General features: G+C 56.2%; 53 protein-coding genes, 5 tRNA genes and 2 other RNA genes (2 of these 60 running past the window's edge). 18 read left to right on the top strand and 42 right to left on the bottom strand.

Going from position 1 to position 56,978, the window contains the following annotated elements; all coding sequences use genetic code 11:
• A protein-coding gene (gene yvcK / locus EBA31_RS05485) for a uridine diphosphate-N-acetylglucosamine-binding protein YvcK (protein WP_020825723.1) crosses the window boundary here: on the top strand, positions 1–540 show its 3' portion. 378 nt of this gene lie to the left of the window's left edge; 540 of the gene's 918 nt are visible here — the last part of the coding sequence; its start codon lies off the left edge, out of view; it ends in the stop codon at positions 538–540.
• Between the two features lie 4 nt (positions 541–544).
• Here the strand turns inward: yvcK and EBA31_RS05480 are convergent, their stop codons facing one another.
• Both EBA31_RS05480 and uvrB read right to left on the bottom strand, forming a co-directional pair.
• A complete protein-coding gene (locus EBA31_RS05480; protein WP_020825722.1) occupies positions 545–802 on the bottom strand; it encodes a VF530 family DNA-binding protein in 258 nt (85 codons plus the stop codon).
• Between the two features lie 108 nt (positions 803–910).
• Positions 911–2,923, bottom strand: a complete 2,013-nt coding sequence (gene uvrB / locus EBA31_RS05475; protein WP_020825721.1) for an excinuclease ABC subunit UvrB — start codon at positions 2,921–2,923, stop codon at positions 911–913.
• Between the two features lie 1,268 nt (positions 2,924–4,191).
• On the opposite strand from uvrB, the gene EBA31_RS05470 reads away from it, so the two are divergent.
• On the top strand, positions 4,192–4,902 hold the full coding sequence (locus EBA31_RS05470; RefSeq protein ID WP_041414306.1) for an ATP-binding cassette domain-containing protein: 711 nt from the start codon (positions 4,192–4,194) through the stop codon (positions 4,900–4,902).
• 169 nt (positions 4,903–5,071) lie between these two features.
• Entirely contained in the window at positions 5,072–6,748 is a 1,677-nt protein-coding gene (locus tag EBA31_RS05465; protein WP_122077645.1) for a hypothetical protein, read from the top strand.
• A gap of 57 nt (positions 6,749–6,805) precedes the next feature.
• On the opposite strand, the gene bioD is transcribed toward EBA31_RS05465, so the two are convergent.
• Genes bioD through bioB form a run of 4 tightly spaced genes read right to left on the bottom strand, consistent with a single transcriptional unit; the run spans position 6,806 to position 10,418 of the window.
• Positions 6,806–7,486, bottom strand: a complete 681-nt coding sequence (gene bioD, locus EBA31_RS05460; protein ID WP_122077643.1) for a dethiobiotin synthase — start codon at positions 7,484–7,486, stop codon at positions 6,806–6,808.
• Entirely contained in the window at positions 7,479–8,246 is a 768-nt protein-coding gene (bioC, locus tag EBA31_RS05455; protein ID WP_122077641.1) for a malonyl-ACP O-methyltransferase BioC, read from the bottom strand. Before bioC ends, bioD begins: the two co-directional genes overlap by 8 nt.
• Positions 8,230–9,381 carry an 8-amino-7-oxononanoate synthase gene (gene bioF / locus EBA31_RS05450; protein WP_122077639.1) on the bottom strand — a complete coding sequence of 384 codons (1,152 nt, stop codon included), beginning with the start codon at positions 9,379–9,381 and terminating at the stop codon, positions 8,230–8,232. Before bioF ends, bioC begins: the two co-directional genes overlap by 17 nt.
• Positions 9,381–10,418, bottom strand: coding sequence for a biotin synthase BioB (gene bioB / locus EBA31_RS05445; protein WP_020825716.1), 1,038 nt, complete (start codon positions 10,416–10,418; stop codon positions 9,381–9,383). The genes bioF and bioB overlap by 1 nt, the downstream gene beginning before the upstream one ends.
• A gap of 90 nt (positions 10,419–10,508) precedes the next feature.
• Between bioB and bioA the strand changes: the two genes are divergently transcribed.
• Positions 10,509–11,783 carry an adenosylmethionine--8-amino-7-oxononanoate transaminase gene (gene bioA, locus EBA31_RS05440; RefSeq protein WP_122080586.1) on the top strand — a complete coding sequence of 425 codons (1,275 nt, stop codon included), beginning with the start codon at positions 10,509–10,511 and terminating at the stop codon, positions 11,781–11,783.
• Positions 11,784–11,787: 4 nt separating this feature from the next.
• Here bioA and EBA31_RS27235 read toward each other — a convergent pair whose 3' ends face one another.
• The gene (locus tag EBA31_RS27235; protein WP_048761208.1) at positions 11,788–12,189 is read right to left on the bottom strand and encodes a YkvA family protein; all 402 of its coding nucleotides are present in this window, start codon (positions 12,187–12,189) and stop codon (positions 11,788–11,790) included.
• Between the two features lie 165 nt (positions 12,190–12,354).
• Between EBA31_RS27235 and EBA31_RS05430 the strand changes: the two genes are divergently transcribed.
• Complete coding sequence (locus EBA31_RS05430; protein WP_020825713.1) at positions 12,355–12,837, top strand: kinase inhibitor; 483 nt, start codon at positions 12,355–12,357, stop codon at positions 12,835–12,837.
• A gap of 94 nt (positions 12,838–12,931) precedes the next feature.
• Here the strand turns inward: EBA31_RS05430 and pgl are convergent, their stop codons facing one another.
• A complete protein-coding gene (pgl, locus tag EBA31_RS05425) occupies positions 12,932–13,927 on the bottom strand; it encodes a 6-phosphogluconolactonase (protein WP_122077637.1) in 996 nt (331 codons plus the stop codon).
• Positions 13,928–14,105: 178 nt separating this feature from the next.
• Here pgl and EBA31_RS05420 point away from each other — a divergent pair, with 178 nt between their 5' ends.
• Positions 14,106–14,930, top strand: coding sequence for a pyridoxal phosphatase (locus EBA31_RS05420; protein ID WP_020825711.1), 825 nt, complete (start codon positions 14,106–14,108; stop codon positions 14,928–14,930).
• A gap of 34 nt (positions 14,931–14,964) precedes the next feature.
• Here the strand turns inward: EBA31_RS05420 and modC are convergent, their stop codons facing one another.
• The 9 genes from modC to EBA31_RS05375 form a co-directional block, all read right to left on the bottom strand.
• On the bottom strand, positions 14,965–16,032 hold the full coding sequence (gene modC, locus EBA31_RS05415; RefSeq protein WP_020825710.1) for a molybdenum ABC transporter ATP-binding protein ModC: 1,068 nt from the start codon (positions 16,030–16,032) through the stop codon (positions 14,965–14,967).
• Positions 16,033–16,722, bottom strand: coding sequence for a molybdate ABC transporter permease subunit (gene modB / locus EBA31_RS05410; RefSeq protein ID WP_020825709.1), 690 nt, complete (start codon positions 16,720–16,722; stop codon positions 16,033–16,035). It lies immediately after the preceding gene.
• The gene (gene modA / locus EBA31_RS05405) at positions 16,719–17,492 is read right to left on the bottom strand and encodes a molybdate ABC transporter substrate-binding protein (protein ID WP_020825708.1); all 774 of its coding nucleotides are present in this window, start codon (positions 17,490–17,492) and stop codon (positions 16,719–16,721) included. Before modA ends, modB begins: the two co-directional genes overlap by 4 nt.
• A 294-nt stretch (positions 17,493–17,786) precedes the next feature.
• Positions 17,787–17,936 (bottom strand): AcrZ family multidrug efflux pump-associated protein, encoded by a 150-nt coding sequence (locus tag EBA31_RS05400; RefSeq protein ID WP_020825707.1) that lies wholly within the window; start codon positions 17,934–17,936, stop codon positions 17,787–17,789.
• 169 nt (positions 17,937–18,105) lie between these two features.
• Entirely contained in the window at positions 18,106–18,891 is a 786-nt protein-coding gene (locus EBA31_RS05395; protein WP_122077635.1) for an ABC transporter ATP-binding protein, read from the bottom strand.
• Positions 18,888–19,922 (bottom strand): iron ABC transporter permease, encoded by a 1,035-nt coding sequence (locus EBA31_RS05390; RefSeq protein WP_122077633.1) that lies wholly within the window; start codon positions 19,920–19,922, stop codon positions 18,888–18,890. The genes EBA31_RS05395 and EBA31_RS05390 overlap by 4 nt, the downstream gene beginning before the upstream one ends.
• Before the next feature lies 1 nt (position 19,923).
• Entirely contained in the window at positions 19,924–20,679 is a 756-nt protein-coding gene (locus tag EBA31_RS05385) for a trans-aconitate 2-methyltransferase (protein ID WP_122077632.1), read from the bottom strand.
• A gap of 1 nt (position 20,680) precedes the next feature.
• Positions 20,681–21,676 (bottom strand): ABC transporter substrate-binding protein, encoded by a 996-nt coding sequence (locus EBA31_RS05380; RefSeq protein ID WP_122077630.1) that lies wholly within the window; start codon positions 21,674–21,676, stop codon positions 20,681–20,683.
• 7 nt (positions 21,677–21,683) lie between these two features.
• Positions 21,684–23,849: a TonB-dependent siderophore receptor gene (locus EBA31_RS05375; protein ID WP_122077628.1), complete on the bottom strand. Its 2,166-nt coding sequence runs from the start codon at positions 23,847–23,849 to the stop codon at positions 21,684–21,686.
• Between the two features lie 195 nt (positions 23,850–24,044).
• On the opposite strand from EBA31_RS05375, the gene modE reads away from it, so the two are divergent.
• From modE to gpmA, 9 genes are all read left to right on the top strand, one after another.
• Positions 24,045–24,836, top strand: a complete 792-nt coding sequence (gene modE, locus EBA31_RS05370; RefSeq protein WP_020825701.1) for a molybdenum-dependent transcriptional regulator — start codon at positions 24,045–24,047, stop codon at positions 24,834–24,836.
• A gap of 90 nt (positions 24,837–24,926) precedes the next feature.
• Positions 24,927–26,399, top strand: a complete 1,473-nt coding sequence (gene modF / locus EBA31_RS05365) for a molybdate ABC transporter ATP-binding protein ModF (RefSeq protein WP_122077626.1) — start codon at positions 24,927–24,929, stop codon at positions 26,397–26,399.
• A gap of 131 nt (positions 26,400–26,530) precedes the next feature.
• On the top strand, positions 26,531–27,103 hold the full coding sequence (locus tag EBA31_RS05360; RefSeq protein WP_020825699.1) for a cysteine hydrolase family protein: 573 nt from the start codon (positions 26,531–26,533) through the stop codon (positions 27,101–27,103).
• Positions 27,104–27,256: 153 nt separating this feature from the next.
• Positions 27,257–28,078: a CPBP family intramembrane glutamic endopeptidase gene (locus EBA31_RS05355; RefSeq protein WP_020825698.1), complete on the top strand. Its 822-nt coding sequence runs from the start codon at positions 27,257–27,259 to the stop codon at positions 28,076–28,078.
• Between the two features lie 286 nt (positions 28,079–28,364).
• Entirely contained in the window at positions 28,365–29,417 is a 1,053-nt protein-coding gene (gene galT, locus EBA31_RS05350) for a galactose-1-phosphate uridylyltransferase (protein WP_122077624.1), read from the top strand.
• Positions 29,414–30,565: a galactokinase gene (gene galK, locus EBA31_RS05345; RefSeq protein WP_122077622.1), complete on the top strand. Its 1,152-nt coding sequence runs from the start codon at positions 29,414–29,416 to the stop codon at positions 30,563–30,565. Before galT ends, galK begins: the two co-directional genes overlap by 4 nt.
• Positions 30,559–31,602 (top strand): galactose-1-epimerase, encoded by a 1,044-nt coding sequence (galM, locus tag EBA31_RS05340; protein ID WP_122077620.1) that lies wholly within the window; start codon positions 30,559–30,561, stop codon positions 31,600–31,602. Before galK ends, galM begins: the two co-directional genes overlap by 7 nt.
• A gap of 196 nt (positions 31,603–31,798) precedes the next feature.
• Positions 31,799–32,137, top strand: a complete 339-nt coding sequence (locus EBA31_RS05335; protein ID WP_020825694.1) for a PsiF family protein — start codon at positions 31,799–31,801, stop codon at positions 32,135–32,137.
• A gap of 213 nt (positions 32,138–32,350) precedes the next feature.
• Positions 32,351–33,103 carry a 2,3-diphosphoglycerate-dependent phosphoglycerate mutase gene (gene gpmA / locus EBA31_RS05325; RefSeq protein ID WP_004941818.1) on the top strand — a complete coding sequence of 251 codons (753 nt, stop codon included), beginning with the start codon at positions 32,351–32,353 and terminating at the stop codon, positions 33,101–33,103.
• Between the two features lie 70 nt (positions 33,104–33,173).
• On the opposite strand, the gene aroG is transcribed toward gpmA, so the two are convergent.
• Positions 33,174–34,226 (bottom strand): 3-deoxy-7-phosphoheptulonate synthase AroG, encoded by a 1,053-nt coding sequence (gene aroG / locus EBA31_RS05320; protein ID WP_020825692.1) that lies wholly within the window; start codon positions 34,224–34,226, stop codon positions 33,174–33,176.
• Between the two features lie 206 nt (positions 34,227–34,432).
• On the opposite strand from aroG, the gene EBA31_RS05315 reads away from it, so the two are divergent.
• Genes EBA31_RS05315 through zitB form a run of 3 tightly spaced genes read left to right on the top strand, consistent with a single transcriptional unit; the run spans position 34,433 to position 39,212 of the window.
• Positions 34,433–35,038, top strand: coding sequence for a response regulator transcription factor (locus EBA31_RS05315; protein ID WP_020825691.1), 606 nt, complete (start codon positions 34,433–34,435; stop codon positions 35,036–35,038).
• Positions 35,035–38,250 (top strand): transporter substrate-binding domain-containing protein, encoded by a 3,216-nt coding sequence (locus EBA31_RS05310; RefSeq protein ID WP_122077617.1) that lies wholly within the window; start codon positions 35,035–35,037, stop codon positions 38,248–38,250. The genes EBA31_RS05315 and EBA31_RS05310 overlap by 4 nt, the downstream gene beginning before the upstream one ends.
• On the top strand, positions 38,250–39,212 hold the full coding sequence (zitB, locus tag EBA31_RS05305) for a CDF family zinc transporter ZitB (RefSeq protein WP_044548924.1): 963 nt from the start codon (positions 38,250–38,252) through the stop codon (positions 39,210–39,212). The genes EBA31_RS05310 and zitB overlap by 1 nt, the downstream gene beginning before the upstream one ends.
• Positions 39,213–39,250: 38 nt before the next feature.
• Here the strand turns inward: zitB and pnuC are convergent, their stop codons facing one another.
• From pnuC to sucA, 24 genes are all read right to left on the bottom strand, one after another.
• Entirely contained in the window at positions 39,251–39,976 is a 726-nt protein-coding gene (gene pnuC, locus EBA31_RS05300; protein ID WP_020825689.1) for a nicotinamide riboside transporter PnuC, read from the bottom strand.
• A 21-nt stretch (positions 39,977–39,997) separates the two neighbouring features.
• Positions 39,998–41,059: a quinolinate synthase NadA gene (nadA, locus tag EBA31_RS05295; protein WP_041415250.1), complete on the bottom strand. Its 1,062-nt coding sequence runs from the start codon at positions 41,057–41,059 to the stop codon at positions 39,998–40,000.
• A 345-nt stretch (positions 41,060–41,404) separates the two neighbouring features.
• Positions 41,405–41,532: non-coding RNA, RtT sRNA (locus tag EBA31_RS05285), on the bottom strand.
• A 43-nt stretch (positions 41,533–41,575) separates the two neighbouring features.
• A tRNA-Lys gene (locus tag EBA31_RS05280) sits at positions 41,576–41,651 on the bottom strand.
• A 55-nt stretch (positions 41,652–41,706) separates the two neighbouring features.
• A tRNA-Lys gene (locus EBA31_RS05275) sits at positions 41,707–41,782 on the bottom strand.
• 69 nt (positions 41,783–41,851) lie between these two features.
• Positions 41,852–41,974, bottom strand: a non-coding RNA gene (locus EBA31_RS05270) — RtT sRNA.
• 14 nt (positions 41,975–41,988) lie between these two features.
• Positions 41,989–42,064, bottom strand: a tRNA-Lys gene (locus EBA31_RS05265).
• A gap of 7 nt (positions 42,065–42,071) precedes the next feature.
• A tRNA-Val gene (locus EBA31_RS05260) sits at positions 42,072–42,147 on the bottom strand.
• A 32-nt stretch (positions 42,148–42,179) separates the two neighbouring features.
• Positions 42,180–42,255: transfer RNA gene (locus EBA31_RS05255), tRNA-Lys, on the bottom strand.
• Between the two features lie 179 nt (positions 42,256–42,434).
• Positions 42,435–43,235 (bottom strand): cell division protein CpoB, encoded by an 801-nt coding sequence (gene cpoB, locus EBA31_RS05250; protein WP_122077613.1) that lies wholly within the window; start codon positions 43,233–43,235, stop codon positions 42,435–42,437.
• A gap of 9 nt (positions 43,236–43,244) precedes the next feature.
• Positions 43,245–43,760: a peptidoglycan-associated lipoprotein Pal gene (gene pal / locus EBA31_RS05245; RefSeq protein WP_020825686.1), complete on the bottom strand. Its 516-nt coding sequence runs from the start codon at positions 43,758–43,760 to the stop codon at positions 43,245–43,247.
• A gap of 44 nt (positions 43,761–43,804) precedes the next feature.
• Positions 43,805–45,097, bottom strand: a complete 1,293-nt coding sequence (tolB, locus tag EBA31_RS05240) for a Tol-Pal system beta propeller repeat protein TolB (RefSeq protein WP_020825685.1) — start codon at positions 45,095–45,097, stop codon at positions 43,805–43,807.
• 132 nt (positions 45,098–45,229) lie between these two features.
• A complete protein-coding gene (gene tolA / locus EBA31_RS05235; protein ID WP_122080585.1) occupies positions 45,230–46,477 on the bottom strand; it encodes a cell envelope integrity protein TolA in 1,248 nt (415 codons plus the stop codon).
• 82 nt (positions 46,478–46,559) lie between these two features.
• Entirely contained in the window at positions 46,560–46,988 is a 429-nt protein-coding gene (tolR, locus tag EBA31_RS05230; RefSeq protein WP_020825683.1) for a colicin uptake protein TolR, read from the bottom strand.
• Between the two features lie 12 nt (positions 46,989–47,000).
• A complete protein-coding gene (gene tolQ, locus EBA31_RS05225) occupies positions 47,001–47,684 on the bottom strand; it encodes a Tol-Pal system protein TolQ (RefSeq protein ID WP_039992358.1) in 684 nt (227 codons plus the stop codon).
• Positions 47,681–48,085 carry a tol-pal system-associated acyl-CoA thioesterase gene (gene ybgC / locus EBA31_RS05220; protein ID WP_020825682.1) on the bottom strand — a complete coding sequence of 135 codons (405 nt, stop codon included), beginning with the start codon at positions 48,083–48,085 and terminating at the stop codon, positions 47,681–47,683. The genes tolQ and ybgC overlap by 4 nt, the downstream gene beginning before the upstream one ends.
• Before the next feature lie 130 nt (positions 48,086–48,215).
• Positions 48,216–48,512, bottom strand: coding sequence for a cyd operon protein YbgE (gene ybgE / locus EBA31_RS05215; protein ID WP_044548919.1), 297 nt, complete (start codon positions 48,510–48,512; stop codon positions 48,216–48,218).
• The gene (gene cydX, locus EBA31_RS05210; protein WP_004949761.1) at positions 48,512–48,625 is read right to left on the bottom strand and encodes a cytochrome bd-I oxidase subunit CydX; all 114 of its coding nucleotides are present in this window, start codon (positions 48,623–48,625) and stop codon (positions 48,512–48,514) included. Before cydX ends, ybgE begins: the two co-directional genes overlap by 1 nt.
• Positions 48,626–48,642: 17 nt before the next feature.
• Positions 48,643–49,782, bottom strand: coding sequence for a cytochrome d ubiquinol oxidase subunit II (gene cydB, locus EBA31_RS05205; protein ID WP_020825680.1), 1,140 nt, complete (start codon positions 49,780–49,782; stop codon positions 48,643–48,645).
• Positions 49,783–49,796: 14 nt separating this feature from the next.
• The gene (gene cydA, locus EBA31_RS05200) at positions 49,797–51,365 is read right to left on the bottom strand and encodes a cytochrome ubiquinol oxidase subunit I (RefSeq protein WP_020825679.1); all 1,569 of its coding nucleotides are present in this window, start codon (positions 51,363–51,365) and stop codon (positions 49,797–49,799) included.
• Positions 51,366–52,141: 776 nt separating this feature from the next.
• Positions 52,142–53,014, bottom strand: a complete 873-nt coding sequence (gene sucD, locus EBA31_RS05195) for a succinate--CoA ligase subunit alpha (RefSeq protein WP_020825678.1) — start codon at positions 53,012–53,014, stop codon at positions 52,142–52,144.
• On the bottom strand, positions 53,014–54,180 hold the full coding sequence (gene sucC / locus EBA31_RS05190; protein WP_020825677.1) for an ADP-forming succinate--CoA ligase subunit beta: 1,167 nt from the start codon (positions 54,178–54,180) through the stop codon (positions 53,014–53,016). Before sucC ends, sucD begins: the two co-directional genes overlap by 1 nt.
• 240 nt (positions 54,181–54,420) lie before the next feature.
• A complete protein-coding gene (gene odhB / locus EBA31_RS05185) occupies positions 54,421–55,635 on the bottom strand; it encodes a 2-oxoglutarate dehydrogenase complex dihydrolipoyllysine-residue succinyltransferase (RefSeq protein WP_044548916.1) in 1,215 nt (404 codons plus the stop codon).
• A gap of 11 nt (positions 55,636–55,646) precedes the next feature.
• Positions 55,647–56,978 carry the end of a 2-oxoglutarate dehydrogenase E1 component gene (gene sucA / locus EBA31_RS05180; protein WP_020825675.1) on the bottom strand. The gene runs 1,482 nt beyond the window's last position, so 1,332 of the gene's 2,814 nt are visible here — the last part of the coding sequence; its start codon lies off the right edge, out of view — the gene reads right to left on this strand; the stop codon is at positions 55,647–55,649.

The following is a 56,978-nucleotide window of genomic DNA, read 5'->3' as shown; positions in this document are numbered from 1 at the left end:
GCGCTGATCCCGATGTCCGAACAGCCGGTGGACCTGATGGCGCACGATCATGAAGGCAACCACGTTTACGGCGAGGTGAATGTCGATCAACTGACCGACATGCCACAGGAGCTGATGCTGTCACCTCACGTCAACGCAACGCGCGAAGCGCTGGATGCTATCGCGCAGGCCGACGTGATCCTGATAGGACCGGGCAGTTTTCTGACCAGCCTGATGCCTCTGCTGTTGCTCGATGACCTTACGCAGGCTCTGCGTCGCAGCAGCGCCAATATGATTTATATCGACAACCTCGGACGCGAATTAAGCGTCGCGGCGGCAGCCTTGACGCTGAAGAACAAGCTGGAATTGATGGAGGCGAAAATTGGCCGCCAAATGATCGATGCCGTCATTGTCGGACCAACGGCAGATACCCGTGAAGTGCAAGATCGGGTGGTGATCAAACAGCCGCTGGAAGCGCAGGATATTCCTTACCGCCACGATCGTCAGTTGCTGCGCCAGGCGCTGGATCAGGCGTTGATCGAGTTAGGTGCCCGCGCCTGAGCGTTTATTTGCCGCCACGTAGCCACGGGTTATCGCTGGCGGCCTGCTCAACCATGTCGAGATAAAGATCTTCCACCTGTTTGCGCGCCCAGGGCGTGCGACGCAGAAATTTCAGGCTGGACTTGATGCTGGGATCGCTGCTGAAGCAGTTGATGCGAATGCGTTCAGCCAGCCCTGACCAACCGTAGTTTTCCACCAGTTTATTCAGAAGCTGTTCCAGAGTGATGCCGTGCATCGGGTCTTTGGACTGGTGTTGGGTCATGGTCGGTGGCTCGCAGTAGTCAAATGGCCGCACACCATAATCAGCTTTGGCGGAGGCGACAAGGATTTTATGTTTTGGCGGCGCCGCGGTCTGCAGCGCGCCAATGGGTTATGAAATGGCAATAAACTGCTCGCGCAGCTGGTGGATTTCGTCACGCAAGCCCGCCGCCTGCTCGAACTCCAGGTTTTGCGCGTGGGTATACATCTGCGCTTCCAACTCGCGAATCTTCTGATCCAGCGCTTTTGGCGTAAGATTTTGGTACTGAGCGGCGTTTTCCGCAGCTTTGCCCTTCCCTTTGCCCTTGCTGCGGGTACTGGGTTTACCCAACTGCAAAATATCGGAAATTTTCTTGTTCAGGCCCTGCGGTACAATGCCGTTTTCTTCGTTGAACGCCTGCTGTTTGGCACGGCGACGCTCGGTCTCGCCGATCGCTCTGGCCATCGAGTCGGTAATTTTGTCACCGTAGAGGATAGCTTTACCGTTGAGGTTACGCGCCGCACGGCCAATGGTCTGGATCAATGAACGTTCGGAACGCAGGAAGCCCTCTTTATCGGCATCCAAAATTGCCACCAGCGATACCTCTGGCATGTCCAGCCCTTCACGCAACAGGTTGATACCCACCAGCACGTCAAACTCGCCCAGGCGCAGGTCACGAATGATTTCGACCCGTTCCACGGTATCGATGTCCGAGTGCAGGTAGCGCACCCGCTCGCCATGCTCTTCCAGGTATTCGGTCAGATCTTCCGCCATGCGTTTGGTCAGCGTGGTAACCAGAACACGCTCGTTGATGGCCACCCGCTTGCGGATTTCGGAAAGCAGATCGTCCACCTGGGTGGTCACCGGCCGCACTTCGATTTGCGGATCCAGCAGCCCGGTTGGGCGCACCACCTGATCGATAATGTCACCACCGGATTTTTCCAGCTCGTATTTGCCCGGCGTAGCAGACACATAGATAGTCTGTGGCGCCAGCGCTTCGAACTCTTCAAAGCGCAGCGGGCGGTTGTCCAGCGCCGACGGCAGGCGGAAACCGTATTCCACCAGCGTTTCCTTGCGTGAACGGTCGCCTTTGTACATACCGCCGATTTGCGGAATGGTCACGTGGGACTCGTCAACCACCAGCAGACCATCTGCCGGCAAATAGTCGAACAGCGTCGGCGGTGGCTCACCCTCGCCGCGCCCGGACAGGTAGCGCGAATAGTTTTCAATGCCGGAGCAGTAGCCCAGTTCGTTCATCATCTCCAGATCAAACTGGGTGCGCTGCGTCAGACGCTGTTCTTCCAGCAGCTTGTTATTGGCCAGCAGCACCTTGCGCCGCTCGGCCAGATCCACCTTGATCTCTTCCATCGCCTGCAGGATCCGCTCGCGCGGCGTCACATAGTGCGATTTGGGGTAAATGGTAAAACGCTGCACCTCTTGTTCGATCTGGCCGGTCAGGGGATCAAACAGCGAAAGCCGTTCGACCTCTTCGTCAAACAGCTCGATGCGCAGCGCCAATTCATCCGATTCCGCCGGGAAGACGTCAATCACTTCACCCCGCACGCGGAACGTCGCGCGCTGGAAAGCCTGATCGTTGCGGCTATATTGCAGCTCCGCCAAACGACGCAGGATCGCCCGCTGATCGATGATCATGCCTTTGGTCAGATGCAACATCATCTTCAGGTACAAATCCGGATCGCCCAGGCCGTAAATCGCCGATACCGACGCCACCACGATCACATCGCGGCGTTCCAACAGCGCTTTCGTCGCAGAAAGGCGCATCTGCTCGATGTGTTCGTTCACCGAGGCATCTTTTTCGATAAAGGTGTCGGAGCTGGGGACGTAGGCCTCCGGCTGATAGTAGTCGTAGTAAGAAACGAAATACTCGACCGCATTCTCGGGAAAGAACTCTTTCATCTCACCATACAGCTGCGCCGCCAAAGTTTTATTGGGCGCCAGCACCATGGTGGGTCGGTTGAGATCGGCGATCACATTAGCGACGGTGAATGTCTTGCCCGAGCCGGTTACGCCCAGTAGCGTTTGGTGAGCCAGGCCGTCTTCCAGGCCCTCTTCCAGCTTACGGATGGCTTCCGGCTGGTCGCCGGCCGGCTTGAATTCGGAATGCAGTTTGAACGTTTTACTCATTGACTCGGCTACCCTGTGGAGATGCGCGCGCTCAGGCGGCCATGGAGCTGCTGCTCGGTGAATGGCCTCTAATTATGGAAAGCCCCGGCGATTTTCGCCAGTGCCTATGATACTGGATATAAAACCAGCTTCAAGCGGTTCGTTGCTTTGGCGTGCGTCAATCCGGGCTGAATGCACCGCCAGAGTTACAGCGGCGTGACATTTTTATTGTCAATAACAGTTTTATCCCCAAAATCCGCCACGAATTAACTTATTGATAGCACTGTGGCGAAAAATCATACATAGGCACTTCATCAATACAGAGGCCGCTTGATTTTAGTTAATTTATTGATTAATAATGATTTTATAAAAAAGACGAGATTGCGGACAAAGCGAACAGAACCCGCGTCCGCTCTCGCTTTAAACCGGTTTTCTAAATCTAATGCACAAGGTTATCCACAGGAATAGTGGATAACTCTCACCGCCCCGCCCCCGGCGGGAGTTGCAGAAAGAACGCTTTTTGGCGTTTCTTCTCGCCAAGATGGCTTTTTTAGTTATTTTTTCACAAAAATATCGCTTTGTTTATGCCGATTAATGCTAAAAAGACCCATTGCCAAAAACAGATTTGTCCCATTGTTACCTTCCTTTGCTGCATCTTGAGGCGAGCGATGAAATAGCTTGCACCATAACTCTTCTGCTCAGCACCGGAAGAGTGCAAAAATCGTCCGTGTTAACTTTCCCGCTATTTTCCGCTATTCCACCCAGCCCGCGTCTGGCGCGCCAGGCCGTTAACAAGGCAATAACAATCTCTGATTTACAGCGTTCAAAAAGTTGGCCCAAGGGTTGCATTACCCTTTGACGGCGAAAGTGGGCTCGGGGAAATCTACGCCCCGAAACGGCAGAATGAGCTGTTCGGGGTTTAGCGTCACGCCAATACGAATCAACTGACATTGGCGACATAAACATGAGAGAGCGCTAACGAATGGCCTTTAGGTGCCATTTTCACCTATGTATTGCTTGCTTAAGTCAAAACTTAACTACCTCGTTGAAGGTAGCAGATCAGCATTTTGTTCCAGACATTGAAACACTCGGGAAAGAAACCGCTAAGGCGGAAATCGCAGTAGGGAGTGGATTAAGCGAGGAAGAAGGGGTTCGTCCCCCTTCCCTGCACCGGCCGCCTGCGGTTCCGGCGGGTGAAATCGGCGCGGCCTGTTAACGCCGCGTTACGCCGACGCCCGCTATGGGCGTACAACCACGAGTGGAAGACAGGTCTTTGAGGAGAATGCCGGATGTTGAGTTTAAGGTCAGTGAATCAGTTTTATGGGCAAAACCATACCCTGTGGGATATCAATCTGGAACTGCCGCGTGGCCAATGTACGGTGCTTATCGGCCGTAACGGCGTAGGCAAAACCACGCTGGTCAACTGCATTATGGGTCATTTGCCGGTGGTCAGCGGCAGCATGACCTGGCAGTTGGCAGACGAACCCCCGCAAAATCTGCTGCAGCAGCCGGTAGAAACCCGAACGGAGCTGGGGATCAGCTACGTTCCCCAGGGGCGACAGATATTTTCACAACTCAGCGTTGAGGAAAACCTGCAGGTGGCGCTGATGGCCGGACGCGATAAATCCCGCCGCATCCCGCCGTTGATTTATAACCTGTTTCCCAACCTGAGGGAGATGCGCGGACGTCGGGCCGGCGATTTGGGCGACGGTGAACAGCAGCAGCTGGCGATTGGCCGCGCACTGGTACTGGAACCAGAGCTGCTGATCCTCGACGAACCCACCAGCGGTGTTCAACCGTCCATCGCCGCCGATATCGGCAACGTGATCCGCAAACTTAACCGGGAACTGGGCATGACTATCCTGCTGGTGGAGCACAAACTGCCCTTTGTCCGCCGCGTGGCAGATCGCTTTTGCCTGATGGATAAGGGCCGCAGCGTGGCGGATGGTACGCTGGAACAGTTGGATGAGGACTTGATCAATGCCTATCTGGCGGTGTGATAAGCAGGGACGCAAATAATGCGTCCCTGCTTTTAATTAGCCGATGCTGAATTAACACCTCTGCCGTTGTACCAACGCAGACAGAACGATAGAGACTGGAAGTGGTCAGACACGCCCTCCATATTCAACGGGTTTTCACATCCAATATACTTGAATCGAGGGTTAGATCATGGCTGATAATGATGCACAATTTATCCAATATAGCGATCTGAACAGTAAAGCCTGGACGCTAAAAGAGCGTCTCGATGTGGCGGGTATTTACGTCAAGTCGCGCGACGAGTTGGTCAAAGCGCAAACCTTCATTAAAGACACCTTAAAAAGACCGACAACTGTAAAATTCGCCTCCCCGTTTGAGACCTGGATAGCCCCCAAGACAGATATCGACGTTGGCTTCGTTTATATTGACGGCAATGGTGTAAAAATCACCACTAACATTCCAAGTGGCACTGAAAACGATCACCACTACTTTATGCGTTGCTATGCGACCTCGCTCGCACTGGATAATGGTGTCCCCATTCGGCCAGCGCCAATCTTAAAAAACTTTAGCGTCAAAGGGATCGGTGCAAAGAAAAAAACTGCGTTACCTGATATGGCAGATGAAAAAAAAGACGAATACAACTTTATTGACGGGATCTTGTTTGATTCGCCAGAAAAAAAAGATCCACAGGGAAATCTGCTGGGAGGCCTGCTGGGGAACTTTTCCGTTAATAACGTGTATATTTCTGGTTTTTATTACGGTATGTATTTTGGCGCTAACGCCTATATTGGACATCACTACGCCTGTGAGGTCATCCGTTGTTATGAATGTGTACATATGCCATCTGCTGAATCCGGTGCTAAAAACTTTGGCGAAGGGATTAACTTCTTTGGCGGTACACTCGGTAACTCGCAAGGTCTGGCCATTGGCAACCAGAATCCGAACGGTGCATTTCGTTTTTTCGGTACATCAATAGATTACGCTGGTGCTATTGTAAATGTGCAAGCGGGGAGCGTCGAATTGCACGGTTGCCATATCGAGTTCAATAATGAAAATAGTCCGCTTACTGATTTCCCGTTCCGCTGTAGTGCCAACCAAAACGCCTCGCTACTTATTCAGGGGGGTGAAATTATTACGCTGGAAGGCCCCCTGACCAAAGAATACTGTTTTTTTGCCGAAGCTGGCAGCAGTGGAATTATCGTCGAAAATGTCAAATTTTATGGTGTGAGAACCACGACAGGACGTTATTTCGGCGGCACCGGTGACTTCGTGATCCGTAATAGCCGCCTCGATGGTGGCGGCGGAGGCAAAGGTCTTCAAACTTTAACCACCATGAATAATAACAAGATTAAAGACGGAAGTTTTTCATTCACGACGAAACCTATAGGTTGGGAAGTCTCTGGCGGTAGCGTCAGCGATCCCTTCACCTCAGACGCCATCACTATCGCCATCGAATCCGGTGCAGGCACTAACGGCAGTAATGCGTTAAAAGTGACAAAATTGGGCAATACCAACGCCAATGCGGGCCTAAGGTTGATTGTGCCAGTATCGCAATATGAACAGCTAGGTGCTTGTTTTACCCTGAAAACACTGAATGGCGGCACCGGCAATTTATTTTCCACGCTGCACTATGCCTGTATTCAGGAAACCGAAAGCAATGGTGTGTCGATCATCGCGAAATCGGATGCCGCCGCCTGGGATGGCATGCTAAACACCAATGATTATCTCGAATTCAAAGAATACCGATTTAATAGCAACAGGCGAAAAGTGCCGGTTTGGGCAACTCACGTTATCTTGTCATTCAATTTGTATGCTTTAGCTAAAAACGGGGTTTTATACGTGGATAACGCTTGCATCACCGCCATGTAAATAGGCAACCAGCCGATCTCCGTCCATGGCGAATACCCTGGACGGAGGATCTAACGCTTAAAAGGGTAAAACGCTCAAATCCAGATACTGCCCCAGCGCCTGTCGTTCGGCTTCGGGCAGATGGGGGATCTCCCCCAGCAGCGGGGCCGGTAACATGCGGCGCAGCGTGGCCATATATTCCTGATGGCGGCGACCCGGCGCGCAGACGTCATTGGCGATCCAACCGACCAGCGGCAATCCCGCCTGCCGGATAGCCTGTGCGGTCAGCACGGCATGGTTGATGCAGCCCAGCCGTATTCCCACCACCAAAATGACCGGCAGTTGTTCCTGCTGCACCCAGTCGGCAAAGGTATGTTGCTCACTAAGCGGCGTAAACCAGCCCCCGGCACCTTCGACCAACAGCCACTCGGCCCGCTGCTCCAGGTGACGTAACCCGGCGGAAAGCTGAGCCAGTTCGATCGGCCGCCCTTCGTCGGCGCTGACAATGTGCGGTGAGGTCGGTTCTGCAAACACATAAGGGTTTACTTCGTCATAGCTTAGCGCCACCGCGCTGTTGGCCTGCAATGCCAACGCATCGCCGTTACGTAGCCCTTCCGCGGTCATCTCGCTGCCTGAAGCCACAGGTTTGTAGCCAGCCGTGCGGTAACCCGCCAAATTGGCTGCCTGCAGCAAGGCGCTGCTGGCCACAGTTTTGCCCACTTCGGTGTCAGTGCCGGTGACAAACCAACGCTTAATCACGATAAATCACTCCATAAACCAGATGATAGCTGAGCGGAAATTGTCCACGGCGGCAGGGATAGGCTGCCTGCAAGGCGGCGAGGCGCTGTCGGGACAGTAACCCAGCCTCTCGTCCCTGATGCAAATGGGTCGCACCTATCCCCTTGAGGGATCGCATCAACGCCATTACGTCCGGGTAATTCAGGGTTTGCCATTCCGCCTGCAGGTGATGGCGATAACCCGCACAGGCCGCCTCAATCTGCGCCAGCGGCAGAAAATCATTAACATGCCGCTCACCGTCCACCTGCTGCCAGGCGTCACCCAATTCATGCAGCGAACCTTCAGCCAGGGTGGAAAATAAAATCACGCCGCCCGGGCGGGTAACGCGGTACAACTCTGCCAACGCCCGCGGCAGATCGCTGCACCATTGCACCACCAGGCTGCTGAAACTGATATCCACGGCAGCATCGGCTAAGGGAACATTTTCGATGTCGCCCAACAGATAATGATCCGCTGCCTGCTGCTGGCGGGCAAAGGCCAGCATACCCGGTGCCAAATCGAGTGCCGTCACCTGCTTGCCCAGTTCGCGCCAGCGGCGGCTGAAATAACCGGTGCCACAGCCGGCATCGAGCAGTTGCTCGCCCCGGTGCTCCTGCGCCATCCCCAGTAAGCGCTCACCCACATCACGCTGTAATACCGCCACCGCGTCATAACTCACGGCCGCGCGGCTAAAGGCCGAGGCGACCGCTTGCTTGTTAACCTGTTCAAACGCTGACGTCATGCAATACCTCCAGCAGACGATCGATATCCTGTGGCTGATGCGCCGCCGTCAGGGTAATACGCAAACGCGCACCGCCCGGCGGTACCGTTGGCGGGCGGATCGCACTCACCCACAGGCCTTGCGCACGCAGGTGCTGCGCCAAATCAAGCGCTCGCTGATTATCCCCCACCAACAACGGCTGAATGGCGGTTAGAGACTCCGTCAGCGTCAGCGACAACTGGGCCGCCCCCTGGCGAAATCGCTGAATATTCGTGTTCAACCGCGTGCGTAATTCGTCACCCTGCTGGATACAATGCAACGCTGCCTGCAGCGCACAGGCCTGTGCCGGCGGCATCGCCGTGCTGTAAATCAGATGGCGGGCAAACTGCAACAGGTATTCAGCCGTAGATTCATCGCACAGGACCGCAGCGCCACTGAGGCCAAAGGCTTTGCCGAAAGTGACCACCAACAACTCGGGCCGTACGCCCTGCTGCCAGCAACTGCCGCGCCCCTGTTCACCCTGAACGCCAATGCCGTGTGCGTCGTCAACCATCAACCAGGCGCCTGCCTCGCGGGTCAAACGGTGCAGCTCTGCCAAAGGGGCACTGTCGCCGTCCATGCTGAATACCCCTTCGGTGACCGCCAACGTCTGGCCGCCGCAGGGTTTTGCCAGCAAATCGGCCAACGCCTGCGGTTGGTTATGGCGAAAGCGTCGGAGTTGGGCCGGTGAGTGAGCTGCCGCCTCCAGCAGCGAGGCGTGGCTAAGCCGATCGGCCAGAATGCGATCCTCGTCCTGCATCAGCGCCGCCAGCAGCGCCTGATTGGCGGCATAGCCAGAGATAAACAGCAGCGCGCGCGGATAACCCAACCACTGCGCCAATTGTTGTTCCAGCGCCTGATGCGCAGTACAAAAACCGGTGACGTGGCCGGAACCGCCGGACCCCACGCCATATTGCTGCGCACCCTGCTGCCAGGCAGCGATCACCTGCGCATTCTGGCTCAGGCCCAGATAGTCATTGCCGGAAAAATTCAGGTAGCGCTGGTCGTTAAGCTGAAGATGGCGGCCATTGCCGCCCTGATTCACCAAACGGTGGCGGTAAGCGGCACTCTGTTGCCGCTCCTCCAGCGCCTGTTCAATACGTTGTTGCCAGCTCATTACAGCGCCGCGTTGTAAAACTCAGCGGTATCGGCCTGCATCAGGCGCGCAGCCAGCACTTCTTGTTGCTGGTTGTCGCCGTGCTCGGTTTCGGTCTGCTGCGGGTTGAGGCCCAGCTTGCGGAACAATTGCAGATCCTTGTCCTCTTCCGGGTTTGGCGTGGTCAGCAGCTTGCAGCCGTAGAAGATGGAGTTGGCACCGGCCATAAAGCACATCGCCTGGGTTTGTTCGTTCATCTGCTCGCGACCGGCTGAAAGACGCACGTAAGAAGACGGCATCATGATGCGTGCCACTGCGATAGTGCGAATGAAATCAAAAGGATCGACGTCGTCGTTGTCCGCCAGCGGCGTCCCCTTAACCTTCACCAGCATGTTGATCGGCACGCTCTCCGGCGGCGTGGGCAGATTGGCCAACTGTACCAGCAGCCCTGCGCGGTCACGCACCGTTTCTCCCAGCCCAACGATGCCGCCGGAGCAGACTTTGATACCCGCACCACGCACCTTGCCCAACGTATCCAGGCGTTCCTGATAGCTACGGGTGGTGATGATATTGCCGTAGAATTCCGGCGAGGTATCCAGGTTGTGGTTGTAATAATCCAGCCCGGCTTCGGCCAAGCGTTCCGCCTGTGAGCCATCCAGCGTGCCCAGGGTCATGCAGGTTTCCATCCCCATGGCCTTCACGCCTTGCACCATCTGCTGCAGGTAAGGCATATCGCGCTCGTGCGGGTTTTTCCACGCCGCGCCCATACAGAAGCGGGTCGATCCGTTGGCCTTGGCCTTGCGCGCCGATTCCAGCACCTGTTCCACCTGCATCAACCGCTCCGACTCCAGGCCGGTTTTGTAGCGGGAGCTCTGCGGACAGTACTTGCAGTCTTCGGGACAGGCGCCGGTTTTGATTGATAACAGCGTGCTCACCTGCACCTGACGCGGATCAAAATGCTGGCGGTGAACCGTCTGGGCTTCAAACAATAACTCAAGCAGGGGTTTATCAAACAGGGTCTGGGCGAGACCCACTGTCCAGTGAATGCGATCGGCCATCACGGCGTCTCCAAAAATGAAAAAAGTGTCGTCAGTTTAGATATTGTGGATATACTGTCAACCATTACACACATGATTTGGTTTACAAGTATGTCTGTCACTGACTCCGATCTGGAATTCGATCAGCGCCATATCTGGCACCCTTACACCTCGATGAGCCACCCACTGCCCTGTTATCCGGTAGAGGCCGCCAGCGGCGTTGAACTGCAGTTGGCCGATGGCCGACGCCTGATTGACGGTATGTCGTCCTGGTGGGCGGCCATTCACGGATATAACCACCCGCAGTTGAACCTGGCCGCCACGCAGCAGTTGGAAAAGATGTCGCACGTGATGTTCGGCGGCATTACCCACTCCGCCGCGATTGAACTGTGTCGCAAGTTGGTCGCTATGACGCCGGAAGCGCTGCAATGCGTGTTCCTGGCGGATTCCGGGTCGGTGGCGGTGGAAGTGTCGCTGAAGATGGCGTTGCAATACTGGCAAGCGCGCGGGGAACGGCGGCAGCGCATTCTGACCCTGCGTCACGGCTATCACGGCGATACCTTCGGCGCGATGTCGGTATGCGATCCGGACAACTCGATGCACAGCCTGTATCAGGGCTATCTCGCGCCGCACCTGTTCGCTACCGCGCCGCAGTGCGGTTTCGATCAGGCCTGGGATGAAAATGATATCGCCCCGTTCGCCGCGCTGCTGGAACAACACGCCGGTGAAGTGGCGGCGGTGATCCTGGAACCGGTGGTCCAGGGGGCGGGCGGCATGCGCATCTATCACCCGACTTACCTTAAACGGGTACGCGAACTCTGTGACCGCTATCAGGTGCTGCTGATTGCCGACGAGATCGCTACCGGTTTCGGACGCACCGGCAAGCTGTTCGCCTGTGAACATGCCGAGGTAGTACCGGATATTCTGTGTCTGGGCAAGGCGTTGACCGGCGGCTATATGACGCTTTCCGCCACCCTGACCACCCGCCACGTGGCGGAAACCATCAGCAACGGCGCTGCGGGCTGCTTTATGCACGGTCCTACCTTTATGGGCAATCCTTTGGCCTGCGCGGTGGCGAATGCCAGCCTGTCGCTGCTGGCGGAAAATCGCTGGCAACAGCAGGTGGCCGCCATCGAGACCCAGTTGAAACAGCAGCTATTGCCGCTGAAAATGCAGCCAAAAGTAGCGGACGTGCGGGTATTGGGGGCGATTGGCGTAGTGGAAATGCGCGAGCCGGTGGATATGGCGCAGCTACAGCGCGGATTCGTCGAGCGCGGTGTGTGGATCCGCCCGTTCGGCAAACTGATTTATTTAATGCCGCCTTACATCATCGAGCCTGAACAGCTCAGCAAATTGACCGCCGCAGTCACCGCCGCGGTCCAATAACAGATTACCAATGCTGGTCCAGATAACGGGCCAGCAATACCAGACACAACACCCACAGCAAAATGATCATTACCGCCGCCATCCGCCCGGTAGGATTGTCGATACGCCTTTGCGCCTTCTCGCGGAACTCCACCATCAGCGGCTTGGGGATCAACCGCACCGCCAGCATTATGCCCAGCGGCACAATAATCACGTCGTCCAGATAGCCCAGCACCGGAATAAAGTCCGGGATCAGATCGATAGGCGATACCGCATAACCCGCCACCAGCAGGGCGATCAATTTGGCATACCAGGGCGTGCGCCGGTCACGGGCGGCCAGCCAAAGAGCATAAATATCGCGCTTGATGCCCTTGGCCCAGCGGCGCAGCCAACCAAACCACGGCGTACGTTTTTTTAATGAAATCATGATTGCTTGTATCGATCTGTGAATTATTGATGTCGCGTATGTAGCTTCGGCGTTAACGAGGATAACTCATAGAGCAGGCCGCTGGCGAGGCGCAATGAGGCTTGTGTTATTACGTCAAAAAGGTCTAGCTTAGGCATTCAGCTTTTACCGACCAATGGAGTCATTATGAGCTTTCGTTTGTACAGCAACGATTTGCAGGACGGCGCGAAAATGCCGGAGCGCCAGGTATTCAACGGCATGGGTTATCATGGCGATAATCTGTCGCCGCATCTGGCCTGGGACGGCGTGCCGGAAGGCACCAAGAGTTTCGTGATTTCGGTATACGATCCCGATGCCCCGACCGGCTCCGGCTGGTGGCACTGGGTGGTAGCCAATATCCCGGCTGCCACGCGTGAACTGCCGCAGGGCGCAGGTTCCGGCAAGGGCGGCTTGCCGGCCGGCGCCGTGCAGACCCGCACCGATTTTGGTTCCGCCGGCTATGGCGGCGCGGCGCCACCGCAGGGAGAAAGCCACCGCTATCACTTCACCGTCCACGCACTGGACGTAGAAAGTATTGAGGTGGATGAAGGTTCCAGCGGCGCGCTGGTCGGTTTCAACGTGCACTTCCATAGCCTTGGCAGCGCCACGCTGACGGTGAAATACAGCTGATTTTCGGGAAAAACAACCCCAACCCGAGAGACTGTAGGGGCGCAGCAAGCTGCGCCCTCATTATTCATTCACCCTTACGGCAACCGGGTATCATTTACTTCGCTAATACGCTTACCCACATCGGGCCTTTACCCACCGGGTAACGTGCCAGAGTGGTCAGCTTGCCGCTGGCCTGATCGATTTCATATACCCCGATATGCTCGGACTTCTGGCCGGACGAGATCACAAAGCGGCCGCTGTGGTCGATGTTGAAGCCGCGTGGCTGCTCTTCAGTCGGGTGGTAGCCAACGACCGACAGGGTGCTGCCATCTTCGGAGACGCTGAAAATGGTCAAAATGCTGGCGGTGCGGTCGCTGGTGTAGAGGAAGCGGCCATTCGGCGTGAGGTGAATATCCGCCGCCCAACGGGTGCCGTTGAAATCGGCAGGCATGATATCCAGCGTTTGCGCCAGGGTGTATTTAGCGCCGTTTTCACTGATGGCCAGCACGTCTACCGTGCCGTCCAGCTCGTTGACGCAGTAGGCAAATTTGTCGTTAGGGTGGAATGCCATGTGGCGCGGGCCAGCACCGGCGGCGGTTGCAACCGCTTCCTGAGCATGCGGCGTCAGTTCACCCTGTTGATCCAAATTGAACAGACGAATGCGATCTTCTTTCAGGCAAGGCACCAGCAGCAGCTGATTGGTCGGATCGATATTGGCCGAGTGCGGCGCAGTTAACCCGTCAATCTGCTGAAGAGGTGCGCCCACTACGCCGTCATGGCCGATCGGACTGACGCTGGCGCAGTTGCCGCTGTAGGAGGCGGAGAACAGATAACGCCCCTGCAAATCGGTGGAGATGTGGGTCGGGCTGCCCGGCAGCGGTGCCATGCCCGCCTGTTGCAGCGTGCCGTCCGCCTCGATGCGGTAGCTGACGATGCCGAACGCCGGGCGCACGCCGACGTACAGGTGCGTTCGGTCCGGGTGGATCGCCATCGGTTGCACCTGACCCGGGACTTCGACGGTTTGCAGCAGCGCCAGGGCCCCTGCATCGCCTAGCTGCCAGACGTGAATTTGTTGGCTTTCCGGGCTGGCGACATAAACGATTTGCTTCATGTGTTCTCCTTGAATAGGGTAAGAGAGAAACCGGTTTCAGGTTTTTCGGTTTCCCCTAGCTTACCTCACATCCGTGACATAACAACCCTGTGTTGCTGAGGAAATCTGTGCTGTTTTATCCATCGCTTATCCGGTGTACCATCGGTTTAATTTTGTTGCTAACGATAATGAGATCCCTATGAGCTACCGCGTCATTGCCCTCGATCTGGATGGCACCCTGCTGGACAACCAAAAACGCATTTTACCGCAGTCGCTGGCAGCCCTGGCGCAAGCGCGCGCTGCCGGTATCAAAGTGATTGTCGTCACCGGCCGCCATCATGTGGCGATCCACCCGTTTTATCAGGCGCTGGAGATAGACACCCCGGCAATCTGCTGCAACGGCACCTATCTGTATGACTTCCAGCAGCAAAAAGTGCTGGCCGCCGATCCGCTGGCCAAAGATCAGGCCAAACTGGTGCTGCAAATGCTGAAACAAAGCGGCATTCACGGCCTGATGTACGTGGACGACGCCATGCTGTATCAGGAACCCAGCGGCCACGTCACCCGTTCACTTGCCTGGGCGGAAACCCTGCCGCCGGCGCAGCGCCCAACGCTGTTGCAGGTCAACAGCCTGGTACAGGCGGCCGATGAAGCACAATCCATCTGGAAATTCGCCACTTCGCACGCCGATATTCCCGCTCTGCGCCAGTTTGCCGAAACGGTGGAAAAAGAGCTGGGACTGGCCTGCGAATGGTCGTGGCACGATCAGGTCGATATCGCCAAAGGCGGCAACAGCAAAGGGAAACGCCTGCAGCAGTGGGTCGAGTCGCAGGGCCTGAGCATGGATCAGGTGGTGGCGTTCGGGGATAACTACAATGACCTCAGCATGCTGGAAGCGGTAGGCCTGGGCGTGGCGATGGGCAATGCCGATGACGCTATCAAGCAACGCGCCGATTTGGTGATCGCCGATCACCTGCAGCCTGGCATCGCCGAGGTGATCCGCACGCGCGTGCTGGGTCAGTAATTCGTGATTGCCCTCCCCGCGGGGAGGGCGCTATTTAACGCGCCTCGCGGCTGATCGACACGCTTTTCACCTGCGCATACAACCATTGACCCGGTCGGATCGCCAACTCATCACGCGCCCACGGCGTAATACGCGCCCACAGCACGCTCTCTCCCACCGCCAGTTTCACCTCCACCTGCCCATCCACGTCCAGGCACTCGGTCACCTTGGCCGGCAGTACGTTGCGGATACTGCTGTTGACCGGCGGCTGCAGCACCAATGAAACGTCGGCGGCGTTGATTCGGATGCGCAGTTGAGCGCCCAACGCGGCATCGACTCCGCTGACCCACAGGCGTTGGTCGCCCAACGCCAGGGCCGTCATGGCGTAGCGCGCATGATGTTCAATTACGCTGACGCGCAGCACGCTGCTTTGATCTTCACGCTGCAACCATGGCCGCAGTGCGCTGCTGGCCCACACTTCTTCCAGCCCGCCGAATGCCCTTACCTGACCGTTATCCAGCACCATCACCTGCTCGGCCAAACGCAGAATTTCATCCATGCTGTGGCTGACGTAAAGGATCGGCGTATTGACGTCCTGCGCCAACCGCTCCAGATACGGCAGCAGTTCGCGCTTGCGCGGCAGGTCCAGCGACGCCAGAGGTTCATCCATCAGCAGCAACTCCGGCGCGGTCAATAAAGCACGACCAATCGCCACCCGCTGTTTTTCACCGCCGGACAGCGTCAACGGCAGGCGGTTGAGCAAGGGTCCGATACCCAGCAATTCAACAATGTTGTCGAACTGAGCACGCATACTGGTCGCCATACCGTATTGCAAGTTGCCACGTACCCGATAATGCGGGAACAGGCGCGCGTCCTGGAACACGTAGCCAATCCGCCGCTTCTCCGGTGGCAGGCACAGGCCGCTGGCGGTATCCACCAGCGTACGGCCATTGAGCACAATGCGGCCTTGCTGCAGGCGCGTCAGGCCGCCAATGGCATTGATTAAGGAAGTTTTACCCGCACCCGACAGGCCAAAAATCGCGGTGATGCCCTGCGCGGGCAGATCGGCGCGCACGTTAAGGTTTAAATCCCCAAGGCGTTGGGAGAAATCCAGCTCCAGCATTTACACGCCCATCCGTTTACGACCCCAGCGGGCCAGCCACTCGGAAACCATCAGTGAAAGCAGTGACAGCACTATGGCAATCACGCACAGGCGCGCGGCGGCGGCTTCAGCCCCCGGCGTTTCAATCAGGGTATACATCGCCAGCGGTATGGTACGCGTCTCGCCGGGAATGTTGGAAACAAAGGTAATGGTGGCGCCGAACTCGCCCAGAGAACGGGCAAAGGCCAATACCACACCGACAATCACGCCGGGCAGCGACAGCGGCAGCGTGATGGTGAAAAACACCCGCCACGGGTTGGCCCCAAGGGTGCGGGCTGCCTGTTCCAGTCGGGTATCCACCGCCTCCAGCGCCAACCGGATGGCGCGCACCATCAGCGGGAACGCCACCACGGCAGAAGCCAGCGCCGCACCGCGCCAACTAAAGCTGAAACTGAAGCCAAACCAGTCATACAGCCATTCGCCAATCACGCCGCGCCGCCCCATGGCGATCAGCAATAAATAGCCGACCACCACCGGTGGCAGTACCAGCGGCAGGTGAATAATACTGTCCAGCAGCGATTTACCCGGGAAGCGGCAGCGTACCAGCACCCAGGCCATCAGAATGCCAAAGGGTAAACTGCACACCACCGCCAGGGCGGACACTTTCAGGCTCAGTTCAACGGCCTGCCACTCGTACTCACTCAGGATCATTTACGCGGGGAGAATCCATAATGTTTGAAAATAGCAGCCGCTTCCGGGCTCTTCAGGTAGCTGTAGAACGCGCTGACGGCCGGGGTTTGATGACCTTTCACAATCGCCATCGGGTATTCCACCGGTTTGTGGCTGTCTTCCGGGAAGATGGCCACCACGCTGACTTTATCACTGGCTACCGCGTCTGAACCATAAACAATGCCCAATGGCGCTTCGCCACGTTCTACCAGTGCCATGGCGCTGCGTACGTTGTTGGCCCGGGCCAACTTAGGTTCCAGCGCGGTCCAGGCTCCGAGATTCTGCAGCGCTTCCTTGGCATAAATGCCGGCCGGCACGTGGTCCGGATCGCCCACCGACAGGCGGCCGCCATTGAGCAGTTTTGCCCAGTCGGTTTGCTTGTCGAGCGTGATTTTAGCCGGTTTGGCGTCTTTTGCCGCGATCAGCACCAGTTCGTTGCCCAACAGGGTATAACGGGTGTCTTTGACCATTTGCTGTTTGTCGATGGCGTAATCCATCCACTGCTGATCGGCAGAGATAAACAGATCGGCCGGGGCGCCCTGCTCAATCTGGCGCGCCAGCGTGGAAGAGGAGGCGAATGAGGAAACCACCTGCACATCCTTGCCTTTCTGGTATTGGGTCGCGATATCCTGCAGTGCGTTAGTCAGCGAGGCGGCCGCAAAAACGGTAATTTTATCCGCTGCCGATGCCTGCATAACCATACCGGATGCCAATACGATACCGCCGACCCACTTAGTCCATTGCTGTTTCATTGTTTTCTCCGCAAGTTAACGTGCATTATCAATCACTCTTCGTTATATAAAAAATAATATAACGTCGCGCAGAAGCTTGTCATGCGGTTTATCGGCAGGGTGTGAGATATCTTGAAATACCCGTCATACTTCAAGCTGCTTGGGTGTTGGCTCTCCTCGTTCACCCCGGTCACTTACCAGAGTAAGCTCCCGGGGATTCACTGCGTTGCCGCCTACAAGCCACTCGAATTATTTAGGGCATATATCTACCTGCCGAACGACGCCGGCAGGCTTTGAAATGGGGATGGGTAACGATCAGTGCTGGGTACGATTTTCTTTCGAACGGCCCACTTTGGAGAAAATGTTGAACACTTCCGCCAAACCGTAGATCAGGCCGAGGATGATGGCCATCACAACCGGAACCATGACCACAGCGAACAGCAAACTTTTCAATAAATCCAACATGGTAGCCTCACTTAACTGCCCATTGAGCGGTAATGAACACCGCCACGTAAATTCTAGTTTAAACCAAAAAACCGACTAAAACGGGGTTATTTTAAAGACTGGGCGGAATTTGTAACCGGCCAAACGTGCCATTTGTGCTCCGGTGGCGTCTATCGACCTGCGGCGAACGCTATTGAACAGGGTAATAGATCAGCGGCGCGGCATAATCGCTAACCGCCGCCAGCCTGGCCTCTACCCCATAAACCCTGTCTATCGTCTCCGATGTCAGCACCTGCTGCGGGGGGCCGAACGCGTGTAAACCGCCCTGCTTTAACAACATCAGCCGGTCACAGTAGCAGGCCGCCAAATTCAGGTCGTGCAGCGAAACCACTACGCTGATGCCCAGCCGCCGCAATAACGCCATAAACTGCTGCTGATGGGCAATATCAAGATGGTTGGCAGGCTCATCCAATAACAGCCATGGCGTTTGTTGCGCCAGCGCGCGTGCCAGATGAACGCGTTGCTGTTCCCCGCCGGACAGCTGATGCCATTCACGCTCGGCCAGGTGCGAAATGCCGACCTGCTCCATCGCCTGCCCGGCAATGCGATAATCTACCGCGCTGAATCCTGCCCAGCGGCTGGCGTAAACCAGACGCCCGAGCAACACCACGTCTTTCACCGCAATGGCAAAGGCGCCGGGCCCGGACTGTTCGAGGAAAGTCATGGATTTGGCTCGTTCGCGCCCTTTCATTGAGGCAATATCGGTTTGCTGCAAATACACCCGGCCACGGCTGGGGGAAATCAATCCCGCCAGTAACTTGAGCAGCGTAGATTTTCCGCTGCCGTTGACGCCGAGCACGCCGGTAATTTCACCGGGCCGGGCGTGAAAACTGAGGTTATTCAGCACCACTCTTTCTGCCGTTGACCACCCCAACCCTTCGGCACGCAGCCCCGATAACCGGCTTTCAATGTTCATGCATTTATTTTCCGATACAGCAAGGCGAGAAATACCGGGACACCCAACAACGCGGTCAAGACGCCCACCGGCAGTTCGCGCGGTTCAAACAAGGTTCTGGCCAGGGTGTCCGCCGCGACGGCAAACAACGCGCCGCACAGCGCGCTGGCCGGCAACAGCAACCGGTGACGCGGCCCGACCAGCAGTCTGGCGACGTGCGGCACCGTCAGCCCAATAAACCCCACCGCGCCGCTGAATGCGACGATAACGGCCGTCAGCGCCATGGTAATGCCGTACAGCAGCAGCTTCAGCGGCGCCACCGCCACTCCCAACGACGCCGCGGTCAGGCCGCCGAATGCCAGTGCGTCCAGCTCGCCCGCTTTCATCCAGCAAACCGCCAGTGCCGCCGCCAGCAGCAGAGCGCAAAGCCCCACCTGCGACCAGCGGGCGTCGCTGAAGGATCCCAGTAGCCAGAACATCACGCCACGCGTGGCATTGGCGTCCGCTTGCCACAGGGTAATCAGCGAGGTCAGTGCCGAAAGCAGTTGCGTGACCGCGACCCCTGCCAAAATAAACAGCGATGACTCGGCGTTCAAGGAACGCCCGGCGAGCAGTAAAACCAGGGCAAAGGCCCCGGCCGCACCGATAAATGCTCCGCCAGACACCGACAACAGGCCGCCGCCGAGCCCCAACACCAGCACCAGAACAGCACCCACGCCTGCCCCGGAAGAGATCCCCAGCACCCAGGGATCGGCCAACGGGTTGCGCGTCAGCGACTGCAGGACGGTGCCGGCCAGGGCCAGACCGGCCCCTGCCACCGCGGCCAACAGCGCCCTCGGCATTCTCAATGACCAGATTATCCGTTGATAAATCTCGCTACCGTCCTCGGCGTTAGCGGCGCCAGGGGCAGACAAAATACGCCACACGTCATGCAGCGATATTGGCGCCGGTCCGTACAACGAGGCAGCGAGCAAAAATAGCGGCAACGCCAGCGCCAGCATGCACAACCAACCGCCTGAACGCCTGGCCCCCCGGCGTACCGATCCGTCCATACTATTTCCAGCCTGCAATCACGTAGTCATCCAACAACTGCCAGACAGGCCCTACTTCGGTAAACCCCGCCTGCGTCAGGCTGGCAAGTTGGAAATCCAATGCCGTCGCCGGAGGGACAGGACGCCCGGCGAACAGCTTTTCCCGCTGTTGCCGATATTGCGCCAGCTCCGGCAACTGCTGCACCTTGTCAAACCACTGCTCCCAGTCTTCGACACCGTTGCGCCAGGCCTGTTGCTGCGTCTGGTTATCGTGCAGTTCAGCCAACGTTTTAACGCGTGGCTGTCGATGGTCATAACGCTGGTGGTCAGCATTCAAAAATACGCCCCCCGTGGGCAGCCGTTCGGCGATGTTGCGATACAGCACCGTCAGCTGTTCCGGCATTAACCAGTGCAGCGCCGTGCTGGAAACCACCGCGTCAGGCATTGCCCCCTCGAGCGATGAGAAACACTCAGGATCGGCGAGATCGGCCTGAAGAATGCGGATCCTGTCGCCATATTCCGCAAGAGCACCGCGGGCGATGGCCAACAATAACGGATCGAGATCCATCGCCGTCACTTTGGCCTGCGGGAAACGCTGAAGGATGCGCAGGCTTAGCGATCCCGGCCCACAAGCCAGATCTAGTACGTGAAAATCCTCGCCGACCGAAAGCGCTAACACCTCGAGTTGGGCATTAAAACGCGCTTCTCGCTCGGCGATGTAAGCCCCTTGTTGCTGATCCCACGAGGTCAACAGTGAGGAGAATGAAAGAGAGGACATATCAGGGTTCCTTTTTGAGAATGGATGATCCTAGGGCCTGTTGCTGCAGGCCCTGAATTAAACGTTGCAAGGCTGCCAGGGTACGCACCGAGGGATCCAGGTCGTAGCCGGGCAAAATGACATAGCGTTTTTGGCGCACGGCGCGCAGGGTTGAGGTCAGGGGGTGATGCTCCAGAAAATGGATCTTATCTTTGGCACTGTCGCCGAGGCCGCCACGGGGTAAATCGCCCAGCACAATCACGTCGGGATCGCGGGCGGCAATGGTTTCCCAGGATACGGTGGGCCAAAGCTCGGGCAGATCCCCAAACAGATTTTGACTGCCAATCTGACGGGTCAACAGTGCAGGTGCGCCGCAGCATCCCGCCACATAAGGGGTTTGCGTACCGGCATACCACCAAAGTAGCCGCTGTTGGGGCAAGGACACCGCCTGACGCTCCAGTTCCCGCAGTTGTGACTGCTGCTTTTTAATTAAGCGCTCAGCTGCGCCGGTGACGTGAAAAATTCGGGCAATTTCACGCAGTTCGGCAAAAATACCCTCGAAGCTCGCCGAGCGGCTTACGGTACTTTGTTGGCCACTGCAGACGTCAGGCGAGAGATAGGTAGCGATTCCCCACTCCGTCAGCCGATCGCGGCTGGGCGTTTCCGGGCTGTTAAACCAGTAGTAACTGGCCGAATAGACCAAATCCGGATTGAGCAACAGCAAAGGTTCCGCCGCCGGCGGTGCGGCGGCCGACAACTGGCTCAGGGCTTTGCCCCGCGTCGTCGGAGACGGAGCCGTATCCCGTGCATAGTCATAACCGATAATGCCGACGATGCGCTGCGCCAGTCCCAGCGCCAGCAGGTTTTCCAACGCGGGGTTGGCGTAAACCAGCACCCGCTCAGGCGCCGTGGGGTAGCGGTACGCCTGGTCACAGTTGTTGAGGGTGACAGCACCGGCCTGTGCCAGCGCATGAAACGACAGGCCCAGCGCCACCAGCAGGCAGATTATCGGCTGCATGGCAGGATCAGAACCTCACCGAAATAAAGCTTTCATAGGTGCGCGATGGCGCGATCAGCACCTGATCCGGGTAAGTACGTTGATAGGCATACAGCTGGTTAGTGACGTTTCTGATACGCACGCCCACCCCCACGGTCCGGGTGATCTGATAGTCCGTCGCCAGATCGAGCGTGGTGTAGGACGGCATTTTACGCTGGTTGGCGTCGTCGTTATAACTGCTGCCCACGTAGCGCAGCGATGAGGTGAGCCCCCACTGTTCCGTCGGCATATAACGTGCCGTAAGGTTGGCGGTCCAGTCAGGGATGTAGGCCGGACGATTACCGTTATAGCTACGTAACGGGCTGCCGCCGCGGTACTCATCATAACGGGCGTGGGTGTAGGCCGCATTGGCGGCCAGCTCCCAGCGATCGCTGGGGCGCAACATCAGGCTTAATTCCACGCCGCGCGAGGTCTGCCGGCCAACGGCATTTAGCGTATCCGGCTGCTGCGCATTGGGCGCAAACAGGTTGTCCTTGCGCAGTTCGTACAACGCCAGCGTGGCCTCTCCCTTGTTATCCCAAAACTGCCCCTTGGCGCCGACTTCCCATTGGCGTACCCGGGTAAGCGGCAGACCGGTTTGCGCCGGACTTAAAAAGAACAGGTCGTTGCCCGGCTCCTTGCCGGTGGTGTAGTTGGCGTAAATATTGATGTTATCGGTCAACGCATAGCTGGGGCCCAGGCTCCAGACGCTGAAGGCGTAGGTTTGCGCGGAGCGCTCTTCTTGCGGGCCCTGAAAATGCCAATCCATATCCATATGGTTGTAGCGCAACTGCCCCAGCAGGGTTAAACGTTCAGTCAGGCTGAAGCGGTCTTCCATAAAAGCGGCGTACTGGTTTTGCGTAACGTGGCGAACCGGAGAACGTTGGCTAGCGGTGCCCTGTGAAAAACTTTCTCTGATCGGTGCCTGCAGCGGAACCTCTTCGGAACCGGGGAAGCCGTTGGAGTAGTACTGAAAGCGACGTTTACTCAGATCAAGGCCGACAATAAACCGGTTATCGAAGCCGCCCAACGGCCGGTCGAACACCAGGGAACTGCGGTTGCCGATCAGGTCGTCATCGTGGGCCAGCGCCCCGAACGAATCGCGATTGACATAGCCGGGCTGGGTGGCCGCCGAGATGCGAAAGCGTTCCACATTGCGCCATTCGCGAAAGCCGCTGTAATAGTAGAACTGGTTATGCAGCTCAATTTCAGGCGTGGTGAACCAATCCAGGCTGGCCTGAAACGACGTGGCGTTGCTCTGGATACGGCTGTCGGTCAGGTTGTTGTAGTTGATATCGCGCAGTTCGCGGGCGATGTTCCCTTCCACCAGCGGCGTGCCGTAGTATGGGTTGTTGGTGCGATTGAGCATGCGATCCAGGCTTAACGTCAGCAGGGCATTATCAGACAGTTTAAACAGCAGCGCGCCGGATACCCGTTTCTGTTTGTCACGCTCATATTGCACATTGGTGCCGCTGTCGCTGCCGCTGACGTCCAGACGATAGGCCGCCACGTCGTCGACTAACGTCCCTCCCGCACCCAGGTGCAGGCGCTGGCTGTTATAACTCGACAGGCCATAGTCGAACTCGATGGGCTGGCGGCTGAAGGTCGGCTGGCGCGAAAGCAGATTGACGCTGCCGCCGGCGGCGCTCAGGCCATTGAGCACCGATCCGGGGCCGCGCAACACTTCTACACTGCCGTAATGGGAAGGATCCGCTAGCTGAAGGGTGCTGCCCGGCGTTTCGACGCCGTTATACAGCCAGGACACCGGCCTGAAGCCGCGAAGTGAAAAGTTATTGCTGAGCGTGGGGGAAGCCACACCGGACATGCCGGGAGCACGCTCGACAACGGCGGCGAGCGATTTATCACCCCGCTGCTGGATAGCCTGTGCGCTGATAACATCAATACTGCGTGGGGTTTCTAGATTGGTCAGCCCCAGGCGCGAAGCCGACTGGGTGACGACCTCCAACGAGCCATAGGTGCTCTGGGGCTGGCTGGATGCCTGCACGGTTAAGCTGTCTTCGCAACGTGATGACTTTTCGGTTTTGTCGCAAGCGCCGACGGCCAGCGCGGCGTTCGGCAGGCTTAACATCAAAGCGGTAATCAGGTAATAAGGTGGTTTTTTGGGCGTGACGAAACCCAGACGTGCAGCACTCATTTACAGCATCCCTTTGGTGAAATAAAAACCCGCCGTGGTCGGCATCAATCATTATATTTTTTGTTATGTTATAACATTTCAATAACTGAAGGCCAGTTTTTATTGTTACCGAGCCCTGGCTGTTGCCGACGCATCCTTTGGCGCTTTGCGGCTAAATCGGCGACAATAAGGCTTTTGCAGCCGACAGGACGCGTTATGCAGGCCGAAATTCTTCTTACCCTAAAACTTCAGCAGAAGCTGTTCGCCGACCCGCGCCGCATCGCGCTGCTTAAACAGGTCCGGCACACCGGTTCCATCAGCCAGGGCGCCAAACTGGCGGGCATCAGCTATAAAAGTGCCTGGGACGCGATTAACGAAATGAACCAGTTGGCGGAGCAGACGGTGGTGGAACGTGCCACCGGCGGCAAAGGCGGTGGCGGTGCGCAGGTGACTCGCTACGGTGAGCGGTTGATCCAGCTTTACGATCTGCTCGGGCAGATCCAACAAAAAGCCTTCGACGTGCTGCAACAGGACGAGTTGCCGCTCGATAGCCTGTTAGCGGCAATCTCGCGTTTCTCGCTGCAAACCAGTGCCCGCAACCAGTTCTTTGGCACCGTGATCGAACGCGATCACCAGCAGGTGCAGCAGCATCTGGATATTCTGCTTAACGACGGCAAAACCCGTCTCAGCGCGGCCATCACCCAACAGAGCGCCGATCGGCTGCAGCTATCCCCCGGCAAGGAAGTGCTGGCGCTGATTAAAGCCCCCTGGGTGAAACTGAATACCGATCCGGCCCTGGTCGGGGCAGCGGACAACGCATTGGCGGGCGTGGTCGCCAGCATTCAACCGGGTGCCGATCACAGCGAGGTGCTGGTCACGCTGACGGGCGGTGAAACCCTGTGCGCCACCGTGGCCAACCCAGAGCTGCAGCAGCTAAAACTGCGCCCCGGCAGCCAGGTTCACGCCTTGTTTAACGCCGATCGGGTGATTGTCGCCACGTTGTGCTAAACGCAACGTAACGTTGCATTTTTGCCGATTGACATCGCTCCGCAATGCGCCTATTTCTAAACAAAATAATTGCATAAAAAGGAACAGGTGATGTCGTCGTTGCACATTTCGCAAGGTTCATTTCGCTTAAGCGATACCCGTACCCTGACGCTGGAAGCGCTGGAGATTCAGGCCGGCGACAGCTGGGCCTTTGTCGGCGCCAACGGCAGCGGCAAATCCGCCCTGGCACGCGCGCTGGCCGATGAACTGGTGTTGCTCAACGGCGAGCGCCGCAGCGATTTCAAGCATGCGGTGCGCATCTCCTTCGAACAGTTGCAAAAGCTGGTCAGCGACGAATGGCAACGTAACAATACCGACCTGCTTAGCCCAGGCGAGGAAGATACCGGACGCACCGCAGCGGAAATCATTCAGGAAGAGGTCAAAGACCCCACGCGCTGCGCGCAGCTGGCGGAGCAGTTCGGCATTACCTCGCTGTTGTCACGTCGCTTTAAATACCTTTCTACCGGCGAAACGCGCAAAACCCTGCTGTGCCGGGCGCTGATGCCACAACCCGATTTACTGATCCTGGATGAACCCTTCGACGGGCTGGACGTGACTTCACGCGCTCAGTTGGCTACGCTGTTGAATGACCTCTCCGGGCATGGCTATACCCTGGTGCTGGTGCTCAATCGCTTTGACGAAGTGCCGGACTTTATCCGTAACGTGGGCGTGCTGGCCGATTGCACCCTGGCAAGCCAGGGGACGCGCCGGCAGGTGATGGCGGAAGCGCTGGTAGCGCAACTGGCGCACAGCGAGAATCTGGATGGCCTGGCGCTGCCGGAAACCGAAGATCCGGCGCAGAAAACCACGCTGCCGGCGGATCAACCGTTAATTATCCTGCGCGACGGGAGGGTCAGTTACAACGATCGACCTATTCTCAATCACCTCGACTGGCAGGTTAATCCCGGCGAACACTGGCAGATCGTCGGCCCGAACGGCGCCGGTAAATCGACGCTGCTCAGCCTGATCACCGGCGATCACCCTCAGGGGTACAGTAACGATCTTACCCTGTTCGGCCGGCGGCGCGGCAGCGGGGAAACCATCTGGGATATCAAACGCCATATCGGCTACGTCAGCAGCAGTCTGCATCTGGATTACCGCGTCAGCGCCAGCGTGCGCAACGTGATCCTGTCCGGTTTTTTCGATTCGATCGGCATTTACCAGGCGGTATCCGATCGCCAACGGCAATTGGCTGACCAATGGCTGGCGTTGCTGGGGCTGGGCGGTGCAAACGGCGAGGCCCCCTTCCACAGCCTTTCCTGGGGTCAGCAACGGTTAGCGCTGATCGCCCGCGCACTGGTCAAACACCCGGCGCTGTTGATCCTCGACGAACCGCTGCAGGGGCTGGATCCGCTCAATCGCCAGTTGGTCCGTCGCTTTGTCGACGTGTTGATCGGCCAGGGAACGACCCAACTGCTGTTTGTCTCCCACCATGCGGAAGACGCGCCGCAAAGTATTACCCACCGCCTGAGCTTTGTCCCTGACGGCGACGGCTACCGTTATCAGTTGGATACGCTGATCTGAAATCCTCGATAATCCGCGCGGATGGGTAGCCCCGCTACTCATCCGATGACATATCCGGCAACACTTCCTCTGCAACACATCACATTTGGCCTTTTATCATAAGGAGTAAAGGATCCGCTTCTGGAGACACCATGTCCGCCGCACTGATTATTATCGATCTTATCGACGATCTGATTGGCCCCAAAGGGCGTGCGAACCATTGCCGTGAGCAGGTGTTGGCACTAAACCTGATTGCCAACACCAACGCCGCCGCGGCTTACGCCCGGGTACGTAAAATTCCTGTGATTTGGGTGCGCGTCGGTTTTGCCGACGATTATCACGACATTCCCGCTCACTCTCCGCTGTTCAGCCACCTGAAACAGATTGGCGCACTGCGTCTGAGCAGCCCCGGCTGCCAATGGGATAAGGATTTGCAGGTGCTGCCAACGGATATTCAGTTCGAAAAGCACGGCGTTGGCGCCTTTGCCGGTAACAATTTGTTAGCCTGGCTGCAGCAGCATCGCTGCCATCATTTGCTGCTAGGCGGGGTCAGTACCCCACTGGCGATCGAAAGCACCGCAAGACAGGCGCACGACGCCGGTTTTCAGGTGACCGTCTTGCAGGACTTATGCGCCGCACCGACGCAGGAAATCCACCAGCAGAGTCTGGATATCCTGCAGAACCTGGCGGAAATCACCCGTTCGCAAGCCTGGATGAAGGGTTAACAGCACTATTTCACCCACTGCACCGACCTTTATCGTCATTTCGCTGTGCTACTATCCGGCATAGTGCCCAACTCACCGATCATTCGCACACCGATAAAGCAATGATTGCCTTCGGTAATGGGTACCGTGTGCATATTTTAAAGGGACATAGTTATGTGGGGCGTACTGGCTTCTTCGTTATTCTTTTTGCCATTTAACCGGCTTATTGCCTGGTTGATTCTGGCCGCATCGGCGGGGATGGGCATGTACCACGCGGTACTCACCCCGCTCAGCCTGACTTGCTTATTAGGCATTGCCGCCCTCGCAGGGCTGCGACACCATTTTCGGACACGGCGTAATCTGGCTGTCCCACTTGAAGTGTTAGTGGTTTTAAGCTGTGTGGCGCTATTCCTGCACCTGGTGCCGGGGATCAATAACCAATTGATGATCGACGGTGATAAAGCAGGCCCGTTAAGCGCACCCTTCACCATGTATTACAACTTTGACAAGGCGATAGTGCCCTTCCTGTTGTTCGCCTGTCTGCCAACGTTGTTTAAACGCGATAAACCTGAAAAAAGCGTAGGTACATCGGCCTGGACGGCGCTGATTATCAGCGTTCCGGCCTTGCTGTTGCTGGCGGTGGCGCTTGGTGGCCTGAAGATTGAGCTGCATACCCCAGCCTGGATCCTGCCGTTTATCATGGCCAACCTGTTCTTTGTCTGCATGGCTGAAGAAGCGCTGTTCCGCGGTTATCTGCAGCAACGGCTGAGCCAATGGTTGGGGGCTTGGCCGGCATTGATCATTGCCGCGCTGATTTTTGGCGCCGCGCATCTGGCCGGTGGCATGCTGATGGTCATTTTCGCCACGCTTGCCGGGTTGATTTACGGCCTGGCATGGATGTGGAGTGGCCGCTTGTGGGTGCCGATTTTATTCCACTTCGGACTTAATCTGACCCATCTGCTGCTGTTCACTTACCCGCTGTACCAGCATTCCTGATCGCCATAACCGGCAGGTGAACGCCTGCCGGTTACCAGTGTGAAAACGCTATCACTTCCAGCCTGATGCCAACTTTTTCAGCTTTCCCCCTCCTACACTGCCAGCGGTTTTCTCACTTGCATCACGCAGTGTAAACGATTCCATTTTTCGCTCTGGATCACCTTTTTCCCCCGTGGGACGTGCTATCTTTTTGCTCATAGTTATCCATTTGTATGAGTCAAGGGTAGGTTAGCGGCAGATGAAAGCGATTACACCGCGCCGCATCGCCCGAGAAAAAGGAACCACCATGACGGATTTTAACCCCGTAGATCATCCCCATCGCCGCTACAACCCGCTGACCGGCCAATGGGTATTGGTCTCGCCACACCGTGCCAAACGGCCGTGGCAAGGCCAGCAGGAGTCAACACAGCAAGAAACGTTGCCGCAGCACGATCCCGACTGTTTCCTCTGCCCGGGCAACACCCGTGTTACCGGCGATAAAAACCCGAACTATCAGGACACCTACGTATTCACCAACGACTTTGCCGCGCTGATGACGGATACCCCGCTGGCACCGGAAAGTCAGGATCCGTTGATGCGCTGCCAGAGCGCCCGTGGCACCAGCCGGGTGATTTGTTTCTCGCCCGACCACAGCAAGACCCTGCCGGAATTGCCGCTGCAAGCGCTGGAACGAGTGATTGCCACCTGGCAGGAACAGACCGCCGATCTGGGACGCAGCTATCCGTGGGTGCAGGTTTTTGAAAACAAAGGCGCCGCGATGGGCTGCTCTAATCCGCATCCGCATGGACAGGTTTGGGCCAACAGCTTCTTGCCGAACGAAGTCGAGCATGAGGACCGGCTGCAACGCGAGTATTTCCAACGGCACTACTCCGCGATGTTGACGGATTACGTCCAGCGCGAACAGGCTGACGGCAGCCGTACGGTAGTGGAAACCGAACACTGGCTGGCCGTGGTGCCCTACTGGGCGGCCTGGCCGTTTGAAACGCTGCTGTTGCCGAAGAGTTCAGTGCAGCGCATTACCGATCTCAGCGCCGAACAGAGCCGTGACCTGGCCGTGGCGCTGAAAAAACTGACCAGCCGTTACGACAACCTGTTCCAGTGCTCCTTCCCCTACTCCATGGGCTGGCACGGCGCCCCGTTTAACGACGCAGATAACCGCCATTGGCAACTACACGCCCACTTCTATCCGCCGCTGCTGCGTTCCGCCACGGTGCGTAAATTTATGGTGGGTTACGAGATGCTGGCAGAAACCCAGCGCGATTTGACTGCAGAACAGGCCGCAGAACGTCTGCGTGCCGTTAGCGATGTTCATTACCGTGAAGCCGGAGCCCAACAATGAGTTTAAAGAACCTTACCCACACCCTTTTTACCGAACGTTTTGGCTACGCGCCCGCACTGACTATCCAGGCCCCGGGCCGGGTGAACTTGATCGGTGAGCATACCGACTATAACGACGGTTTTGTGCTGCCGTGCGCCATCGATTACCAGACGGTGATCGCCTGCGCCAAACGCGACGACCGTCAGATCCGGGTGATCGCCGCCGATTACGACGCCCAGCAGGATCTGTTTTCGCTCGACGAACCGATCGTCAGCCATCCAACCCAACGCTGGTCCGATTACGTACGCGGCGTGATCAAACACCTGCAGCAACGCAACAGCGATTTTGGCGGTGCGGACCTGGTGATTTCCGGTAATGTGCCGCAAGGTGCCGGCCTCAGTTCTTCCGCCTCTTTGGAAGTCGCCGTTGGTCAGGCCATGCAGGCACTGTATGCCCTGCCGCTGGATGGCGTAGCGCTGGCCCTCAATGGGCAAGAAGCAGAGAACCAGTTTGTCGGCTGTAACTGCGGGATTATGGATCAACTGATTTCTGCGCTCGGCGAACGGGATCATGCTTTGCTGATCGACTGCCGAACGCTGGAAACCCGCGCAGTATCGGTGCCGGAAGATATCGCGGTGGTGATCATCAATTCCAATGTGAAACGCGGTCTGGTAGACAGCGAATACAACACCCGCCGCAAGCAGTGTGAGGAAGCCGCGCGCTTCTTCGGTGTCAAAGCGCTGCGCGATGTCAGCCCGGATCTGTTTTTCCCGATCCAGCATGAGCTGGATCCGATCGTCGCCAAACGAGCGCGTCATGTGATCAGCGAAAACGATCGTACACTGGCTGCTGCCGATGCGCTGGCCGCTGGTGATATGAAGCTGATGGGCAAACTGATGGCGGAGTCGCACGCCTCGATGCGCGATGATTTTGAAATTACCGTGCCGCCGATCGACCGGCTGGTGGAGATCGTCAAAGCCGTTATCGGCGACCGCGGCGGCGTACGCATGACCGGCGGCGGTTTTGGCGGCTGTATCGTGGCGCTGATGCCACAGGCGCTGGTCGAGCCGGTCCGCGAGGCAGTTGCACGCGAATACCCGCTGCAGACCCATGGGCTGAAAGAAACCTTTTACGTCTGTAAGGCGTCAGAGGGGGCCGGCAGATGCTGAGCGACAGTCAAACGTTGGCCCCTGACGGCCAGCCCTACCAATTGACCCAGTTGAAAAACGCTGGCGGAATGACGGTAACGCTGATGGATTGGGGCGCCACCTGGCTCTCCGCGGTATTGCCACTGAAATCGGGCAGAACGCGCGAGTTGCTGCTGGGGTGTCGTACCCCAGCGGACTACCTGAATCAAGCGGCCTACCTGGGCGCTACCGTCGGGCGCTACGCCAACCGCATCGCGCACGCCAGCCTGCAGATTGATGGCAAACCGCATCCGCTGGTCGCCAATCAGGGAGAACACCAGCTGCACGGTGGGCCGGAAGGCTTTAATGCCCGCCGCTGGCGCATTACCCAACAGGATCAGCAGCAGGTGAGCTACGCCTTGCATTCGCCAGAGGGTGACCAGGGTTTCCCCGGCAATCTCGACGTTCAGGTCAACTATCGACTCACTGCCGACAATCGACTGGAAATCAGCTATCAGGCGCGGACCGACAGCGCCTGTCCGGTCAATTTAACCAACCACGCCTACTTCAACCTCGACGGTGCCGGAACCGACGCCCGCCATCAGCGGCTACAGCTGTTTGCCGACCGCTATCTGCCGGTCGACAGCGAAGGCATCCCCTGTGCCGATCTTACCCCGGTGGCAGACAGCGGCATGGACTTCCGCCAGCCAAAAACGCTGCTGCAGGATTTTTTGAGCGATCGCTGTCAACAGCGGGTAAAAGGCTACGATCATGCCTTTTTGCTACATCGTACCTGTGGCGCATTGGACTGCCCGGCGGCCCATCTTTGGTCGGCTGATGGCCAGGTACAAATGAGCGTCTTCACCAGTGCGCCGGCGTTGCAGCTCTACAGCGGCAACTATCTGGGCGGAACCCCGGCACGCGAAGGCGGCAGCTATGCCAATTACGCCGGCGTGGCGCTGGAAAGCGAGTTTTTGCCGGACAGTCCGAACCACCCGGAATGGCCGCAGCCCGACTGTTGGCTGCAGCCGGGGCAACAATACCTGAGCGCCACCCATTATCAGTTTTATCCTATCTGACCCGCTACGCCCCTTGCCACGCGGCGAGGGGCCGTTTGTTATAAATGCTTACCTTTTTACCCCGCTGCCGCGCCGAGGGCTGCCTTTCCTTATTCCAAAGCGCGCACTAGAATCAGGCTACGGTGATAAGCACAACACCTTGTGCAACGTCACAATTTTCGGCCACCCCGGCCGGCCAATAGCTGAAGGAACACCTATGCGTCTGATTACTGCACTTCCATTACTGGCGGGTTTACTGCTGAGCACCAATCTGATGGCTGCCGAGACCGCAGCAAAAACGCCATCACCGGCACAGGCCGCGCAGCAGAAACGCATGACCGATTGTAATCAACAGGCCACCAGCAAAACGCTGAAAGGCGCGGATCGCTCTACCTTCATGAGCACCTGCCTGAAATCCGAAGGCACCGCTGCGACCAAAACGCTGACTCCGCAGCAGCAGAAAATGAAAACCTGTAACGCCGACGCCAAGACCAAAAGCCTGAAGGGTGACGAGCGTAAAACCTTTATGAGCAATTGCCTGAAAAAAGCAGCCTGATTGCCCTTCCCCACGGCACGGCCGAATCTCCCTTCGCCGTGCCGCACTCCCTATCTGCACCAGCCTGATCGATTCAGCTTTTCCTCAGAACAGCACTTACTTTGCGGCAAGAAATTGGCTATGGTTAAACACTATCGATTGCCGAGCCCCCGGCCGCGGCAATATAATGATTTTCGTTATCATTGAAATGTCAGATTATTAAGGAGTTAAGCTATGGCTGTAACTAAGCTGGTTCTGGTGCGTCACGGCGAAAGCCAGTGGAACAACGAAAACCGCTTCACCGGTTGGTATGATGTTGATTTGTCCGACAAAGGCCGCACCGAAGCGAAAGCAGCAGGCAAACTGTTGAAAGACGAAGGTTTCTCTTTTGACTTTGCTTACACCTCCGTACTGAAGCGCGCTATCCACACCCTGTGGAACATTCTGGACGAACTGGATCAGGCCTGGCTGCCGACTGAGAAATCCTGGAAACTGAACGAACGCCACTACGGCGCGCTGCAGGGTCTGAACAAGGCTGAAACCGCAGAAAAATACGGTGACGAGCAGGTTAAGCAATGGCGTCGCGGCTTCGCCGTTACTCCACCAGAGCTGACCAAAGATGACGAACGTTACCCGGGCCACGATCCGCGTTATTCCGCGCTGACCGAGAAAGAGCTGCCGCTGACCGAGAGTCTGGCGCTGACCATCGATCGCGTGATCCCTTACTGGGACGAAGAAATTCTGCCACGCATCAAAAGCGGCGAGCGCGTTATCGTTGCTGCACACGGCAACTCCCTGCGTGCGCTGGTGAAATACCTGGATAACCTGAGCGAAGACGAGATCCTCGAGCTGAACATCCCAACCGGCGTGCCGTTGGTGTATGAATTTGACGAGAACTTCAAGCCAATCAAACGTTACTACCTGGGTAATGCCGACGAGATCGCTGCTAAAGCGGCCGCCGTGGCAAACCAGGGTAAAGCGAAGTAATTTTCGCCGCATGATCTAAAAAGCCCCCGGTTTTGGCCGGGGGCTTTTTTATTGGAACCAGGCAGGTTTATCAGCCGCGGCGCGCTTTCACCGCTGTTGCCAACTCGCGCAGCACGGTTTCGGTGTCTTCCCAACCGATGCAGGCATCGGTGACGCTCTTGCCATAAACCAGCGGATCGCCGCTTTCCAGGTTTTGGTTGCCCTCCACCAGATGGCTTTCAATCATCACGCCCATAATCGCCTTTTCGCCGCCGGCAATCTGCTTGCAAACGTCAGCATTCACTTCCAGCTGCTTTTTGAATTGCTTGCTGCTGTTGGCATGGCTGAAATCGATCATCACCTGCGCCGGCAGACCCGCTTTGACCAGGCCTTCTTTGACTTCTTTCACATGTGCCGCGCTGTAGTTCGGCTCTTTGCCGCCGCGCAGAATAATGTGGCAATCGCCGTTACCGCTGGTGTTCACAATGGCTGAATGGCCCCATTTGGTCACCGACAGGAAACAGTGCGGTGCGCTGGCAGCATTGATGGCGTCAATAGCAACCTTGATGGTGCCGTCGGTACCGTTCTTGAAGCCAACCGGGCAAGACAGGCCGGAAGAGAGCTCGCGATGCACCTGAGATTCAGTGGTACGTGCGCCGATCGCGCCCCAGCTCATCAGATCTGCCAGATACTGCGGGGTGATCATGTCGAGGAATTCGCCCGCCGCCGGCAAACCGGTATCGTTAATATCCAGCAGCAGCTTACGGGCCAGACGAAGACCGTCGTTGATCTGGAAGCTGTTATCCATTTGCGGATCGTTGATCAATCCTTTCCAGCCCACGGTGGTACGCGGCTTTTCAAAATAAACCCGCATCACCACTTCCAGCTCGCCGCTCAGTTCCTGACGCAGCGACAGCAGGCGACCGGCATACTCTTTCGCCGCTTTGGTATCGTGGATTGAACAAGGGCCAATCACCACCAGCAGGCGATCGTCACTGCCGCGAAGGATCTGATGAATGGCACTGCGTGCCTTTGACACCGTCTCTGCTGCACGTTCAGTAGCCGGAAACTTCTCTAACAGGGCCACCGGTGGCAGGAGTTCCTTAATTTCTTTAATGCGTAAATCGTCGTTTTGGTAATTCATAACTTTTCCATTCGGTATCGAGAGGCGGTATTTCGCAGAGCATAGATCCAACCAATTTAGCCTGTGCGGATAACGCTGTAAATCACCTTTGCCACCTGCCGAATGAACCTCTAAATTAACAGTGGATTGTGCTGTTTCATCAGGGGAGCGCAGTGGCTCCTTTTTCGTTATGCTAACGGCCAGGATACTGTTACTCGAGCCAAGCCATGCCCTCTTTGTTATTAGTTGATGACCACCCGGTGGTTCATGTCGCACTGGAAGCGGCGCTAATCAAGTCATCCCGCCGCTTTCACCTGCAGGCGGTGCAAGACGACGTTCAGGCAATGGCCCAATTGGCCACGGCCGACTTTGCGCTGGTGATCCTCGATATCGGTCTGCCACAGGTGGACGGTTTGCAATTATTGAAAAAAATCCGCCGCCACTATCCGCAGCAACCGATCCTGATCTATACCGCACAGGAAGAAGATATCTACGCCCGTATGGCCTATTCGGCCGGCGCCAACGGATTTGTGCACAAGGGCAGCCGTCTCGAAGAGCTGGTGCTGGCGATTGAAACCGTACTGGATGGAAGCTTGAGCTTTCCCGCCACCGCCATGACCGAGGAGGCGCTACCGGCAGAAGGTACACTGCTGACGCCAAAAGAACTGCAGGTGCTCGGGCTGCTCAGCAAAGGCTTGTCCAATCTGCAAATCGCCGAGATGCTGAACATCAGCAACAAAACCGTCAGTACCCACAAGAAGAATATTCTGCGTAAGACCGGCGCCAGTAATCTGTTGGAGCTGGTGGCGGTGTTTAAAGAGCTGGCGCCATGATGCGTGCGCTTTTGCTGCTGGTAACGATGTTGCTGTGCGTCGGCAGTCTGGCGCACGCGGCGCAGCCGGTACGTTATCAATTGGTCAGCAACCTGAATATCCCGCCCGACCTGCTGATCGCCAGCGAGAAAAATCCCTGGCGCGACGCGACGCTGCGCATCGGTATCATCAGTGAAAATACCAGCCCTTATAATATTATTGTGGATGACGACCTGTACGGTCTGAATGCCGACTACCTGGGCTATGTTCAACAGGTCACCGGCATCCACTTTCAGATCTACGGCTTCTCCGATCTGGCGAAACTTGAGCAAGCGTTGCATGACGGGACTGTCGATCTGGTGTACGGCATTCCGCAAAACGAAGCGCTACACGGCCTGAAAATTTCTCAGCCTTATTACGTCAGTAACCTGCGCGTACTGCGGGATCGCAGCAACGATCGCAAAGTGATGCTCAACTCCGCCAATGCCCGGGTGGCGATCAGCACCCTGACCGATATGCAGGCCGGCAATGCGCTAAAGACGGTGTCGTCCCACGTACAACGCTATGACAACAACCTTCAGGCGGTGTATGCCCTGCTCAATGGCAGCAGCGACTACTTTATTGCCGATGAAGCCAGCGCCAGCTTTATTATCGACCAGCTGCAGCTCGGCCAGCTTTATCAGATCGAAAGTACCCTCAACCTCGGCAACCTGTCGTTCGTATTTGCCGCCGCCAACCCGGCGCTGATCGAGACCCTCAACGTGGCCATCGCCGACACCCCGATGGAGTTGATGAATGCCATCCAAAGCCGCTGGAGTAAAAAGATCCCCAGCTATCTCGATACCGGCAACGCCGATCTGACGCAGATGGAGAAAAGCTGGGTGAAGACTCACCCCACCGTCTATTACGCCGCCATCGAGAATAACTTCCCCTTCGCTTACCGCGGTTCCGGTGGGCAAGCGCGCGGTTATGCCATCGACATTTTGAATATCATTGCGCAAAACACCGGGTTGCGCTTTGTTCCGCTGTGGGCGCGCAATGCCGAACAGGCCGATCAACTGGTGCAATCCGGCCAGGCCAGCTTTCGCACCGCGTTACCATTGGCGCGTGGAGTTAAAGCGCGCTACAGCGCAAGTATGCCCATCCACCGTTCGCTGTGGGGGGTGTATGTTGGCCAACACGACAACGGGATTTCCACCTGGAGCGATCTGGCCGGTAAACGCATTGGCGTACTGCAGGGCGATCTGGCACAAGGCCTGGTGCCTGCCAACGAAGAACAAATCCGTTTTGCCGACAGTAAGGCCATGTATGACGCTCTGGCTAACGGCCAGTTGGATGCGCTGGTGGATAACGTGATTTCGGCAAACTTTGTCGCTTTGTCTCGTTACTCCGGGGCGATAAAGTTGGCGTTCGCCGCCAATAATATTGCCTACCCGGTAGCGTTCGGCGTGCGGCAGGATCAGCCATTGCTGTTGGCTATCCTCGATAAAAACCTGATGCAGATCCCGTCGGAAACGCTGCAATCACTGCGCGATGAGTGGATTGTCGATCGTAGCAACCTGATTGACGCCGTGAATGAAAACCGTATGCAGCCACAAACCACCTGGCTGCTGGCGCTGCTGGCTGCGGCGATCCTGTTGCTGTTGGGGCTGACCCTGCGCCGGTTTATCCTGCAGAGACGGGATAAGCGCGAACGGGAAGTGCTTGAACAGGCTCGTCGGCATGCGGAAGCCGAAAACCGAATGAAGAGTAAATTCCTGGCTACCGTCAGCCATGAATTGCGTACTCCGATGCACGCCATTCTTGGTTTGTTGGAGCTGGAGCTGAAACGTCAGCCAACGCCCGAGGGGCTGCCGGTGATCTACAGCTCGGCATCATCGTTGCTCAACCTGCTCAATGACTTGCAAGATCATGCCCGACTGGCCACCGGCTCGTTAACCTTAGCGCCCAAGGCCGTAGCTCTGTACCCTTGGGTGGCCCACATTAGCGCCCTGTACCGACCGCTGATTGGCGAACGCCCGGTGACACTAAACGTGAGTGCGGCCGACAACCTGCCCGCAGCCGTTCTTATTGATGGTGAGCGTTTACTTCAGGTCGCTAACAATCTGATAAATAATGCGATTAAGTTTACACCGCGCGGCAGTATTCAGGTCAGCATCGGCTGGCGTGAGCAGTCTGCACAGCAGGGAGAACTGTCGCTGACGGTGACCGACAGTGGGTGTGGCATCGCCGCCGATGAGATTGGCAAACTGTTCCAGCCGTTTTACCGCGCGCGCGGTGCGCAGCGAGTATCCGTGCAGGGAACCGGATTAGGGCTGTCTATTTGCAAGGAAATTATCGAACAAATGGGCGGTCGGATTGAGTTGCACTCGCGTCTCGGCGTCGGCACTGAGGTTTCCCTGTCGGTACCGGTCACCGAGGTTGCTCTTGACTCGGCGACACAGCAAACCGATAAGCCGCTCAACCTGCCGCCGCCGAGTTTGCGCGTGGCGCTGATTGACGATCACCCTACCAATCTCTTGCTGATGGAACGACAGCTGCGCCACTTCGGTCTGCAGCCGACGCTGTTCGAGCAGGGTTACCCACTGTTGAAAGCCCATCGTCAGCAGCCGTTTGACCTGCTGTTTATTGATTACAATATGCCGCGTCCGGATGGCCTGACGCTGGCAAGGCTGATACGCCGCGACGAGCAGCGCCATCATCGTCCGGCTTGCCAAATTATCCTCTGCTCGGCGGACGTGCAGGAATTTACCCGTATCCCCCCGGAGCGGGTGGCCATAGATCGCTTTTTAACCAAGCCTATTTCACTGGACGCTCTCGCACAGACGCTGCCACAGCACCCCCAAGCGCTGGAGCAGCAGTTAGTCCTTACTGACCTTCAGCAGTCCCTGGCCGATATGGCCGGTAATGACCGACCGATGATCCAACGTCTGGCGACAACGCTGCTGACAACGCTGCGGCAAGACCAGCAGCGGCTTGAGCAGGCGGTACTAAGCGAGGACTGGCTGCAGCTTGGGCAAGCCGCGCATCGCATTAAGGGCAGCCTGTTGATGCTGCAACTGCCGGCGGCAGCCAGCCTGTGTCAACAATTGGTGGACAGCGGGCGTGAAGGAACATTGCTTCAGGCCACCTATACTGAATTAAGTGCGTTAGTGGAACAGATACTGATAGAACTGGATGGTCTGGTCAGCGCTAACGCGTCGTCTATTGTTATGCACCATAAGGATGAATAATGTCGGACAGTCCGCACGTACACCAGCCGAAAGACAGTAATAGTAAACGCCTACTGACCGCTTTTTTAGTCACCGCGGTATTTATGATCGCCGAAGTTGCCGGTGGGTTAATTTCAGGTTCACTGGCGCTGCTGGCCGATGCCGGCCATATGCTCACCGATGCCGCTGCGCTGCTGGTCGCCTTGATGGCGGTGCACTTCTCACAGCGCAAGCCCAATGCACGCCATACCTTTGGTTATCTGCGCCTAACCACCCTCGCGGCCTTCCTCAACGCCGCCGCGCTGTTGGTGATCGTGGTATTCATCCTGTGGGAGGCGATACGGCGTTTCTTCGAGCCACAGCCGGTGATGGGTACGCCGATGCTGATTATCGCCATTGCGGGGCTGCTGGCTAACCTGTTCGCCTTCTGGCTGCTGCACCGCGGCAGCGAAGAGAAGAACATCAACGTGCGGGCTGCGGCGCTGCACGTGTTGGGGGATTTACTGGGGTCGGTGGGGGCCATTGCCGCGGCGATTGTGATCCTGACCACCGGCTGGACGCCGATCGACCCGATACTTTCGGTGCTGGTGTCCTGCCTGGTGATACGCAGTGCCTGGCGGCTGCTGAAGGAGAGCTTCCACGAGCTGCTTGAGGGGACGCCGCAAGAAGTGGATATCGCCAAACTGCAAAAAGACCTGTGCCTGAATATTCCTGAGGTACGCAACATCCACCACGTCCACGTCTGGCAGATTGGTGAACAGAAGCTGATGACGTTGCATGCGCAGGTGATACCGCCGAATGACCATGATGGCTTGCTGCGCCGCATTCAGGGCTATCTGTTGGAACACTACCGGATTGGCCACGTGACCATTCAAATGGAATACCAGCATTGCGATACGCCCGACTGCGGAATTAACCGGGCTCCCGAGCCGAGTGACCACTCACATTCCGGTTCGCATTCTCATCTGGGGCATCATCATTAATACCATCGGGGCGCCTTCTAGGGCGCCCCGGCGATATTTTAAGGTGCGGAAGACAAAGGCCGCGATTGGTTGTTGCCGGCACTTTTGATCCACAGCCAGGAACCGTTCAGTGCGATCAGCGTCAGGATCACGTATTCCAACGCCATGGCGTAAACGCCCTGATAGGCAAAAATCGCTACGCTGATCACGTCAATCACCACCCACAGCAACCAATTCTCCACGTACTTGCGCGTCATCAGAATCATCGCGACGATCGACAGCACCATCATCGCTGAATCCCAGAACGGGAAGGCGTCCGGTTGCAACTCAGGCATTTGCACGCTGAGGCCCAAGCCCTGCATTACCGTCACCGCAACCTGAGTCAACCAGGCGAAAACGCGGTCGATATTAAAGGTCATCAGTGCAATGCCGATCACACATACCGCCGCCCAGCCCAATGCCTTCGGCAGCGGTAACCAACGAATCTTCAGCTCGGCCTGATTATCCTGCGTCTGACGACTCCAGGCGTACCAGCCGTAGATATTGGCAACAAAGAAGAACAGCTGCAGCAGCAGACTGGCGTAAAGCTGGATTTGGAAGAAAATCACCGCGAACAGCGTGACGTTAATCAGGCCGAACAGGTAATTGATGATTTTCTCTTTGCTGGCATACCAGATACACAACAAACCGAACAGGGTGCCGATCGCCTCAATCCATGACAGATCATAACCCCCTGCACCCAGCGGGATATGCACCAAGATATTGCTGGTACTGAAAAAGCTCATTTTATTATCCTTATTAAACGGTTAAGCGTTCCCTTTTACCTGCATTTTTAATTGGGCAGCAAAATCCAACATCCGGTTCAGCGGGATTAGCGCCTTTTGACGTAACGCCGCATCCACGTGGATCTCATGCAGTGCACCGCCCTGCTCCAGCCCGTCGGCAATCGCCTTCAGGCCGTTCATCGCCATCCATGGGCAGTGCGCACAGCTGCGACAGGTGGCGCCTTCACCGGCGGTCGGCGCTTCAAAAAGCTCCTTGTCCGGGCAGGCCTGTTGCATCTTATAAAAAATACCGCGATCGGTGGCGACAATCAGCTGCGGATTAGGCAAAGTTTTCGCCGCCTGTATCAATTGGCTGGTTGAGCCTACCGCATCGGCCAGATCAACCACCGCCTGTGGCGACTCAGGGTGCACCAGTATCGCCGCGTCAGGGTATAAGGCCTTCATGCGCATCAGGGCCTGGGTTTTAAACTCGTCATGGACGATACAGGCCCCCTGCCAGCACAATACGTCGGCCCCTGTCTGCTTTTGCACGTAGTTGCCCAGGTGACGGTCCGGGGCCCAGATGATTTTCTCGCCCAGGCTGTCGAGGTGCTCAATCAGTTCAACGGCGATACTGGAGGTAACTACCCAGTCCGCACGGGCTTTTACCGCCGCCGAGGTATTAGCGTAGACCACCACGGTGCGATCGGGGTGGCTGTCGCAAAATGCATGGAACTCTTCTTCCGGACAGCCAAGATCCAGCGAGCACTCTGCGTGCAGCGTCGGCATCAGCACCTGTTTTTCCGGGCTGAGGATTTTGGCGGTTTCGCCCATAAAGCGCACGCCGGCGACCAATAAGGTCGAAGCCGGGTGATTACTGCCAAAGCGCGCCATTTCCAGCGAGTCCGCCACACAGCCGCCGGTTTCCTCCGCCAGCGCCTGGATCTCAGGATCGGTATAGTAATGGGCCACCATCACCGCATTGCGCTGCTTGAGCAGGGTTTTAATCTTCTCACGATAAAACGCCTTCTGCGCGACGTCTAACGGCACGGGTTTGGGCGGGAACGGGTACACCGCCGCATTAACATCAAACATTTCACTCATCGCTGCAATCTCTGTGCTAGGCTGGGTGTCTGCTGCCCGGGTATTACCCATCGCAACCCCCTTCGTTTTATATACTAAACAAAATACCTAAAATTGAGCGAAAAGTCCGCTGATATTTTCAATATCACGCCGATGAAGTTTAATGGATTGAATTTTTGATCAAAGAGAGAGATCTGCAGGGGGAAAGTGCTCTCGTGATAGAGAGAATGGATTACGCTTGCCAACTAAAATGGCGAGAGCGGGATGGTACCGGAGATTTTGTCGAACCTGAACGCAGCTTCTTACCTACGATGCTCGGCTATGTGATTTTTGATTCTGGGAAAAGTACCGAAGGACTCTGAGAGATGGTGGGTCGTGCAGGATTATTCGGCCTTTGGCCTCACCCTGCGGGCCAGCGCAAGCGCTGTTCAAAATTGACAGGCAATTTTGTCGAACCTGAACGCAGCTTCTCACCTACACGATTTGTGCTATATGCTAATTCAGATTTTTTAATTAGGGGGAGTATTTCTTTAAGAATGGTGGGTCGTGCAGGATTCGAACCTGCGACCAATTGATTAAAAGTCAACTGCTCTACCAACTGAGCTAACGACCCACTGGTGTGGTTTACTGCTGAACCGCGTAAGCAGGAGAGGAACTCGCTGCAAGAATGGTGGGTCGTGCAGGATTCGAACCTGCGACCAATTGATTAAAAGTCAACTGCTCTACCAACTGAGCTAACGACCCACTGACGTGGTTTACTGCTGAACAGCCAATACAAACCGAAGCCTGGATTGAGGAAAAACAATTCTGAAATGGTGGGTCGTGCAGGATTATTCGGCCTTTGGCCTCACCCTTCGGGCCATCACTTGCGTGATGTTGTCTCGCTTCGCGAGACTCGAACCTTTACGGTTCTCACCCTGACGATTCCACATCGTAATCACATCTAAAAATGGTGGGTCGTGCAGGATTCGAACCTGCGACCAATTGATTAAAAGTCAACTGCTCTACCAACTGAGCTAACGACCCACAGCAGTGGTGGGTGATGACGGGCTCGAACCGCCGACCCCCTCCGTGTAAAGGAGATGCTCTACCAACTGAGCTAATCACCCACTGACGTGGTTACTGCTACTACTTCAGAAATTGGTGGGTCGTGCAGGATTCGAACCTGCGACCAATTGATTAAAAGTCAACTGCTCTACCAACTGAGCTAACGACCCAATTTCCTTGCTGCTTTAACATCTTGCAAGATGTCTTGGCAACGGCGGCATATATTACTAATTTATCTTGGCAGCGCAACCTAAATTTTTGAACAAGGGGTTCAACTGCTTGTTCTTCACGCGAATGAGCCCAGAAAGCGGTCAAATCGACTAACTTCTGGGCTCATTATTTTTTCTGACTAACCGGCTACGCGACTTTTCGCCTGTTTGGCCGCCGCACTGGTTGGGTATTGTTTAATCACCTGCTGGAACACAGCTTTGGCTTTATCGGCCTGCCCTTTCTCCTGCATGATGATACCTACCTTGTACATGGCGTCCGGCGCCTTAGGTGACTTTGAGTAATTCTTCACCACGACCGCATAATAGTAAGCCGCATCGTCTTTCTTACCCTTGTTGTAATACAACTGGCCTAGCCAATAGTTGGCATTAGGCTGGTAAGTAGACTTTGGGTACTGTTTTACGAAGGTCTGAAAAGCAGAAATCGCCTGGTCATACTGTTTTTTTTCCAGCGCCAATGAAACAGCGGCGTTGTAGTCGCTGTTTTCATCACCCTTGCTGGCCGGCGCTGCTGCTGTAGCGCCCGCAGACGCATTGTCAGCACCGTCGGAGGACGCAGCCGCTGCTGCTCCACCCGCGGCACCCGCTGCGGCAGCAGAGCTCTGAGCGCCGCCCTGGCTGATGCTATCCATCTGCTGATAGATTTGCTTTTGGCGTTCAACGACCTGATTCAGTTGATATTGGCTTTCCTGGATTTGCCCGCGGAGCGAGTCAATATCGCGCTGATTGTCAGAGAGTTGTTGCTGGAGTTGGTTTAAAAGCTGGCCTTGAGCATTGCTGATGCGCTCAAGCGAGGTGACACGGTCTTCGACCGAGCCGGAGCCGACATTACTGATTGGCGCTTGGGCAGTAGCGGCCCATGGGACCGCTACGCCAACCAGTAACGACAGACTCAACAAGTGACGTCTGAAGTTACTGTTCATGCGATTCTCTTAGTAAACCAGAACTGCACGACGGTTTTTAGCATAAGCCGCTTCGTCGTGGCCCAGTACTGCTGGTTTTTCTTTACCGTAAGAAACGATAGAGATTTGGTCAGCTGAAACGCCTTTACCTTGCAGGTACATTTTCACGGAGTTAGCACGACGCTCACCCAGGGCAATGTTGTATTCCGGCGTACCGCGCTCATCCGCGTGGCCTTCTACGGTCACTTTGTAAGACGGGTTGTTACGCAGGAATGCAGCGTGCGCGTCCAGCATCTGAGCGAACTCAGAGCTCACGTCATACTTGTCCAGACCGAAGTAAACAATGTTGTTCTTCTGCAGTTCTTGCATCTGCAGACGAGCTTGTTCTTCAGAAGACAGGTTGCTGCTGCCGTTTTCTGTACCAGTGCCAGCGCCAGCGCCCAGACCAGATTGGTCGTTGTTTGCGCTTTTGTTAGAACTACAAGCTGCTACAGCCAGGACTGGCAGTGCCAGCAGAAGCCCTTTCAGCACTTTGTTCAGTTGCATTTCTTTAATCCTTTTATAGTTTGCCATACATATTTACACATGCATCACAGATACGGCGACCAGGCAGGGAATTTGACCTGTCCATCAGTTGCCGGAAGACGCGCTTTAAAACGCCCATCAGTCGATACCAGTTGCAACACGGAGCCCATACCTTGCGTGGAGCTATAGATCACCATGGTGCCGTTTGGCGCAATACTAGGCGTTTCGTCCAGGAAGGTGCCGGTCAAAACTTGAACTGCACCCGATCCGAGATCTTGTTTGGCGATATGCTGAGCACCATTGTTTGAGCTCACCATCACCAGGAATTTACCATCAGAGCTGACTTCAGAATCCTGATTCTGAGAGCCTTCCCATGTCAGACGCTGTGACGCACCGCCACTGGCACTGACTTTATAAATCTGTGGCCGGCCACCCTGATCGGAGGTATACGCCAGAGACTGGCCATCCGGGAACCAGGTCGGTTCGGTATTGTTGCTGCGCCCGTCGGTGATTTGAGTGATCTGGCCAGAGCCCAGATTCATCACGTACAGGTTCAGGCTGCCGCTTTTAGACAGCGCGAAGGCCAGACGGCTGCCGTCCGGTGAGAACGCCGGTGCACCGTTGTGGCGCGGGAACGAGGCGATCTGACGGATAGCACCGTTAGCCAGGGTCTGAACCACCAGCGCAGAGCGGCCGCTTTCAAAGGTCACGTACGCCAGTTTGCTGCCGTCCGGCGACCAGGCCGGGGACATCAGTGGTTCCGGTGAACGGTGTACCACAAACTGGTTGTAGCCGTCGTAATCCGCTACGCGCAGCTCGTACGGGAATTTCCCGCCGTTAGTCTGCACAACGTAAGCGATACGGGTACGGAATGCGCCCTTGATACCGGTCAGCTTTTCAAACACTTCGTCACTGGCGGTGTGAGCAGAATAACGCAACCACTGCTTGGTCACTTTATACTGGTTCTGCGCCAATACGGTGCCTGGAGAACCTGAAGTGTCCACCAGTTGATAAGAGATCAGGTAGCCGCCGTCCGCACCAGGTTGAACCTGTCCGACCACGACTGCGTCAATGCCCAATGCAGTCCAGGCCGCCGGCGTCACTTCAGACGCGGTGGTCGGTTGCTGCGGCATGCGCGCTACGTCAATTGGGTTGAATTTGCCGCTGTTGCGCAGGTCTGCGCCGACAATCTTGCCAATATCTTCCGGAGGCGTGCCTGGGCCAGCCCATTTAAACGGCACCACACCAATCGGGCGAGCGGAGTCGACCCCTTGGGTGATTTCAATGCGAACTTCCGCGTGAAGAACGGAGGCCCACAGTATTAAAAAACCTAACGCTACTCGAAATGCCTGCTTCATCTCATCTCCCTTATCCAGGCGGGATGCCTGCGATAAATTAGCAGAATTTTAACAAACCAACGCAAACAAAACTACATAATCCCTGTTGGTTACCTTAGTACATCCCTGCGATATGACTTAGCTAATCAACCGTTATTGTGGCTTAAATACAAGGGTCGAATTCTTAAAGTGCTGATAAACGGCATCGCTCGGTGGTTTCGGGATCTTCGCCTGATTCGCAGCAGCTACAGCCGCCTGGCACAGGGCAGGATCGCCACCTACCGATTTCACGTCAATCAAAAAGCCATCAGGCCCCAGCTTGATGCGTAGGTCACAGGTCTTACCGGCAAACGAACTGGCATCATAAAACTTATTCTGAATTGCTGTGCGAATCTGCCCCGCATAGCCATCAATATCGGCACCACTCGCCCCTGCAGCCTTGGCATTGCCCTGACCGGCCGGTTTACCGTCACCCTTCGCTTTAGCCCCGCCGCCTTTCGGCGCGTTTTTACCGTCCGCCAGGTCGCCAAACAGATCATTGACGTCCGAAGACTGAGCTGCAGCTGCGGCAGCCGCTTTCTTCTTGGCGTCTGCGGCTTTCTTGGCAGCAGCTTTCTCAGCGGCGGCTTTTTTCTCAGCTTCTGCAGCCGCTTTTTTCTCGGCATCAGCTGCGGCTTTTTTCTCGGCTTCTGCTGCAGCTTTCTTCTCGGCTTCGGCAGCGGCCTTTTTCTCTGCAGCTTCGGCAGCAGCGGCTTTCTTCGCTTCTTCCGCCTGTTTCTTGGCGGCAGCGGCAGCAGCCGCTTCTTTCTTGGCTTCAGACTCCGCTTTCTTCTGCGCGTCGGCCTGTGCTTTAGCGACTTTATCTGCCTCGGCCTTGGCCTTGGCGGCGGCCGCTTCCGCTACTTTCTGTTGTTCTTTGGCTTTCGCCGCGGCGTTCTCGGCCGCTTTTTGCTGTTCAGCAGCCTGCTTTTGTTGCTCCGCCGCCTGTTTTTGCTGCTCTGCGGCCTGCTTCTGCTGTTCAGCCTGTTCTTTCGCGTCCTGCGCCGCTTTTTCCTGCGCAGACAAACGCTCTTTCTCCAGCTCTTTCAGGCGCTGTTGCTCCGCCGCTTGCTTCTGCTGAAGTTCTTCGGCTTGTTGTTCCGCTTTTTTCTGGCGCTGCTTTTCAGCACGCTGCGCGTCGTTACTCTGCTGTTGCTGGCGGTTGTACTGCTCCACCACTGCCCCGGGATCGACCATCACTGCACCGACGACAGAACCTTCGCCACCGCCGCCGGCACTGTTCATGTCGACGTTTTCTTGCAGCGATCCCCAAATCAGCAGGGCAATCAATACAAAGTGCAGAACGACCGAAACAATAACGGCGCGGTTCAGCTTATCGTTTTGCTCAGTTGCCTTTACCAAAATAGATTCCCAAAAACTGGTGTTGCTTATACGGGGTTCCTGAGCCAATGGCACAGGAACCGGGTTGCCACTGACCTTAGGGTCAGATTGGCTGGGTCATTAGTCCCACGGAAGCCACGCCCGCCTGATGGAGAATATTCAATGCCTTGATAATCTCATCGTACGGTACTTCCTTCGCCCCACCGATCAAAAAGACCGTTTTCGGGTTAGCCGCTAAACGCGACTTGGCTTCGGCGGCAACCTGTTCCGGCGGCAGCAGCTCCATGCGGTTGTGATCCACCACCAGGGTGTATTGACCCACGCCTGAAACCTCAAGGATCACCGGCGGGTTATCATCGCTGGACACCGTCTTGGAATCGGTGGCATCCGGCAGATCAACCTCAACGCTCTGCGTGATAATCGGCGCCGTTGCCATAAAGATCAGCAACAGCACCAGCAACACGTCGAGCAACGGAACGATGTTTATTTCGGACTTCAGCTCGCGCCGATTACGTCCACGAACTCTCGCCATGCTACCTCCTACTTATTTGCTGTCGCTGGAGAAGGCCTGACGATGCAGAATAGCGGTGAACTCTTCCATAAAGTTGTCGTAATTCTGCTCAAGCTTGTTGACGCGCTGGTTGAGGCGGTTATAGGCCATAACGGCCGGAATAGCGGCGAACAAACCGATGGCGGTTGCGATCAGTGCTTCGGCGATACCCGGTGCTACCATTTGCAGCGTGGCCTGCTTCACCGCGCCCAGTGCGATAAAGGCATGCATAATCCCCCACACGGTGCCGAACAGACCGATATACGGACTGATCGAACCCACGGTGCCAAGGAAAGGAATGTGGTTTTCCAGCGTTTCCAGCTCGCGGTTCATCGAGATGCGCATGGCGCGTGACGCCCCTTCGATCACCGATTCCGGCGCATGGTTGTTAGCGCGGTGCAAACGAGCGAACTCTTTGAAACCAGAGTGGAAAATTTGCTCTGAGCCGGTCAGGCTATCGCGACGCGCCTGGCTTTCCTGATACAGACGGGAAAGCTCAATACCGGACCAGAATTTGTCTTCAAAGGCTTCGGCGTCACGCGTGGCCGCATTCAGGATGCGGGTGCGCTGGATGATGATCGCCCAAGAGGCCACTGAGAAGCATATCAAAATCAACATGATAAGCTTAACCAGCAAACTCGCCTTCAAGAATAAATCTAGGATGTTCATGTCAGTCACTGCTTAAACTCCGCGACAATAGACTTAGGAAGCGCTATCGGCTTCATTTGGTGTGGATCAATGCATGCAATCAACACATCGGCCTGACTCAAAAGAGTCCCGTCAGAATTGACAATGCGTTGGGCAAACGTGAGAGAGGCCCCGCGCATTGAGGTGATTTCACTCTGCACTTCCAGCTGTTCGTCGAGACGAGCCGGAGCCAGGTAATCCACCGTCATGCGCCGAACCACGAAAGCGACATGTTCACTGAGCAGCTGCTGTTGATGAAAGTTGTGATGACGCAGCATCTCGGTGCGCGCTCTTTCAAAAAAGGCGACATAGCGGGCGTGATAGACCACACCACTGGCATCGGTATCCTCGTAGTAAACGCGAACCGGCCATCGAAACAACGTATTACTCACTCTACTTCCCAGCAATGCAATTTAACGGTGCTACTATACGCAAGACGGATCGGGTTGGGAATGGGTTACAAGAGGGGAACGAAAATAATTATGGGCCGGAAGGGCCCATAACGCGGGGATATAGAAGAGATTATAAAGAAACGTAAAGTAATCCTGCGGCGAGGATCACAATTGCCGGAAGTGGCGCAAAAAAAGCGCGCCATAACGTCCGCTGCGGTTTGAAACCAACGCCGTGAACGACCCCGGCGCAAACAGCCCAAATCAGCAGCAGCCCTTCCCAAATCTCCAGCGAGCTGGTCTTCGCCGCAAAGCGGGTCGGATCCCAGAAAATACAGCCCGCTAAAATCAACGCCAGCACCAGTGAAAGGGCCCGGACCGGGCCCTTGTCAGTTATGGCGTACAGCTTGTCAGTTAATGACGAACTCATCACTTACCGTCTTGCTGTGCTTTAGAATCTTCGTGGTGCTCAAGCGCCAGCGCCGTGATGATACCGAAGGCACAGGCAAGAAGCGTTCCGAGAATCCAGGCAAAATACCACATGGTTTAGCTCCCTATCCTTAATACAGCGAATGCTTGTTGTTCTCGACAAAGTTCTTGTCGAGACGGCCGAACATTTTGTAGTACGACCAGCTGGTGTACCCCAGAACGATAGGCACGAAGATCGCCGCGACAACGGTCATCACTTCCAGCGTCAACAGACTGGAGGTGGCATCCCACATGGTCAGACTGATGTTAGGCACGGTGCTTGACGGCATCACGAACGGGAACATGGTCACACCGGCAGTCAGGATCACGCAGGCAATGGTCAGTGACGAAGTCACGAATGCCAGCGCGTCTTTCGACATGCGGGAGAACAGCACCGTAAACAGCGGCAGCACTACGCCCAGAGCAGGCAGTGCCCACAGCAGCGGATACTTGTTGAAGTTGATCAACCATGCACCGGCCTGGTGAGCCACTTCTTTACGCATCGGGTTAGACTCCGCCATGGTATCCAGCGCCGAGGTAATCACATAACCATCGATGCCTTTCACCAGCCAAATGCCGCCCAACAGGAAGAACACTGCCATCACCAGCGTGGAGATCTGCGCCGCAGCACGGGCACGCAGGTGGATCTCACCGCTAGTACGCATCTGCAGGTAGGTTGCCCCCTGGGTCACCAGCATGGTCAGGCTGACGACACCCGCCAACAGGCCAAACGGATTCAGCAGTTGGAAGAAGTTGCCGGTGTAGAACAGACGCATGTATTCGTCCATGTGGAACGGCACGCCCTGCAGCAGGTTGCCGAACGCCACGCCGAATACCACCGCCGGCACAAAGCTGCCGATGAAGATGCCCCAGTCCCACATGTTGCGCCAGCGGCTGCTTTCCAGCTTCGAGCGGTAGTCAAAACCGACCGGGCGGAAGAACAAGGCGGACAGCACCAAGATCATGGCGACGTAGAAACCGGAGAACGCCGCCGCATAGACCATTGGCCAGGCGGCGAACAGCGCACCACCGGCCGTGATCAGCCACACCTGGTTACCGTCCCAGTGCGGCGCGATGGAGTTGATCATCACCCGGCGCTCGGTATCGGTTTTACCGATAATGCGCACCAGGATGCCGACCCCCATGTCGAAACCGTCGGTGACGGCGAAACCGATCAGCAGTACGCCAATCAGGACCCACCAGATAAATCGCAGTACTTCATAATCAAACATACGTGGACTCCTGTTTAGCGCGCTTCCTGCACGGCGGCAGTCGGTTGTTCAAAGTGGTAGCGGCCAGTTTTCAGGCTGCTTGGACCCAGACGTGCAAATTTGAACATCAGGTACATTTCAGCCACCAGGAACAGGGTGTACAAGCCGCAAATCAGCCCCATCGAGAACAGAATGTCGCCCGCAGTCAGTGAAGAATTGGCAACCGCAGTCGGCAGCACCTCACCAATCGCCCAAGGTTGACGACCGTATTCAGCCACAAACCAGCCGGCTTCGATGGCAATCCACGGCAGCGGCAGGCCATACAGCGCCGCACGGTGTAGCCACTTTCTCTGGCCAATGCGGCCACGAAGCACGCTCCAGAACGACAGACCGATAATCAGCAACATCAGCACGCCACAGGCCACCATGATACGGAAGGCGAAGTACAGCGGTGCTACGCGTGGGATAGAGTCTTTGGTCGCCTGCTGGATCTGCGTTTCCGTCGCGTCGGTGACGTTCTGGGTATAGCGCTTCAGCAGTAAACCGTAGCCCAAATCCTGCTTGGCTTTATTGAACTCGGCACGAACCGCCGGATCGGTATTGCCACTGCGCAACTCTTCCAGCAGTTGGTAGGCTTTCATCCCGTTGCGGATACGCACTTCATGCTGCGCCATCAGATCTTTCAGGCCGGTGACCTGAGTATCCGTTGAGCGGGTGGCAATCAGGCCGAGCGCATAAGGAATTTGGATCGCGTAGGAGTTTTCCATTTTATCCTGATTCGGAATACCGAACAGGGTAAAGGAAGCCGGAGCCGGTTGAGTGTCCCATTCGGCTTCGATGGCGGCCAGTTTGGTTTTCTGCACGTCACCCATTTCGTAGCCGGATTCATCACCCAGTACGATTACGGACAGTACGGCAGCCATACCGAAGCTGGCAGCGATTGCGAAGGAACGTTTGGCAAAGGCAGTATCACGGCCTTTCAACAGGTAGTAAGAGCTGATACCCAGTACGAACATCGCACCACAGGTGTAGCCGGCAGCTACGGTGTGAACGAACTTAACCTGCGCAACCGGGTTGAGCACCAGTTCGGAGAAGCTGAGCATCTCCATGCGCATGGTTTCGAAGTTAAAGTCCGAGGCGATAGGGTTCTGCATCCAGCCGTTGGCCACCAGGATCCACAGCGCAGAGAAGTTTGAGCCCAGTGCCACCAGCCAGGTTACGGCCATGTGCTGCACCTTGCCCAGACGATCCCAGCCGAAGAAGAACAGGCCGACCAGCGTCGATTCAAGGAAGAACGCCATCAGACCTTCGATGGCCAGAGGGGCCCCGAAAATATCACCGACGTAGTGTGAGAAATATGACCAGTTGGTCCCGAACTGGAACTCCATGGTCAAACCGGTGGCCACACCCAGAGCAAAGTTAATTGCAAATAACTTGCCCCAGAATTTGGTCATATCTTTATAGATTTGTTTGCCTGACAGTACATATACCGTTTCCATAATTGCCAGCAAAAACGCCATGCCTAGCGTTAATGGGACAAATAAGAAGTGGTACATCGCCGTTAAAGCAAACTGTAAGCGCGACAGTTCGACAATATCAAACATCTTGACTCCTTGCTCCTCGCAGGAAGACTCCGACATGCGGTTATCGATATGACTTCGGGTGAAGCTACCGGTAACGCCCCGCAGTGAATGCCCTTAAACACAACAAAAATTTGATCCAGCTTCTCCGCTTTCAACCATGCATTCGACGCGGGCCGTACTGGCCAGTGCACTAAACACACCACTGAAAACCGACAACGGGTAACAAATGCAACAAGATCAACCATCCATATTCACCATGGATGATACTCGCCCAATCCCACACAATAAATAGGTTTTTACGTGATATGGGTTAGACTTTTGGTTACAGGTCAAATTTTAGCCCAAAGAGGTACTCAGCCCTAATTTGATCTGGAACAATTTAAGCCTATCTGAATTTTATTTCCAGATTCAGCTCACAATTTCTCATAATTATCTTGTGGTTATGTTACATAATGGTTTCGTAGTCTATCTAGGTACTTTTTGTGTTAAATAGATGTGATATTTAATGGTTATCTGTATTTAAATGAAGTCTCGAGTGTGAATGATGTTAACGTTTATTAACCTGCTAATAGGACAAGCTTAGCTTATTTTTTTACTCTGATAATTGTAGGCAATAAAAAGAATAATTATCGATAAAGCAGCGCTTAAATACGTCCGCCCGTCCCTCCCCCCTTTAATTGATGCCGCTAACGCTCACCACGGCCACCGCAATGCCCTATTCCCTCTCGCGCAGGCAAAAAAAACAGGGCCAGACACTTGGTCTGACCCTGCTTGAATACGGACTACCGCAGGTTAAATTAGCGGTTCAGAACCGCTTTAACTGCCTCGCCGATGTCAGCCAGGCTGCGCACGGTTTTAACCCCTGCCGCTTCCAGCGCTGCGAATTTTTCGTCCGCAGTGCCTTTGCCGCCGGCAATGATGGCGCCGGCATGGCCCATACGCTTGCCTTTAGGCGCGGTAACACCCGCGATGTAGCCAACTACCGGCTTGGTCACGTGTTCTTTGATGTACGCCGCTGCTTCTTCTTCTGCGCTGCCGCCGATTTCACCGATCATGACGATCGCTTCAGTTTGCGGATCTTCCTGGAACAATTTCAGGATATCGATGAAGTTAGAACCTGGGATCGGGTCACCGCCGATGCCTACACAGGTAGACTGGCCCAGACCGGTATCGGTGGTTTGCTTCACCGCTTCGTAGGTCAGGGTGCCGGAGCGGGAAACGATGCCCACTTTGCCTGGCAGGTGGATGTGGCCTGGCATGATGCCGATTTTGCACTCGCCCGGGGTGATAACGCCTGGGCAGTTCGGGCCAATCATACGCACGCCGGCTTCATCCAGCTTCACCTTGACGGTCAGCATATCCAGCGTCGGGATGCCTTCGGTAATGGTGATGATCAGTTTGATGCCTGCATCGATAGCTTCCAGAATGGAGTCTTTGCAGAATGGTGCCGGTACGTAGATAACGGACGCCGTGGCGCCGGTCGCTTCTACCGCTTCACGCACGGTGTTGAACACCGGCAGGCCCAGGTGCTGAGTGCCGCCTTTGCCCGGCGTCACGCCACCGACCATTTTGGTGCCGTAAGCGATAGCTTGTTCGGAGTGGAAGGTCCCCTGGCTACCGGTGAAACCCTGACAGATAACTTTGGTGTTCTTATCGATTAAAATGGACATTATTTACCCTCCACTGCCGCAACAACTTGCTGAGCCGCATCAGTCAGGCTGGTCGCAGCAATGATATTCAGACCGCTGTCCGCCAGTTTCTTGGCGCCCAGTTCGGCGTTATTCCCTTCCAGACGCACCACCACCGGGACGTTAACGCCCACTTCGGCTACTGCGCCAATGATACCGTCAGCGATCAGGTCGCAACGCACGATACCACCGAAAATGTTAACCAATACCGCTTTCACCTTGTCGTCGGACAGGATGATTTTGAAGGCTTCGGTCACGCGCTCTTTGGTTGCACCACCACCTACGTCGAGGAAGTTGGCTGGCTCACCGCCGTGCAGCTTAACGATGTCCATGGTCCCCATCGCCAGGCCTGCGCCGTTAACCATGCAGCCGATGTTGCCGTCGAGAGCAACGTAGTTCAGCTCCCACTGTGCCGCACGGGATTCACGCTCGTCTTCCTGAGACAGGTCGCGCATTTCACGCAGCTCAGGTTGACGGAACAGTGCGTTACCGTCAGCGCCCAGTTTACCGTCCAGACAGATCAGATCGCCCTGCTTGGTCACCACCAGCGGGTTAATCTCAACCATCGCCAGGTCGCGCTCCAGGAACAAGGTCGCCAGGCCCATGAAGATCTTGGCGAACTGGCCAACTTGCTTGCCGGTCAGGCCCAGTTTGAAGGCCAGTTCACGGCCCTGGTAAGGCTGTGGGCCTGCCAGTGGGTCGATGGTCATTTTGTGGATCAGTTCCGGCGTTTCTTCCGCAACTTTCTCAATCTCAACGCCACCCTCGGTGGATGCCATGAACACCACACGACGGCTGGCACGGTCTACTACCGCGCCCAGGTACAGTTCTTTATCGATGTCGGTCGCGGCTTCTACCAGGATCTGGTGAACCGGTTGGCCCAGCGCGTCAGTCTGGTAGGTCACCAGACGCTTGCCCAGCCAGGCTTCAGCGAAAGCGCGGATATCTTCTTTGCTGTTTACAACTTTAACGCCGCCAGCTTTACCGCGGCCGCCAGCATGAACCTGACATTTAACCACCCACGGGCCGGAGCCGATTTTGGATGCGGCTTCTTCCGCTTCACGCGGTGTGGTACAGGCGTAACCGGTTGGTGCCGGCATGCCATACCGAGCAAACAGCTGTTTTGCCTGATATTCGTGTAAATTCATGATGTTCTATCCATTCAGTTCTGAAGGTTTTAGCCGAGTCATTTTGGCGGAAAACCGCATGACTTTCGTCGGCCACATAGCACAGAGTGTGGGCGCGGCAATCTCTGTCATCCTTAAAGCTGCATCTTTGTTGGCTGCCTTCTCTCACCCCAGTCACATAGTTGACTATGCTCCTGGGGATTCGCTCCGTTGCCGCCGCGATGCAACTTCAATGATTTAAGATATACGCGCCCATCAGGGTTATACGTCCAGCAGCAGACGAGCCGGATCTTCCAGCATCTCTTTTACCGTCACCAGGTAACCGACGGATTCTTTACCGTCGATCAGGCGGTGATCGTAAGACAGTGCCAGATACATCATTGGCTGGATCACAACCTGGCCTTTAACCGCCATTGGGCGATCTTTAATGGCGTGCATGCCCAGGATGGCGCTCTGCGGTGGGTTGATGATCGGGGTAGACATCAGTGAACCGAATACGCCGCCGTTGGTAATGGTGAAGTTACCGCCGGTCAGCTCTTCCACAGTCAATTTGCCGTCACGGCCTTTAACTGCCAGCTCTTTGATTTTCTTCTCGATGTCCGCCATGCTCATGGTGTCTACGTCACGCAGTACCGGGGTTACCAGGCCGCGTGGGGTAGATACCGCAATGCTGATATCGAAGTAGTTGTGGTACACCACGTCGGTACCGTCGATGGAAGCGTTCACTTCCGGGAAGCGCTTCAGGGCTTCAACCACCGCCTTGATGTAGAAGGACATGAAGCCCAGACGTACACCGTGACGTTTTTCGAAGGCTTCACCGTACTGCTTGCGCAGGTCCATGATCGGCTGCATGTTGATTTCGTTGAAGGTGGTCAGCATCGCAGTGCTGTTCTTCGCTTCCAACAGGCGCTCGGCCACGCGTTTGCGCAGGCGGGTCATCGGCACGCGTTTTTCGCTGCGGCTGCTCAGAGCAGGCTGCGGTGCGGCTTCGACGGCGGCAGGTTTGTCGGCTTTTTTGCCGTTAGCCAGGTGCGCTTCCACGTCTTCACGGGTGATACGGCCACCCACGCCGCTGCCCTTGATGGCGGCAGCATCGAGATCGTGTTCGGCAATCAGACGGCGGATCGCCGGGCTGAGCGCGTCGTTGCTCTCTTCTTCCAGGCTGGCAGTCGCGCGCTGTGCAGGCGTGGCTTCTTTCTCCTGGCTCTTCTCGGCGGTCGGCTTGCCGGAGCTGTCGCCCGGGCGGATGCGGCCTAGCAGTTGGCGAGAAAGCACGGTTGCGCCCTCTTCTTCCACGATCGCATCGAGGATCCCGGCTTCACTTGCCGGAACTTCCAGAACCACTTTGTCAGTTTCGATTTCAACCAGAACTTCGTCACGCTGGACGCTGTCACCTGGTTTCTTGTGCCAGGTGGCTACGGTCGCATCCGCAACCGATTCAGGAAGGTCAGGTACCAGAATATCTACGCTACTCATTTAGCTTTCCCTTAATCTTTAACAATATTCAGCGCGTCATTAACCAGAGCCTGTTGCTGCTTCTGGTGTACGGACATGTAACCGACTGCCGGAGAGGCAGAGGCTGGACGTCCTGCGTAACGTAAAGAAGCCCCGAACGGCACCACTTCACGGAAGTTGTGTTGGCTGCAGTACCAGGCGCCCTGGTTCAGCGGCTCTTCCTGACACCAGACGAAATCATGCACGTGAGCATACTTCTCCAGCACCGCCTGAACGGCCTGATGCGGGAACGGGTACAACTGCTCGATACGGATGATAGCCACGTCTTTCTGGTCGTTCTTGCGGCGTTGTTCCAGCAGATCGTAATAGACCTTACCGGAGCACATGACCACGCGTTTGACCGCTTTCGGATCCAACTCGTCGATCTCGCCGATAGCCGGCAGGAAGGTGCCGTTAGCCAGCTCTTCCAGAGACGAGGTTGCCAGCGGGTGACGCAGCAGAGATTTCGGCGACATCACCACCAACGGACGGCGCATACCGCGCAGCGCCTGACGACGCAGCATATGGTAGACCTGTGCCGGAGTGGACGGGATGCACACCTGCATGTTCTGCTCAGCACACAGCTGTAGGTAACGTTCCAGACGCGCAGAGGAGTGCTCTGGACCCTGGCCTTCGTAACCGTGCGGCAGCAGCATCACCAGGCCACACATACGGCCCCATTTCTGCTCGCCGGAGCTGATGAACTGGTCGATCACCACCTGAGCGCCGTTGGCGAAGTCACCGAACTGCGCTTCCCAAATGGTCAGGGTGCGCGGTTCTGCGGTGGCGTAACCATATTCGAACGCCAGTACGGCTTCTTCCGACAGTACGGAGTCCCACACTTTGAACTCGCCCTGCCCGCTGTGAACATTGGCCAGCGGAACGTAGACCGAACCGTTTTTCTGGTTGTGCACCACAGCATGGCGGTGGAAGAAGGTACCGCGACCGGCGTCTTCGCCGGAAAGGCGAATCGGGATGCCTTCATCGACCATGGTGGCATAGGCCAGCGTTTCCGCCGCGCCCCAGTCGAACGCTTTGTTGCCTGCCGCCATCTCGGCGCGGTCTGCGTAGATTTTCGCTACGCGTGACTGCATTTCGATCGCTTCCGGCACGGTGCTGATGCGACGGGCCAGTTCCTGCAGGCGCTTCATCTCAACCTTGCTTGGGTACTCTTCATCCCATTCGTGGTTAAGGTACGGCGACCAGGTAAAGCTATGCAGGTTCATCGGACGCCACTCTTCAACCACGCAATCGCCGCGGTCGAGTGCATCACGATACAGGTTGACCATTTCCGTGGCATCTTCCAGGCTGGCGACTTTTTGTTC

Source organism: Serratia sp. P2ACOL2 (genome assembly GCF_003691565.1).
Lineage (GTDB): Bacteria > Pseudomonadota > Gammaproteobacteria > Enterobacterales > Enterobacteriaceae > Serratia > Serratia liquefaciens.
This window is presented reverse-complemented; position numbering and strand designations above follow the sequence as displayed.

What these genes read in the sequence shown, in the direction of transcription:
- EBA31_RS05480 (WP_020825722.1), bottom strand. Translation starts at nt 802, where the DNA reads ATGACCCAACACCAGTCCAAAGACCCGATGCACGGCATCACTCTGGAA.
- uvrB (WP_020825721.1), bottom strand. Translation starts at nt 2,923, where the DNA reads ATGAGTAAAACGTTCAAACTGCATTCCGAATTCAAGCCGGCCGGCGAC.
- EBA31_RS05470 (WP_041414306.1), top strand. Translation starts at nt 4,192, where the DNA reads ATGTTGAGTTTAAGGTCAGTGAATCAGTTTTATGGGCAAAACCATACC.
- EBA31_RS05465 (WP_122077645.1), top strand. Translation starts at nt 5,072, where the DNA reads ATGGCTGATAATGATGCACAATTTATCCAATATAGCGATCTGAACAGT.
- bioC (WP_122077641.1), bottom strand. Translation starts at nt 8,246, where the DNA reads ATGACGTCAGCGTTTGAACAGGTTAACAAGCAAGCGGTCGCCTCGGCC.
- bioF (WP_122077639.1), bottom strand. Translation starts at nt 9,381, where the DNA reads ATGAGCTGGCAACAACGTATTGAACAGGCGCTGGAGGAGCGGCAACAG.
- bioB (WP_020825716.1), bottom strand. Translation starts at nt 10,418, where the DNA reads ATGGCCGATCGCATTCACTGGACAGTGGGTCTCGCCCAGACCCTGTTT.
- bioA (WP_122080586.1), top strand. Translation starts at nt 10,509, where the DNA reads ATGTCTGTCACTGACTCCGATCTGGAATTCGATCAGCGCCATATCTGG.
- EBA31_RS27235 (WP_048761208.1), bottom strand. Translation starts at nt 12,189, where the DNA reads ATGATTTCATTAAAAAAACGTACGCCGTGGTTTGGTTGGCTGCGCCGC.
- EBA31_RS05430 (WP_020825713.1), top strand. Translation starts at nt 12,355, where the DNA reads ATGAGCTTTCGTTTGTACAGCAACGATTTGCAGGACGGCGCGAAAATG.
- pgl (WP_122077637.1), bottom strand. Translation starts at nt 13,927, where the DNA reads ATGAAGCAAATCGTTTATGTCGCCAGCCCGGAAAGCCAACAAATTCAC.
- EBA31_RS05420 (WP_020825711.1), top strand. Translation starts at nt 14,106, where the DNA reads ATGAGCTACCGCGTCATTGCCCTCGATCTGGATGGCACCCTGCTGGAC.
- modC (WP_020825710.1), bottom strand. Translation starts at nt 16,032, where the DNA reads ATGCTGGAGCTGGATTTCTCCCAACGCCTTGGGGATTTAAACCTTAAC.
- modB (WP_020825709.1), bottom strand. Translation starts at nt 16,722, where the DNA reads ATGATCCTGAGTGAGTACGAGTGGCAGGCCGTTGAACTGAGCCTGAAA.
- modA (WP_020825708.1), bottom strand. Translation starts at nt 17,492, where the DNA reads ATGAAACAGCAATGGACTAAGTGGGTCGGCGGTATCGTATTGGCATCC.
- EBA31_RS05400 (WP_020825707.1), bottom strand. Translation starts at nt 17,936, where the DNA reads ATGTTGGATTTATTGAAAAGTTTGCTGTTCGCTGTGGTCATGGTTCCG.
- EBA31_RS05395 (WP_122077635.1), bottom strand. Translation starts at nt 18,891, where the DNA reads ATGAACATTGAAAGCCGGTTATCGGGGCTGCGTGCCGAAGGGTTGGGG.
- EBA31_RS05390 (WP_122077633.1), bottom strand. Translation starts at nt 19,922, where the DNA reads ATGGACGGATCGGTACGCCGGGGGGCCAGGCGTTCAGGCGGTTGGTTG.
- EBA31_RS05385 (WP_122077632.1), bottom strand. Translation starts at nt 20,679, where the DNA reads ATGTCCTCTCTTTCATTCTCCTCACTGTTGACCTCGTGGGATCAGCAA.
- EBA31_RS05380 (WP_122077630.1), bottom strand. Translation starts at nt 21,676, where the DNA reads ATGCAGCCGATAATCTGCCTGCTGGTGGCGCTGGGCCTGTCGTTTCAT.
- EBA31_RS05375 (WP_122077628.1), bottom strand. Translation starts at nt 23,849, where the DNA reads ATGAGTGCTGCACGTCTGGGTTTCGTCACGCCCAAAAAACCACCTTAT.
- modE (WP_020825701.1), top strand. Translation starts at nt 24,045, where the DNA reads ATGCAGGCCGAAATTCTTCTTACCCTAAAACTTCAGCAGAAGCTGTTC.
- modF (WP_122077626.1), top strand. Translation starts at nt 24,927, where the DNA reads ATGTCGTCGTTGCACATTTCGCAAGGTTCATTTCGCTTAAGCGATACC.
- EBA31_RS05360 (WP_020825699.1), top strand. Translation starts at nt 26,531, where the DNA reads ATGTCCGCCGCACTGATTATTATCGATCTTATCGACGATCTGATTGGC.
- EBA31_RS05355 (WP_020825698.1), top strand. Translation starts at nt 27,257, where the DNA reads ATGTGGGGCGTACTGGCTTCTTCGTTATTCTTTTTGCCATTTAACCGG.
- galT (WP_122077624.1), top strand. Translation starts at nt 28,365, where the DNA reads ATGACGGATTTTAACCCCGTAGATCATCCCCATCGCCGCTACAACCCG.
- galK (WP_122077622.1), top strand. Translation starts at nt 29,414, where the DNA reads ATGAGTTTAAAGAACCTTACCCACACCCTTTTTACCGAACGTTTTGGC.
- galM (WP_122077620.1), top strand. Translation starts at nt 30,559, where the DNA reads ATGCTGAGCGACAGTCAAACGTTGGCCCCTGACGGCCAGCCCTACCAA.
- EBA31_RS05335 (WP_020825694.1), top strand. Translation starts at nt 31,799, where the DNA reads ATGCGTCTGATTACTGCACTTCCATTACTGGCGGGTTTACTGCTGAGC.
- gpmA (WP_004941818.1), top strand. Translation starts at nt 32,351, where the DNA reads ATGGCTGTAACTAAGCTGGTTCTGGTGCGTCACGGCGAAAGCCAGTGG.
- aroG (WP_020825692.1), bottom strand. Translation starts at nt 34,226, where the DNA reads ATGAATTACCAAAACGACGATTTACGCATTAAAGAAATTAAGGAACTC.
- EBA31_RS05315 (WP_020825691.1), top strand. Translation starts at nt 34,433, where the DNA reads ATGCCCTCTTTGTTATTAGTTGATGACCACCCGGTGGTTCATGTCGCA.
- EBA31_RS05310 (WP_122077617.1), top strand. Translation starts at nt 35,035, where the DNA reads ATGATGCGTGCGCTTTTGCTGCTGGTAACGATGTTGCTGTGCGTCGGC.
- zitB (WP_044548924.1), top strand. Translation starts at nt 38,250, where the DNA reads ATGTCGGACAGTCCGCACGTACACCAGCCGAAAGACAGTAATAGTAAA.
- pnuC (WP_020825689.1), bottom strand. Translation starts at nt 39,976, where the DNA reads ATGAGCTTTTTCAGTACCAGCAATATCTTGGTGCATATCCCGCTGGGT.
- nadA (WP_041415250.1), bottom strand. Translation starts at nt 41,059, where the DNA reads ATGAGTGAAATGTTTGATGTTAATGCGGCGGTGTACCCGTTCCCGCCC.
- cpoB (WP_122077613.1), bottom strand. Translation starts at nt 43,235, where the DNA reads ATGAACAGTAACTTCAGACGTCACTTGTTGAGTCTGTCGTTACTGGTT.
- pal (WP_020825686.1), bottom strand. Translation starts at nt 43,760, where the DNA reads ATGCAACTGAACAAAGTGCTGAAAGGGCTTCTGCTGGCACTGCCAGTC.
- tolB (WP_020825685.1), bottom strand. Translation starts at nt 45,097, where the DNA reads ATGAAGCAGGCATTTCGAGTAGCGTTAGGTTTTTTAATACTGTGGGCC.
- tolR (WP_020825683.1), bottom strand. Translation starts at nt 46,988, where the DNA reads ATGGCGAGAGTTCGTGGACGTAATCGGCGCGAGCTGAAGTCCGAAATA.
- ybgE (WP_044548919.1), bottom strand. Translation starts at nt 48,512, where the DNA reads ATGAGTTCGTCATTAACTGACAAGCTGTACGCCATAACTGACAAGGGC.
- cydX (WP_004949761.1), bottom strand. Translation starts at nt 48,625, where the DNA reads ATGTGGTATTTTGCCTGGATTCTCGGAACGCTTCTTGCCTGTGCCTTC.
- cydB (WP_020825680.1), bottom strand. Translation starts at nt 49,782, where the DNA reads ATGTTTGATTATGAAGTACTGCGATTTATCTGGTGGGTCCTGATTGGC.
- cydA (WP_020825679.1), bottom strand. Translation starts at nt 51,365, where the DNA reads ATGTTTGATATTGTCGAACTGTCGCGCTTACAGTTTGCTTTAACGGCG.
- sucD (WP_020825678.1), bottom strand. Translation starts at nt 53,014, where the DNA reads ATGTCCATTTTAATCGATAAGAACACCAAAGTTATCTGTCAGGGTTTC.
- sucC (WP_020825677.1), bottom strand. Translation starts at nt 54,180, where the DNA reads ATGAATTTACACGAATATCAGGCAAAACAGCTGTTTGCTCGGTATGGC.
- odhB (WP_044548916.1), bottom strand. Translation starts at nt 55,635, where the DNA reads ATGAGTAGCGTAGATATTCTGGTACCTGACCTTCCTGAATCGGTTGCG.